Source organism: Stenotrophomonas sp. Ker107b (assembly GCF_053847245.1).
In genome coordinates this window covers 676,588-732,712 of the sequence record NZ_JBSPHX010000001.1, presented here as the reverse complement: position 1 = coordinate 732,712, position 56,125 = coordinate 676,588, and the positions used below count along the sequence as shown (strand labels likewise).

Below are 56,125 nucleotides of genomic sequence, written 5' to 3'. Positions count from 1 at the left end.
GCACCGTCCCCTGCTGCGGGCTGTCCACGCCCAGCCGCAGCGAGACGCGGCCCGGCAGGTCGGCACTGAGCCGCACCACGATGCACTGGTCCGGTTCGGACACGAACACCTCGCGGCGGTGCCAGGCGCCGCCGCTGCGGAATTCGGTGGTCGCCACGGCCGTGTCCAGATCCAGCGACCGGCGGTACCCGTCGATGTGATCGGCGCGGTCGAAATCCAGCAGCAGATCGGCCAGCGGCTGGTACGGCATCTGCTTGGCCGGCCGCGACAGCAGCTTAGCGTCGGCCAGCGCTTCGGCCTCGGCGTAGCGTCCAGCGAAGATCAGCGCGCGCACTTGCGGCAGTGCCGTCAGCGCGTCCGGACTGGTGGGGTCATACGGCCCCCCGGCATACAGGGTGTCTTCGTTGAGGCCGATCCGTTCGTGCGCGACCCCGCCCCAGACCATCGCGCCCAACCGGCCATTGCCGGTCGGCAGGGCCTGTACCCACTCGGTGGCGGGCGCGCGGTACCAGAGCTGCAGGGCGTCCCCCGGCGCCGCGGCGGCGTCGCCCCGCCCTGCAGCGGCTGGCACCGCAGCGGCCTGCGACGACCAGCCGGTGGCGGAGAGGGTCAGCCCCGCCCCAAGTGCCTTGAACAGCCCGCGACGGCTCAGCTCCACGGCATTCCCCTGCGCTGCATTGGCCTGCCTGTGCTGCCTGCTGCCACGTCAACGCCCTCCAAGGCGAAATGTCCACCGGTAGTCATCTTCATCCTAGGCGATCAGCGCGCGGCTGCCATCTTGCGCTGCGGCACGACCACCGCCTTGCCGTCGTAGCGCACGGTCTGATCGATGGCCGGGGCCAGCGCACCGGCGTCGGCACGCGGTCCCTCCACGAAGCGGACCTGGATCGTGCGCTGCGCCTGCATGCCCTTCCACTGACCGTCGCGCTTGCCGATGCGCAGTTCACGCGTGGCCTCGTTCCACTGCAGCGGGATGCGGCTGAACTGCCCCTTCTCATAGCCGTAGCTGCGGCCGTCGTCCTCGTACAGCGAGAACGCACCGTCCGCGCCGGTGTAGACCACCACGGTCAACGGCGCGTCCGGCTGTTCATCCACGTACTGCTGGACCGGTCCGGTCGGGATGATCGCGCCGGCCCGCACGTACAGCGGGATGCGTTCCAGCGGCGCGGCGGCATCGATGGTCTGGCCACCCTGCAGGCGCTGGCCGGTGTAGTAATCCAGCCAGGTGGTACCGGACGGCAGGTACACCTTGCGCGAGGTCGCGCCGAACGTGGTGACCGGGGCGACCAGCAGCGAGGGGCCGAACAGGTACTGGTCGTTGATGTCACGGACCGCCGGATCGGATGGGAAGTCCATCGGCAGGCCGCGCATGATGCTGCCGTCGTGGTGCCAGGTGTCGGCGGCCAGGGTGTAGATGTAGGGCAGCAGCGTGTAACGCAGGCGGCTGTAATACACCATGCTGTCGTAGTAAGGCGTGCCTTCCGGGGCGATGTTCCAGATCTCGCGGAACGGGTACTGCCCGTGCGAGCGGAACAGCGGTACGAACGCACCGAACTGGAACCAGCGGGTGTTGAGTTCACGCCACTCGGGCAGGTGCGCCGGATCTTCTTCGGAATAGCGCTTCTCGGTGGAGAAGCCGCCGATGTCGAAGGTCCAGTTGGGCAGGCCGGACATGGCGGTGTTCACGCCGGCCGAGATCTGCTCGAGCATGTCATCCCACCGCGACACGATGTCGCCGCTCCACACCGCCACCGCATTACGCTGGGTGCCGGCATAGCCTTTGCGCGAGAGAATGAAGACACGCTGGCCATCGGCCGCGCGATCGCCCTCGTACACCCCCTGGGTGTGCGGCAGCGGATACGAATTGAAGAACTCGGTGGACGGGCCCAGTGCGGTCGGCGTGGTACGTGCCTTGCGCTCGCCGATATCCAGGTTGGAGTGCACGTCCGGCTCGTCGGCGTCCATCCACCAGGCATCGAAGCCTTTACTGTTCAGCTTCTCGTTGATCTGGCGCCAGTAGATCTGCTGCGCTTTTGCCGCGTAGGGATCGTAGAAGGAGTTTTTATAGCCCTTGCCGATCCAGTCCAGCTCGCCCACCTCGACGTTGCGCTGGTACATGAAGCCGGCCGCGTCCAGTTCCTTGTAGTTGGCCGTGGTCGGGTAGAACTTCGGCCACACCGAAATCATGACCTGCGCGTGCTGGTCATGAATGTGCTTGACCATGCCGTCCGGATCGGGGAAGTGGGTGGGATCGAAGTCGTGCGAGCCCCAGGCATCTTCGGGCCAGTACGACCAGTCCAGCACGATGTTGTCGATCGGCAGCTTGCGGCGGCGGTACTCGTCCAGCACGCCGAGCAGCTCATCCTGGCTCTTGTAACGCTCGCGGCTCTGCCAGAAACCGTAGGCCCACTTGGGCAGCATCACCGCCTTGCCAGTGAGCTCGCGATAGCCGGCGATCACCTCATCGGCATTGCCCCCGGCGACCACGTAATAGTCCACCATCTGCCCGGCTTCGGACCACAGCGAGAGATCGGCGGCTTCGGCCTGCGGCAGCGGATCACGGTGCAGCAGCGCGATGTAGCTGGGGTCGATCAGGTCCCACTCGACCTTGATCTGGTGGCGGGTGCCGGGCGTCAGCTCCAGCGCGAATTCGTGATGCCACGGGTTCCAGTTCTGGCGCCAGCGGTCGATCACCAGCTTGCCGTCCACATACAGCTTGATGTATTCGCTGCCGTACAGGGAGAAGGTATGGCGACCGGCGGTCTTCGCCTCGATCGCGCCTTCCCAGACCACCTGCGAGCGCCCCCCTTCAGCTCCGTTCTTGCCCTTGGCCGGGAACGCGGTGAGATCCTTGATGTACTGGTAGTTCACTTCCAGCTCGCGGCGCTCGACGCGGGTCTTGCCATCGACGATGTAGCGGGCGGTCAACGCGCCGGCCTTGCCCTTGGCATCGAACACCTGCAGCGAGGCCTGCAGCGGCTGCAGCCCGCGCGGGTCGCCCAAGCGGGTGATCGCGTTGTTGTCCCAGAGCAGACCGTAATTGCGGCTGGAGACGATGAACGGCACCGCCATGTCGATGTTGCCCTGGAGCAGCTCGACGTCGCGGCCCTTCTGGTTCATCCAGCCCTGCTGATGCTGACCGAACCCGTAGATCGCTTCATCGCCGGGCGACTCGAAGCGCTGGCGCACGCTGTAGTACGCCTTGCCCTCCACGGTGAGCGGGCTGAAGCTGCGGCCACCGGCGCGCTCGGCCAGCAGCGGCTTGCCTTGGGCGTCACGGAAGCTGACCTGGCCATCGGCTTCGGAGATCTCTGCGCTGATGCCGGCCGCGACCAGCCGCACGTTGCCACCGCCCTGCTCCACCGTGAAGCGCGGCTTGCCCTGTACGGGGACGCGCATCAGGCTCGGGGTGCGCGTGAAGTCGCCGTCGGGGTCGGCGCTGACCCGCACGATGTTGTCGTCCACCAGTTCCAGCCGGACCTGGGCCGCGCCGGCCTGGGCCGGCACCACCACCACACCGTTGTCCAGCACGCGGTGGCTCTGGGCCATCGCCGGTGACGCCAGCAATGCCAGCAGCGGCACGCTCAGTACGCTCATGTAACGCATTCAGTGCTCCCTTCTCATTCGTTGCGCGGGTGCGGACACCCCCGGTTCAATACGTCGCCAGCGTGACCTTGAGCAGCTGCGGCGCAGTGGTGAAGTTCAAGCCGTAGTCGGTCTGGTCGCCGTTCCAGTTGCGCTGGAACTGCCACTGGCCGTCCTTGTAGAACCCCTCTTCGACACGATCGAGCACCATGTTCGCGGTGGCCTCGCCGGCCGGGTGCAGGGTGACCCGCGCGTGCTGGGCGGTGATCAGGAATTCGTCCGGGCCAAGCTCGGCGATCAGCGCGCTGCCGATCGGCTCGGGGTTGCCCGGCGGCTGGCCCTGGAACCAGAACTGCGGCACCCCATAGGTGACGGTGGCGCGCCAGCGCGCGTTGAGCGGCACGTCCTGCACGGCCTGGCCGGCCTCTTCGGCCACGCCATGCAGCTTGCCTTCGGACGAGGCCTTGGCGAACGGGCGCATGCCCAGGCTGACCAGCTGGAAACCGGTGGCGAACGGCGCCAGCGTTTCCGCGTCCACCTTTTTCGCGCCCAGCGGGTAGTTGCTGTAATGGCTGAAATCGATGCCGAACGTGGACCAGCCGATGCCGTCGTGCCCCAGCGTCGGGAACAGGTAACGCGCATACGGCGGTGCGTTGCCGGTCTCGGCGACGAACAGCGCGTTGTCCGGCCGCGCATAGCGCTCCAGCACCGTGGTGTACATGCGGTACTCGGGCATGTAGATGTCCGGCGCCAGGAAATCGATGTGTGGGCCTGCGGCCTTCCACACATCCAGCACGTTGTCGGTCGGGCCACCACTGGCGTACTGGCCCGGCTGCCCGGGATTGAACGGCCCGCGCAGCGCGCCGTTGACGTACATCGGCAGCGGGTACACCGCCTTGCCTGCTTCAATGACCTGGTCGATGAAGCGCCCGATCGACCAGGCGTGGAAGAACTCATCGGCATCGGCACCGAACACCTGTGCCCAGGTGCCGGGTGACTTGCCGAGTTTCTGCAGCAGTTCGGCCGGCACCGGGCCGTCGAACAGTTGCTGCGCCATCGGCGAGAAATCGCGGACGCTGCCATAGGTGCCCGGTTCGTTCTCCGGCTGCACCATGATCACCGTGCGCTGGGGGTCAGCCGCTTTGAGGTGCTGCATGAAGGCAACGAAGGCCTTGCGGTCCGCCTCCAGCGTGGCCGGGGCATGCGGCGACAGCGAGCCGATGCTGCGTCCGTCGCGGGTCACCACCCGCGGGAAGCGGGTGTTGTCGGTCTTCACCCAGCGCGGCGCGTAGGCCGGACCGTTGTTCTTCCAGGTCGCGAACCACAGCAGCACCAGCCGCACGTCATGCTCGCGCGCCTGCTGGAGCAGCGTATCGACGAAGGAAAAATCAAACCTGCCCTCTTCCGGCTCGATCTGCTCCCAGGCGATCGGCACCTGCACGGTGTTGGCACCGATGATCTTCACCGCCGGCCACACCGCCTCCAGCGCGGCCGCGTAGTTGCTGGAGTTGTTGACCTGCGCGCCCAGCACCAGGAACGGCTCGCCATCCACCAGCAGCGCGTGCTTGCCGTCCTTGCTGGTGAACTGCGGGATCGGTGCCTGCCTGGCGGCGTCGGGCGTCGCCGGTTTGCCTGCCGCGGCCGTAGCGGGCGGCGTGGAGCCCTCGGCCGGTCTCGGTGTCGGTGCCTGCTCACACGCAGCCAGCAGACAGAGCAAGGCGGCCGGCAGCAGCAGGCGGCGCGGGAACAGCGGAAGCGGGTATGTGGTCGGAGACATGCACGGGGTCCTTGTGGTCACCAGGTATCGCTGCGGAACGGCGAGGCCGGCAGCTGTTGCGAATTGATCAGGTCGGCGTCGGCCGGGTTCTCGCGCCAGGCATAGCGCACGGCGACCGGCGTGGCGACCGCCTCGCTGTGGGCGATCACGCGATCACCGTCGATCCGCGCCTGTGCCGGATGGAAGCGGCGGTCGGCACCGGCCACGGTGAAGCCCTGTACCTGGGTGCCACCGCCCCGTACCGCCAGCGTGCTGCCCATCCGGTCGAAGGTGATGACGGCCTGACCGCGATCGAAGCGGACGGCGCGCTGCACCGGGCCGCTGTAGTCCAGCGTTTCACCATACGCCGCGTGCCGGGCGGCCAGCGCCAGCCGTGCGCCGACATCGCGCTTGTTGCGCGGATGGATGTCCGTCGCATTGCCCAGGTCGATGCTGACCGCCTGCGCGGTGTGCGGCAGCGACAGCGCCGCCGATTGCGACTCGCGCAGCAACGCCCACGGGCTCTGGTCACCGTGATCGGCGCCCGCGCCGAAGCTGGCCAACTGTACCCAGACAAACGGCAGCGCCGGTGCGTTCCAGTCCTGACGCCACTGCTGGATCAACGCCTTGAACTGATCGCGGTAAGCCAACGCCCCGGTATCGGTCGCATTGCTCTCGCCCTGGTACCAGATCACCCCCTTGATCGGGAACGGCGGCAGCGGGTGGATCATGCGGTTGTACAGCAGCGTCGGGGTCTGGTTCTTGTCATCGTCCAGTGCGACCGTGACCGCGGCGGGGCGGAACCGCCACCGCTGCAGCGGCAGCTGGCTGCCATCGGCCAGGCGGACGAACAGCTCGGCCGCCTCGCCGTGGATACCGCCGCCACCGCCCAGGTCCTCGACCCGCACCGCCACCACGTTGCGACCGGCATGCAGCTGGCCGGCCGCCAGCGGATACACCCGGGGCGTGTTCCAGCCCATGGTCGTCGCGCCGACCTGCACGCCATTGACGAAGGTGCGGTCCGAATCATCGATCCGCCCGACCCCGAGGCTGCCGGACTGCGCTGCCTGCGCGGCACTCAGGGTGAACTCGGCGCGGTACCAGCCGATGCCGTCCATGCCGGCATAGCCGCCGGTTTCCCACAGGCCGGGAAGTGTGGCGGCCTCCCAGTCCTTGTCATCGAACTGCACCGCCGACCACTGCGGCTGCTCATCGAATGTGGTCCAGTGGGCAAGGCGCTGCCGTACCTGCACCAGCGTGCGGGCATCGCGCTCACGCTGCGCCTGCATCCGCGTGGCCAGCGTGGCGGCGTCGATGCCCTGGATCCCCGCCGGCATCCAGGCCTCGATGGCGCTGCCGCCCCAGCTGCTGTCGATGATGCCGATCGGCACCCCGGTGTGCTGCCGCAGCTCGCGCGCGAAGTAGTAGGCGACCGCGGAGAAGTTGCCCGCGTTGGCGGGGGTCGCCGGCAGCCAGTGGCCACCGGCCAGCGCCGCCTCCGGTTGCCCGGACCAGGATTTGGGAATCTTGAAATGCCGCAGCTGCGCGTCGTTCGCAGCGGCGATGGCCGCCGCGGCGTCCTGCGTATCGTGCAGCGGCCACTCCATGTTGGATTGACCGCTGGCCAGCCAGACATCGCCGAACAGGACGTCGCGCACCTGCAGCGCGCGCCCGTCGCCCGTGACCTCCAGCTGGAACGGGCCGCCGGCCGCGTGCGGCGGCAACATGACGTTCCAGCTGCCGTCCGTACCGACCGTGGTACTGGCGCGCAGGCCGTCGATGCCGACCTGCAGGCGTGCGCCGGGCGTGGCCGTGCCCCACACCGGCAGCGGCTGGTCGCGCTGCAGCACCATACCATCGGCAAACAACCGCGGCAGGACCGGCTCGGCCTGCACGGCCACGGTGAACATCGACAGCGATACCGCCAGCGCACACGCTCGTTTCATTGTGGATCTCCATAGACGATGCCGCGTCCACCGGTCGCGAAGTAGACACGCCCATGCAGGCGCGGATCACCGGTGACGCGTTGAATCTGACCGAACTGGTGCGCGGCGTCATCGATGCGCAGCCACCGGGCACCGCCGTCATCGGAACGGAACAGTCCCTGGATGCCCTCGACGGTGCCCGCAACGAACACGCTGGCAACGTCACGACCGGGGGCTCCTTTGCCGACGCCAAGGCTGTGAACCACGTCCACCCCTGCCACGCGTTGCAGCTCACCTTCGCGCCAGCGCAGCAGCCCCTGCGGACCGGCACCGATATACAGCAGCCCGGGCTGCTGTGGATCGGCGCGCAACTCAGGCGTCAGCGCCGGGGCCGGCGCCAGGCGTACGCGGTCGACCACGAACGAGGCGCCCCCATCGTCGCTGCGCAGCAATGCGCCGCTGGCGGCGTCGTATGCAAACCAGTGCGCAGGCGAGCGGGTGTCCGCGACCACCACGGCACTGTCGGGCAGGCCGCGCACGGCCTGCCAGTGTCGGCCGTGGTCATCGGTGTACCAATGGCTGCCGCGCAGCGTGTGCCACAGCACCCGGCCGCCATCGCTGGCGATGCGGATGCGGCCGGCGCCCTCGCCGTCCGGCGGTTCACTCACGAACGTCTGCCACGTACGTCCGCCATCGTCCGACCAGGCCGCACGGACCTCGTTGTGCAGGCGATGCCGCACGGTGCCGCTGCGCACCACGTGGGACGGTGCCTGCGCCGCAGCGTCGATGCTCTCGCTGTTGGTCAGGCGCGGACCGGCGTACTGCAATGGCGACACGGTCAGGTCATCGTGGCGGAACCCATCGATGTCGCCCAGTGCGCTGAGCAGGTGCGCGCCCTGTACCGGGCTGACCAGATCCAACGGCACCGTTTCCTCCAGCCCATCATTCTGGAACCACCACTGCACCGGCCGGGCATCGTCGGCGGCGCGGATATCGCGGCTCGCCCAGAGTCCGTAACCAGTGACGAACAGCACCCGACGCGGGTCGAACGGATCGATCTGCACATCGGCGATCCAGTGCGGGGAGGCGTGCGCGGTCCAGGGCGCGTTGTCGTGTTCGAACGTCGCCCCTGCGATGACCGGCGCCCAGCTGCGGCCACCATCGGTACTGCGGAAGATATCGTCGTGCGGGCCGAAGCGATTGAAGGTGCTGGCCATCACCACGTCCGGATTGCCGGCCTCCACGCTGACGCCGCCCCAGCCGAAGCCATCGCCCTGGGTGTCACTGGACTGTGGCACCGGACTGATGTCCTGCCAGCGCCCCTGCGCGGGATCGAACCGCCACAGCGCGCCGTTGCCCATGCTGTCCGGGCCCGGCAGATCCGCATAGGCGATATACAGGCGTCCGTCACTGCCCTGCGCCATGCGTGTCGGGCGCAGGCCACGCGGCTGCCCAGGCAGTGGCTGCCAGGTCTTCCCCGCATCATCGGAGCGGTACAGCGCGGGGCCGGTCGTGGTCGACACACCGGCATGGATCACCGGCGTGGCATGTCCGGCACGGCCGCTGCGCGCATCGAACTGCACGAATACGATGCCGATCTGCTGCGTGCCGTTCCAGGCCGACGCACTGGCCTGCGCACTGCGCGCGAGCGCCGGGAAGCTCGTCACTTCCTGCCAGTGCGCGCCATGGTCGTCGCTGCGCCACAGGCCGTTGCTGCGCGTGCCTAGCAGCAGGATGCGGCCTTGATGCGGATCCACCGCCAACCGCTCGCCATTGCCGCGTGAGAGCTCGTTGCCACCGAGCTTGAACGGAAGATCGGTGCGGGTGAAGGTGGCCCCGCGGTCGGACGAGCGCAGGAGCGCGCCGTCGCCCACGCGGGGGTTGGTATAGGTGCCTGCGGCCAGATAGACGCGCTGCGGGTCGCTGGCGTCCACGGCCAGGCTCTCGATGCCGGTCAGGTTGGCATCGTCGCGGCCCAGCCAGTCGGTCAACGGGACCCAGCGGCCGGTAGTCTGATCCCACCGGTAGGCACCACCGACATCGGTGCGTGCGTAAAGCAGATTCGGTTGGGCTGGATGGAACACCAGCCCGGTCACAAAGCCACCGCCACCGATCGCCACGTTGTGCCATTGGTAAGGCGCAGCTGCGGCAACGCTCGGAAACACGGCCAGCAGCAGCACCAGCCACACTGCCCGGCAGCGGCCAGCGCGGGCCGATGCACGCAACGTCCAGATCAGGCAATCGGCGGGGGTCATGCACGGGCCTCCCGGTGGAGCGGCGTGCGGCATCGCGGCCGCACGCCTGGAGCAGGAACTGCGGCCCTGCCCGCTTCGTGGTGGAGAGGAAGGTCCACGAAGCAGGAAGGCCGACAGACGATCACGCGCGTTACAGGCTCGCGCGCAGGGTGATGCCGTAGCGACGGTCGTTGATCACGAAATCGCGGTAGCGCGTGGTGTAGCCCAGGTAGCTCTCGTTGCGGGTATCGAGCAGGTTCATGCCGTCCAGCGACACCGACCACACGTCGTTGATGTTGAACCGCAGCGAGGCATCCAGCTGGCCGAAGCCCTTGTTGTAGACCGGCAGATTGCCGGTCCCGTTGCCGGCCGTGGTGATCAACCAGTCACTGCGCCAGTTGTAGGCCACACGCGCCTGGAACCGCGGCACTTCGTAGCTGAGGATGACGTTGTAGCTGTTCTTGGACAGCCCCTCCAGCGGCACCACCAGCTGGCTGCCGTTGGTATCGGTGGCGTTCGGGCTGGGCGCCTTGGAGTCGACGTAGGTGTAGTTGGTCTGCAGGCCGAAATGGCTCATCCAACCCGGCAGGAAGTCGAAGAACTGGGTGTAGCCCACTTCCACGCCCTTGATCTTGCCGTCATCGCCATTGACCGGGCGGGTGATCTCCCAGTTCTCGCCGGCGTAGACCTCGTTGAACACGGCATTGGCGATGAAGCCGTCCACCTTCTTGTAGAACGCGGTGCCGTACATCATCGAGCCTTGGCCGAAGTACCACTCCAGCGAGGTGTCGAACTGGGTGGCTTCCATCGGCTTGAGGTTGGGGTTGCCCGCCGAACCGGTCCGCCGGGTCACCCCGCCACCGGCATCGGCCGCGCTCAGGCTCAGGTTCGGGTTGAGCTTGTCGAAGCCCGGGCGCGAAATGCCCTTGGACGCGGCGAAGCGCAGCTGCAGCTGATCGGTGAACATCCAACGCAGATTGAGGCTGGGCAGCACGTCGGTATAGGACTGCTCCACATTCACCGGCAGCAGGCCGCCACCTTCGATGTCGGTGCCGGTGCGCACGCCGTCGGAGGTGACCTCGGTGCGCACCACGCGCACGCCGACGTTGCCATCGAACGGCACGCCCCAGTCGTCCGCGCCGAAGCGCAGCACGCCATACGCCGCGTAGGTCTTCTCGCGCTGGTTGTTGATGTTGTTCGGCGAGAATTCCAGCGGATCAGCGCCGAACGCCGCCAGGGTCTGCTCGTAGTTCTCCACCGCCGCGTCGGCCGCACTCAGGGTGGGGCCGAAGGTATAGCTCTTGCCACGGAAGAAATCGGTGATCGGGTTCGGCACCAGGCCCACGTTCGGGAAGTCGGCGAACGGCGCGCCGAGCCACATGAAGCGCCACACGTTGCCCTGGTTCTCGGCCTTGCGATCGGTGTAACGCACGCCGGCCTTGAAGCTGCGGGCGAAGCCATCATCGAACGCCAGATCCATGTCCGAACGCCAGGCGAACTCGGTGCCCTTGTTGTCGTCCTTGTTGTCCAGATGGAACTTCCAGCCGACGTAGTTGGCCGGATCGGTCAGGTACCCCTGGTTGCCCGCGGCATCGGTCACGGCCAGGTACGGCAGGTCGCCACTCAGGTCGATCGTGTAGAAGGGCGTGGCATTCATGCCGGTGCCCACGATGTAACGCGTGCCCTTGGTGGTGGCATCGACGTACTGGACATCGGTGCTCAAGGTCAGGTTCGGGGTCACCGTCCACTTGGCGCCCAACGAGTAGTCGGTGGTGATCGACTTGCGCTGGGTGAGGCTGGTGTTGGAATCAGCCGGGGTGTTCTGGAACACGCCGCTGACCAGTTCGTTGCGATCGTTGACCACGATGTCGCGCGCGCCCTGCATGGCATCGCCGCCGCTGTAGGCGAAGAACGAGTAATCCTGCCAGCGGAAATCGTAGTCCGAGCGCAGCACCTGCGCCTGCACTTCGATGTCGTCGCGCGGGCGCCACTGCAGCGCCACCGCCCCGGTGCGACGCTTGCGCTCACCCACCGTGGTATTGATGCCGGCGCCGTGCGGCACGAACACCTCAGTGCCTTCAAAACCGGGCAGATCGGTCTGTGAGTACCAGGGCTCCAGCGAAATCGTGTCTTGGCGGAACGGGCTGGTCTGCTGCGAGTAGTTCACCAGCAGGCCGATCTCACCGATCCCGGTCTGCCAGCGGTCGCTGAACATGCCCGAGAAGGCCGGCTTGCTGTCATCGGCCAGATCGTAGTGGTTGTACTGCAGGCTGCCGGCGATCTTGCGGCCGTCATAGTCGAACGGCAGGCGTGTGCGCAGATCGACGGTGCCGCCGAGGCCACCTTCGATCATCTCCGCCGAGGGATTCTTGTACACGTTGACGCCACCGAGCAGCTCGGCCGACACGTCTTCGAAGCTCAGCCCGCGGCCGTCATTGGCGGTGAAGATGTCACGCCCATTGAGCTCGGTGCGCACCTGGGTCAGGCCACGGATGGCGATGGTGCTGCCTTCGCCGTAGTTGCGCGTGATCTGGATGCCGGAGATGCGCTGCAGCGCTTCGGCGACGTTGTTGTCGGGCAGTTTGCCGATGTCCTCAGCCACGATCGAATCGACGATCTGCTCGGCATTCTGTTTGATCTGCTGGGCACGGGTCACGCTGCTGCGGGTACCCGTCACCTGGACGGTGTCCAGCTGGGTCGCGGCATTCGTGTCCTGGATATCGCTCTGCTGGGCCATCACCTGCCCGGCGACCAGCATCGAAACGCAGACCGCCAGCGCACGGCGGCGCAACGCGGTGGGGGTACGTGCAGGCACGGATGCGCCTGTCGCCCCACGGCAACAACGTACTGACATGATGTTTCCCTCCCAGGACACATGTGCTGACGGTGGACGACGCCGTTCGGCGCCGCCTGTAACAATCAGGTTGTAAGGTCATGCCCACCACCGGGATTCCGGGGCGGGGTACAACGCGGCCGGTCGTTTCCGGTCGGCTGGCGGGCAGCTTAGGCAGCGGCAGCCATTCCATGCCAATAAAATATTGGGCTGGATGTATTCCTTCGGAGAATACCATTCACGCCGCCTATACCAGCCGTGGCCCGGCCCGCTTCAGCCGCTGCCGCGCAGCCCCGGATACAGCCAGCGCGCGGTCGTTCGAAGCGCCAGCAGCATGCGCTCGGCGGCCGGCGGCAACACGTGGCCGCGCCGGTAGATGATCCCGAACGACTCCATGCGCACGCCCACATCGATGGGCAGCACGGTCAGCAGCTTGGCCTGGATGTAGGGCGCCACCGATTCCACCGGCAACGCGGCCAGCAGATCACTGCCGCGCAGCAGGCTGGTCATCACCGGCAGCGAGCTGGTCTCGATGATGTTCTGCGGAATCGGCAGGCCCTGCTCCAGGAACAGCGCATCCAGCCGCGCGCGCAGCACACTGTCGGCCGGCGGCAGGATCCAGCCATGCCTGGCCAGATCGGCATAGTGCAGATCGTCGCGGCTGGCCAGCGGATGGCCGGCGCGGGCGATCACCGAATGCGGCTCGTCCGCCAGCGCTTCAAAGGTGAGGTCCGCCGCACCCTCGGGCCCCAGGATGCGGCCGATCACCAGATCCAGCTGACCATCCAGCAGCCGCGCCACCAGCGGCCGGCTGTAGTCCATCTCGACCCGGATCAGGATGTCCGGAAACTCCCGCTTCACCTCGGCGATCGCCTGCGGCACCAGGTTGGTACCCGGGTTGACCACGGTACCGATCGAGACCTGCCCCATATGCCCGCTGCGCAGCGCGGCGATTTCTTCGGTCGCCCGGCCGATCTCCGACATCGCCGAGCGCGCGCGCCGGATCAGCACCTGCCCGTACCAGGTCGGCTCCACGCCCCGGGCGTGCCGCTCGAACAGCTTCACCCCGAGCATGTCCTCCATTTCCGCCAGCAACTTGGAGGCGGCCGGCTGGGTCATGGCGGCGGCTTCGGCGGCGCGCAGCACCGAGCCGTGTTCGTGCAGGTGCAACAACAACATCAAATGCCGGGTCTTGAGCCGGGAGGCATTCGTCCAAGGGCCAGGTGCGGTCGTCATCACACATCCGTTCTGCGTTGATCGCCGCATTGAATCACGGTATTCGTCGGGGGAATAGATATCCCGAAAAATTTCATTTGATAAGAATACCTTCGCACGCAACCCTGACCGTATGGCTGCGCCGCCCCCGGCTGCCAGCCCGCCAGCGCCCCCCGCGCCCGCCGATTTCTGGAGCCTGCTTTGTCCGCATCCGCTTTGCCGTACCGTCTGCCGTTGGCTCCGTCCCTGGACACACTGTTCGATGAGTAAACGACTGCAGGACAAGATCGCGCTGGTCACCGGCGCGGCCAGCGGCATCGGCGCGGCCACCGCTGCGCTGTTCGCCGCGCATGGCGCCCGGGTGATCGGGCTGGATCTGAACCCACCGCTCGCCCCGGATGCACGGATCGACCATCGCCTGGCAGACATCACCGATGCGGCCGCGGTGCGCGCCCTGGTGGAGGACGTTCGCGCCGAGCATGGCCGCGTGGATGTGCTGGTCAACAACGCCGGCGCCGATGTCTTCGCCGACCCGCTGCAGCTGGAAGATGCGCAGTGGGAACGCTGCCTGGATCTCAATCTCAAGGGCGCCTGGAACGTGTGCCGGGCGGTGCTGCCGGCGATGCTGGCGCAGCAGGCCGGTTCCATCGTCAACATCGCCTCGGTGCATGGCCACCGGATCATCCCGCATGCCTTCCCCTACCCGGTCGCCAAGCATGGCCTGATCGGGCTGAGCAAAGCACTCGGCATCGAGTACGCCGCGCAGGGCATCCGGGTGAACTCGATTTCGCCCGGGCTGATCCTGGTCCCCCGGATCGAGGCCTGGTTCGCCAACAGCGCCGATCCGGCCGCCACGCGCCACGCGCAGGAGCAGCTGCTGCCCTGCAAGCGTATCGGTGAGCCCAGCGAAGTGGCGCATACCGCGCTGTTCCTGGCCAGCGACGAAGCCCGCTTCATCAATGCCACCGACATCCTGATCGACGGTGGCCGTTCCCAGCTTTACCACGAGTGATCATGAGCGCCCCGATCTTCCAACTGCCCCTCGTCGCGATCCTGCGCGGCATCACCCCCGATGACACCCTCGCCCATGTCGGCGCGCTGGTGGAGACCGGCTTCGATGCAATCGAAGTGCCGCTGAATTCGCCGCGCTGGGAAGACAGCATCGCCCGCGCGCAGCAGGCCTTCGGTGCGCGCGCCTGGATCGGCGGCGGCACGGTGTTGCGCGAGCAGCAGGTGGATGCCCTGGTGGAGATCGGTGCGCGCTTCATCGTCACCCCCAACACCCGGCCCGCACTGATCCGCCACGCGGTGGATCGCGGCCTGCAGGTGATGGCCGGATTCGCCACCGCCAGCGAAGCGATCGACGCGATCGACGCCGGCGCGCAGATGCTCAAGCTGTTCCCCGCCGCCACTTATGGTCCGGGCCACGTGCGCGCCCTGCGCTCGGTGCTGCCGCGCGAGCTGCCGTTGTACGTGGTCGGCGGCGTGACCCCGGATTCCCTCGCCAGCTACCTCGCCGCCGGTGCGGTCGGTGCCGGCATCGGGGGTGATCTCTATCAACCCGCCCAGCCGCTGCAGCGTACCCGCGAGCAGGCCCAGGCGTTCCTCCAGGCCTACCGGACTACGCACGGATGAAGATCACCCGACTGGTTACCTATCACGCCGCACCGCGCTGGCTGTTCCTGAAGATCGAGACCGACGAGGGCATCACCGGCTGGGGCGAGCCGGTCATCGAGGGCCGCGCGCGCACCGTGGACGCGGCCGTGCATGAACTGTCGGAGTATCTGATCGGGCAGGACCCGACCCGGATCAACGACCTGTGGCAGACGATGTATCGCGGCAGCTTCTACCGCGGCGGCGCGATCCTGATGAGTGCCATCGCCGGGATCGACCAGGCACTGTGGGACATCAAGGGCAAAGCGCTCGGCGTGCCGGTGTACCAGTTGCTCGGCGGTCTGGTGCGCGACCGCATGAAGACCTACCGCTGGGTCGGCGGCGACCGCCCGGCCGATCTGGTCGAGCAGGTGCATCGCTACCGCGAACTCGGCTTTGATACGTTCAAGTTCAACGGCACCGAAGAAATGCAGCTGCTGGACAGCCCACGCCGCGTGGATGCCGCCATCGCCAAGGTGGCCGCGCTGCGCGATGCGTTCGGCGACAGCATCGATTTCGGCGTGGATTTCCACGGCCGGGTCGGCGCGCCGATGGCACGTGTGCTGCTCAAGGAGCTGGAGCCCTACCGGCCCTTGTTCGTGGAAGAGCCGGTGCTGCCCGAACAGGCCGAGTACTACCCGCGCCTGGCCGCGGCCACCTCGATTCCGCTGGCGGCCGGTGAGCGCATGTACTCGCGCTTCGAATTCAAGCAGGTGCTCGCCAACGGGGGGCTGTCGCTGCTGCAGCCGGATCTGTCGCATGCCGGCGGCCTCACCGAGTGCCTGAAGATCGCCGCGATGGCCGAGGCCTACGATGTCGCGCTCGCACCGCACTGCCCGCTCGGCCCGGTCGCGCTCGCCGCCTGCCTGCAGCTGGATTTCGTCTCGCACAACGCGGTGCTGCAGGAACAGAGCATCGGCATCCACTACAACCAGGGCGCCGATCTGCTCGATTACGTGTTGAACAAGGACGACTTCCACTGCGACCATGGCAGCATCGCCGCCCTGCCCAAACCCGGGCTGGGCGTGGAAATCGACGAGGAGCGCCTGCGCCATGCCCATGAGAATCCGCCTGACTGGCGCAACCCTGTCTGGCGCCACGCCGACGGCTCCGTTGCCGAGTGGTGAGCCGCGATGAGCGTTGAACTGGCCGCGGCCACGCTGGCGGTGGACAGCCGCTGCACCCATGGCGAAGGCGTGCTCTGGTGCGAACAGCGGCAGAGCGTGCTGTGGATCGACATCGCCGAACGCCGGCTGTGGGAACACCATCCCGAGCGTGGCACCACGAGGCACTGGAATCTTCCCGATCGGCCCGGCTGCATCGGCCTGTTCGAGGATGGCACGCTGCTGGTGGCGCTGGTGAGTTCACTGCACCGCGCCGATCTGGCCACCGCCACAGACGATACCCTGGCGCTGCAGTGGCTGGCCGACGTGGATCCGCTCAACGCGTACACGCGCAGCAACGATGGCCGCGCCGACCGCGACGGCAACTTCGTGTTCGGCACCATGAACGAGCACCCCGGACGCGCTGCCGATGGCCGCTTCTACCAGTACTCCACCCGCCATGGCCTGCGCGAGCTGCCACTGCCGGGCATCGTGATTTCCAACGCGATCAGCTTCAGCCTCGATGGCCGCACGATGTACTGGTGCGACTCGGTATCGCCGCGGATCATGGCCTGCGATTACGACCCCGAGCAGGCCAGCACCACCAACGTGCGCGAATTCACCGCGCTGGCCAATACCGCCGCCGAACCCGATGGCTCGGCCGTGGATGCCGCTGGACGGGTCTGGAACGCGCAATGGCGCGCACGCCAGGTGAGCTGCTATGCACCCGATGGCACGCTGCTGCAGGTGCAGCCGGTACCGGTCAAACACCCCACCTGCGTCGCGTTTGGCGGCAGCGATCTGCGCACGCTGTATGTGATCAGCTCACGGCTGGACCACACGCCGGAGGAACTGGCGGCAAGCACGCACGCCGGCAGCCTGTTCAGCGCACGACAGGCGCAGCCGGGCCTTCCCGAGAGCCGGATCCGCGGATGATCGCGGTCGACTGGGGCAGCAGCAGCCTGCGCGGCTATTGGCTGGATGATGCCGGCGCGATCATCGAGCAACGCACCAGCGGGCGCGGCATCCTGCACTGCGAGGGCAACTTCGCCGACGTGCTGGCCGAGCTGATGGATGGCTGGCCGGACCGTACGATCCTGCTCAGCGGCATGATCGGCAGCCGCAGCGGTTGGATCGAGCAGGCCTACCTGCCCTGCCCGGCCAGACTCGCCGATCTCGCTGCGGCCCTGCACCTGCATCACGACGAACGGCTGCCCGGCCGCGATATCTGGTTCGTGCCGGGCGCGGCCGTCCAAGGTGCTGGCGAAACGCCGGATGTGATGCGCGGCGAAGAGACGCAGTTGGTCGGTCTGGACGCCGGTGCCGGCGCGGCGCAGGTCTGCCTGCCTGGTACCCACAGCAAGTGGGCAATGCTGCACGATGGAGCGATCACCGGTTTTGCGACCGCCATGACCGGCGAGCTGTTCGCCCTGCTGCGCCAGCACAGCCTGCTTGGCCGCCTGATGGACGACAGCGACACCTTCGACGCCACCGCCTTCGCGCAGGGCGTGCAGCGCAGCGGGGACGCCGGGGGCCTGCTGCACCATCTGTTCGGCGTGCGTGCGCTGGGCCTGTTTGAACGGTTGCCCGCCCTCGCAGCGCCTTCTTACCTCTCCGGGGTGCTGCTCGGCCATGAAATCCGTGCGCTCGCCGATACCAGCGCCAAGGTCCACCTGGCGGGCAGTGCCGCGCTGACGGCGCGCTATGGCCACGCCCTCCAGCTGCTCGGCATCACCCCGGTGAATGCCCCTGAAAACCTTGCAGCACGGGGCCTGTACCGCCTTGCGCAGCAGCGCGGCCTGCTTGGCTGAGCGCATCGCCCCAGCATTCAGGCACAACCTGTTCTAGAATTACGCGGCTTAACGCCGGATTTCCCCATGCCTTTCGTCGTCACCGAAAACTGCATCAAGTGCAAACACACCGATTGCGTGGAAGTGTGCCCCGTGGATTGCTTCCACGAAGGCCCCAACTTCCTGGTGATCGACCCGGATGAATGCATCGACTGCACCCTGTGCGAACCGGAGTGCCCGGTCAACGCGATCTTCCCCGAAGACGACGTGCCCGCCGGGCAGGAAGCATTCGTCGCCCTGAACGCCGAGCTGGCCCAGGCCTGGCCGGTGCTCACCGTGCGCAAGGACCCGCCCGCCGATGCCGGCGAATGGGACGGCAAACCGGACAAGCTGAAGCTTCTGGAACGCTGAGCCTCCCGGCTCTGGCAGCAACGAAAAAGGGCGCCGAGGGCGCCCTTTTCGTTTCTCTGACCCGTCCCGGTTACGGGGCCAGCTTCGCCTTCAGCTCACCCAGCAGCTTGGTCGGGGCGGCGGCGGTGGCCGGCATGCCACGCGGATCCACGGCCGAGACGTAGGCGCCCGCATCGACGGCAACCACGCGGACCAGGAAGTCGCTGCCTTCGAAGGCCACGTCGTAGGAACCCAGCAGCTGGGCCTTGCTGGCGATCTTCACGCCTTCAACAGTCTCCAGGGCGGTGCCGACCTTGGCGAACACCTCGTCCTTGGTGCCCGGCACGGTGAAGCCGGCGTTGTTGGCGGCGGCCGGATTCGCGGCCGGGGCCGGACGCGCGGCCTGCGAGGCCAGCGTCGAACTGGCGACGGCGGCGGTGGCAGCGGCCTGGCCAGCCGGGACGTTCAGATCCGGCGGCACTTCCAGCGGACGCACTTCCGGGGCCAGGGCATAGTCGCCCTTGGCGCCACGCTTGAAGCAACCGGTGGTGCCGACGAGGGTGGCGGTGGCCAGGATCGCGAAGGACAGCACGCGGAAGGCGGAAACGGATTGACGCATGGGAATCTCCTGAGTGACCACTGTGATCAGTGGTTGGATAGTGCTTCCAGCGCACCGATATCGGTGGCCAGGTGTTCGGCAGCGGCGTGATGGGCCGCAGACAAGGGCAGCAGCGGCAGGCGCAGGCCGTCACCAATGCCGATCCGGCGCAGCAGGTCCTTCACCGGAATCGGATTGGACTCCACGCCGCAGAATTCATGGAACGGTTCCAGGCGCGCATCCCACGCCTCGGTCGCCTCGCGCTCACCGGCCGCCGCCAGGTCGCACATCCGGCGATACGCGCCCGGCAGGGCGTTGGAGCCCACCGAGATCAGGCCATCCACGCCGGACAGGATCGAGCGCGCGGCCGTACCATCGTCACCGCTGAGGATGGCGAAGTCCGGCGAACGCAGCGCCAGCAGGGCGTTGACGCGGCCCACATCGCCGACCGCCTCCTTGATGCCCACGATGTTCGGGTGCCGGGCCAGTTCGGCCACGGTCTCGGGCAGCATGTCGCAGCCGGTGCGGCCGGGCACGTTGTACAGGATGACCGGCAGGCCGCCCTGGTCGGCCACCGCGCGGTAATGCGCGATCAGGCCGGCCTGGGTCGGACGCACGTACGGCGGGGTCACCACCAGCGCATGGGTCGCGCCGTTGGCGGCCGCACGACGGGTCTGTTCGATGGTTTTGGCCGTCCCCGACAGGCCGGTCCCGGCCAGCACCGGGATGCGCCCGGCGACGGTTTTGACCGCACTGCGCAGCAGCTGATCGTATTCGTCGTCGGACAGGGCCGCGGCTTCACCGGTCGAACCGGCCACCACCACCCCGTGAACACCACCCTCCAGTTGCAGGTGCAGCAGGCGCTGCCAACCGTCGGGATCCAATGCGCCGTTCGCCTGGAAGGGCGTCGCCAGCGCGGTGATGAGACCGGAAAGGGACAAGGACATCGTGCTCGGAAGAAAGGGGGCACCCCGCCTGCGTAAACGCCGGCCAGATGTACGTTGCATGTTACTTGCGGGTCGAAAGCGCGGGCAAGTATGCTGGACTCCGGCGAACGTGCCGTCGTCCGGCCGTTCAGACTCACCTTGCATCACCCGGAACCATCTTGACCGACACCACGCCGCGGCCTGCGCCGACCGAAAACCACCTCCTGATCAACGCCTATACGACGCATCCGGAGTCCCCCCTGCTGCCTGTGACCCGGCGTATCGCCGACAGTGGCTGCAATCTGGTCGATGCCCGCCTGGCCACGGTCGGTCGCGACGTGTCCGTCACCGCCCTGGCCACCGGCTCGTGGGACTCGGTGGCCAAGCTGGAAGCGATGCTGACCCGGCTGGAGCGTGAGGAAGGCCTGAAGCTGGTCTGGTACCGCACCGGTGCCAAGCAGGCCCAATCCAACCTGCTGCCCTACATCGTGGAAGTGATCGCGGCCGACAAGCCGGGGATCCTGTTCCAGCTGGCCGATTTCTTCGACCGCCAGGGCATCACCATCGAAAACCTGCAGAGCACGCGTTACCGCGCGATGCAGACCGGTGCGGAAATGTTCTCCGCGCAGGTCACGATCGGAGTGCCGGCGAACATGCACATTGCCGCGCTGCGCGATGATTTCCTCGAGTTCTGCGATCACCTGAACCTCGATGCGATCATGGACCCGATGAAATTCTGATGTTTCGCGCGTTCGTCACAGGCGCGCGGGGTTTCATGCAGTTGTAGTAGATCTACCCCAGGATCCGGAAAGGAACCCATGAACGACGGCGACACCCTGGACAGCACCACCCTCGCACTGCCGCTGGCGTTGTCCGGCGGCGAGACCACCACCCTCGGCGATCTGGCCGGCCAGTGGCTGGTGCTGTACTTCTACCCCAAGGACAGCACCCCGGGCTGCACCACCGAGGGCATCGATTTCAACGCACTGCTCCCGCAGTTCACCCAGGCCGGCGCCCGCGTCTTCGGCGTCTCCCGCGATTCGGTCAAATCCCACGACAATTTCTGCGCCAAGCAGGGCTTCGCCTTTCCGCTGATCAGCGATGGCGATGAAGCGCTGTGCACCGCGTTCGACGTGATCAAGCTGAAGAACATGTACGGCAAGCAGGTGCGTGGCATCGAGCGCAGCACCTTCCTCATTTCGCCGGACAGTCGTATCGTGCAGGTGTGGCGCAAGGTCAAAGTGGCCGGCCACGCAGACACCGTCCTTGAAGCCCTGAAGGCCGCGAAAACCCAGTGATCAACCCGGCACCCCCAATGGCCATCACCCTGCCCCGCAGGTCGTGATGGCTTGTCCCTGTTCTGCCACCAGGAATTGACGATGACCCGAGGCAAGCGCATCTACGTACTGGATACCAACGTGCTGATGCACGATCCGACCGCGCTGTTCAAGTTCGAGGAGCATGATGTCTACCTGCCGATGCAGGTGATCGAAGAGCTGGACAACGGCAAGAAGGGCACCACCGAGGCGAGCCGCAATGCGCGCCAGGTCAGCCGCTTCCTCAATGAGCTGGTGCAGGCCTCGGGCCTGGACAACCTGGCCGATGGCATCCCGCTGCAGCGTCCCAACGGGCTGCAGCTGCGCGGCAAGCAGAGCGTGGGCCTGCTGCGTTTCCAGACCAGTCATTTCGATGCGGGCAAGAGCTTCGGCGCGGTGATTCCGGACAACGCCATCCTCGGCGCGATCCTGGCGCTGAAGGAACAGGTGCCGGAGATTCCGGTGGTGTTCGTGTCCAAGGACATCAACCTGCGGATCAAGGCGGCGATTGCCGGCATCGTCTCCGAGGATTACGAGAACGACCGCGCGCTGGACGATTTCAGCCTGCTCTACACCGGCGCCACCGAGCTGCCGGAAGACTTCTGGAAAAAGCACACCGACAGCCTGCGCAGCTGGAGCGACAAGGGCCGCACCAGTTACGAAATCATCGCCAGCGAAGACGAGAACTGGCACCCCAACCAGTACGCCTACCTGCCGGGCGACGACGAAGTCGAACTGCGCGTGGCCAAGGTGGACGGCGACAAGATCACCCTGTCGCTGGTCAACGATTTCCGCCACGGCAGCCACGCGGTGTGGGGCATCAGCGCGCGCAACCGCGAGCAGAACTTCGCGCTCAATGCGTTGATGGACCCGGAGATCGATTTCGTCACCCTGCTCGGCACCGCCGGCACCGGCAAGACGCTGCTCGCGCTGGCCGCCGGCCTGGCCCAGACCATGGACCAGCAGCGCTACCGCGAGATCATCATGACCCGTGCGACGGTCAGCGTTGGCGAGGACATCGGCTTCCTGCCCGGTACCGAAGAAGAAAAGATGACGCCGTGGATGGGCGCGCTGACCGACAACCTGGAAGTGCTCACGCATACCCAGGAAGGCGGCGCGTGGGGGCGTGCAGCCACCAACGACCTGATCGCCAGCCGGATCAAGATCCGCTCGCTGAACTTCATGCGTGGCCGCACCTTCCTGTCGCGTTATCTGATCCTGGATGAAGCGCAGAATCTCACCCCCAAGCAGATGAAAACCCTGATCACCCGTGCCGGCCCGGGCACCAAGATCGTCTGCCTGGGCAACGTCGAACAGATCGACACCCCCTACCTGACCGAGACCACCTCGGGGCTGACCTACGCGGTGGACCGCTTCAAGAACTGGCCGCACAGTGCGCACATCACACTGCGCCGTGGCGAGCGTTCGCGCCTGGCCGATTACGCTTCGGAGGTGTTGTGAGCCGTTCCCTGTCCCGTGCCGTCCTGCCGCTGGCGCTTGCTGCGCTGGCGGCGGCCTGCACGCCTGCCAATACGCGGCCGGGCGCCAGCGTCCCGACCGCGATCAAGACCGGCCAGTCCTGGGTGGTGACGCGACCGATCGTCGCCGCCCAGGTCCTCGATACCTGCTCGCGCGACAGTCCCGGCCGCGAGGCCGGACGGGTCACCGGTTACTGGGCGCCCAGCCGCAAGGATGTCGAGCAGCTCGAAGCCGCCTTGCCGACGCTGGAGGCGCAGGTGCCCAAGGCCGCCGATTTCGATCGCCAGTACGTCGGCATCGAGATGAACGCGCGCAAGCTGATCTACCTCAACGCCTTCCATCTGCCTGACGATGCCGACATCGATCCCGCGCGCGATGCGATCCGGGTCTGCGATGGCGGCGCGCAGTTCTGGGGCGCGGTGTTCGATCCGGCCAGCGGCGGTTTTTCGGATGTGCAGTTCAACGGCCCGCCCGCGGGTCGTTGATCGTGCCGTGACCATCACCGCGCACGCCGGATGAGCATCCGGCTGCCCACCTGGGTCTGGATCGGGGCGATCGCCCTGTCCTGCGTGGCCGGGATGGTCAACGTGGTCGGCTTCCTGGGCTTCGAACACCAGGCGGTCAGCCACATGACCGGCACCACCAGCCAGCTCGGGATGGCCCTGGCCCAGCGCGACTGGCGCGTGGTCGGGCACCTGTGGGGACTGCTGATCGCGTTCTGCGTGGGCGCGACGCTCAGCGGCGTGATCATCCAGGACAGCGGCCTGCAGCTGGGCCGTCGCTATGGCGTGGTGCTGGCGCTGGAATCGCTGTTGCTGCTGGTCGCGATTCCGCTGTTCAAACAGCAGCAGATCTGGGGCGCACTGGCCGCGGCGATGGCCTGCGGCCTGCAGAACGCAATGGCCACCACCTTCAGTGGCGCCGTGGTGCGCACCACCCACCTCAGCGGCATGTTCACCGACCTGGGGATCGGCCTGGGCCACCTGCTGCGCGGGCTGCCACTGCCGATCCGACGGCTGACCCTGAGCGGCTTGATCGTCAGCGGCTTCCTGGCTGGCGGCGTGATCGGCGCCCTGCTGTTCCTGCGCTTCGGCTACGACGCCCTGCTCGCCCCCGCGCTGCTGACCGGCGGCACCGGGCTGGGCTACGTGCTGTACCGGCAGTGTGCACTGCTGCGGTCGCGCTGACGGCGCGGCAGCACTGCCGCGACAAACATTGCACAATCGGCGTATGACGCCCTCCAGCCCCGTTTCCGCCCTGACCATCGCCGGCTCCGATTCCGGCGGTGGCGCCGGCATCCAGGCCGATCTGAAGGCCTTTGCCGCCCATCGCGTGCATGGCCTGTCCGCGATCGCCGCGCTGACCGCGCAGAACACCCGCGGCGTTACCGCCGTGCACGTGCCGCCGCTGGACTTCCTGCAGGCGCAGGTCGATGCCTGCTTCGCCGATTTCGATATCCATGCGGTGAAGCTGGGCATGCTGGCCAACGCCGAGGTGATCGCACTGGTGGCCGACGCGCTGGAAAAGCACCGCCCACCCCACGTGGTGCTGGATCCGGTGATGGTCGCCACCAGCGGCGCCAGGCTGCTCGAAGCCAGCGCACTGGAGGCGATGCGCACGCGCCTGATCCCGCTGGCCACGCTGCTGACGCCCAACACACCCGAAGCCGAACTGCTGCTCGGCCGCCGCATCCTCACCGCCGAAGATGCCGAAGATGCCGCCGACGCGTTGCTTGAACTGGGCGCCGGCGCGGTACTGCTCAAGGGCGGGCATCTGGACGAAGGCAGCCGCGTGATCGATCGTTACTTCGACGGCGTCACCCGCGAAGAGTTCATCCATACCCGGCTGCCAGTGGATGCGCACGGCACCGGCTGCACGCTGGCCTCGGCGATCGCTGCACAGCTGTGCCAGGGGCTGTCATTGCCCAATGCCTGCGAAGCGGCCATCGACTACGTCGCGCGTGGCCTGCAGAGCGGTTATTACCCGGGCCGCAGCGAGGTACTGGTGATCGACCACTTCGGCGCGGCACGCCCGGCGTGATCGACGCCTCGCCCCTGCCCGTGCAGACCGGCGATGGCCATCGCGTCGAGCTGCTGGCGCGCGTGCCCACACAGCCGCGCGCACGTCTGCTGTGGCTGCCTGCGCTGGGCGTGGCCGCGCGCCATTACCTGCCGTTCGCCGAGGCGCTCGCTGCGCGTGGCATCGCGGTGTACCTGCACGAGTGGCGTGGCAACGGCAGCAGCAGCCTGCGCCCGTCGCGCACGCAGGACTGGGGCTATCGCGAAATCCTCGCGCAGGACCTGCCAGCGAGCCTGGCAAACGTGCCCGGAGATGCTGACACACCGTTGATCATCGGCGGCCACAGTCTCGGCGGTCAGCTGGCCTGCTGCTTCGCCGGGCTGCATCCGCAGCGCTTCGCCCGCGTGTGGCTGGTCGCCAGCGGCACGCCGTACTGGCGCACCTTCCCGGCCCCGCGTGGCTGGACCCTGCCGCTGGTGTATCGCTTCCTGCCCTGGTTGGCCCAGCGCCAAGGGGTCCTGCACGGCAGGAAGCTTGGCTTCGGTGGCACCGAGGCGCGCGGGCTGATCCGCGACTGGTCGCGCGTGGGCCTCAACAACCACTACGCGGCCGCTGGCATGGCGACCGATCTGGAGGCCGGGATGCGCGAACTACGCGGCCAGGCGACCGCCGTGGTGATGGACCACGACTGGTTGGCACCGACGGGCTCGATGCAGGGCCTGCTGGCCAAGATGCCGGGCATGCGTGCGCAGCTCAGCGTAGTCAGTGCGCAGATGCTGGGTGCGCGTGCCGATCACTTCGCCTGGATGAAAACGCCGGAAGCCGTGGTGGAGCAGCTTCTTCGTTCATTTGAATGAAGACCTTCACAAAAACCGTTGACGAATGCGACGCCGATCCGCATAATTCCGCTCCTGTTGACGCGCCCGTAGCTCAGTTGGATAGAGTACCTGGCTACGAACCAGGCGGTCGGGAGTTCGAATCTCTCCGGGCGCACCATCAACAGGGTATCGATTTCGCCGTCGGTATCAGTAATGAAAATTCGATGTAAATGCGCCCGTAGCTCAGTTGGATAGAGTACCTGGCTACGAACCAGGCGGTCGGGAGTTCGAATCTCTCCGGGCGCACCATTACATCGAACGGCAAGCCTGCTTGCCTTCCCGTCGAACGTGGCAACACGCGCGGCAGGACACACAACCAGACAATGCAAATGCGCCCGTAGCTCAGTTGGATAGAGTACCTGGCTACGAACCAGGCGGTCGGGAGTTCGAATCTCTCCGGGCGCACCATTGCATAGACGAAGACAGCAACCCTCGGTTGCTGTTTTTTTTTGCGTTGGCGCTGGCTGTCACCAGGTAGTGCCGGCCGCTGGCCGGCTCTCATGGATGCTGGACGATCGCGTGGCGCCGGCCAGCGGCCGGCACTACCGGGAGGTCACCCCTGCGGTGCGTGCGCCTGCGCCGCCTGCATCGCCATCAGATCGGCTTCACCCGGCAGTTCCGGCGCCGGGCAGTCGCCACCGGCATGGGCGTCATCGGCCAACCAGTCATCCACCACGCCGCCCAGCAGATCCACGCGCAGCGGCAGGGTGATGTGGTCTTCGCCACGCATTTCGATGTAGTGCACACGCGGGCTGGCGGCAGCCAGACGACGGCCCTGCCCGACCGGCACATGCTGATCGTCCTGGCCATGCAGCAGCAGTACGCAGGTACGGCTGTCGGCCAGCGCGCGGGTGACATCGACACGGTCCAGGTCCAGATCCAGACGCTGGCTGGCGGCGGCGATCACCTGGTCGATATCCTGCCCACCGTAGCGCCAGCGCCCATAGGCGGCCATGGCCTGCGCCTTCCAGGCGGTCGGCTGCAGCGACATCAGGTGCGGGATCATGCTGCGGATCGCATCACCGGCATTGGCGAAGGATTCCATCGCCACCACGCCGGTGACCTGGTCGCCGAGCTTGTCGGCGGTGAACAGCGCAGTGGCCGCACCGTAGGAAACGCCGAACAGATACAACGGCCCGACCACCTCCCCGCGTGCCTTCAGCGCAGCGATGACATCGACCACGTCATCCGATTCGAATGTCCCGTAACCGGATGGGCCGGCGCCGGAATGACCGTGATTGCGCAGGTCGATGGTGACCACGCGGTAGCCCGACTGCGCCAATTGCAGCGACCACGGCAGCATCGCGTCACCGTTCATCATCCAGCCGTGCAGCAGCACCACCGTGCCGCGCGGCGCCTGCGGCTGGAACGGATGCGGCAGGTCCAGCGCCATGCCGGTGCGCAGCGGCTCGCCGTTGTCGTGCTGCTGGGGCAGATACTCATAGCGCACCCCGTACTGGCCCGGGTCGAAGGCCCGCCAGAAGATCGGCACGCCCGCGCGGCCGGTCACCCGCCCATGCCGGTTGGGGACGCTGTCCACCGCGTCGGCGATGCGCGGCATGTCCAGCAGGGTGGACACACCACCGGGCGCGATCAGCCGATCGCTCAACGAGGTCGAGGCAGCCGTGGAGGTCAAGGAGGAGCAGGCAGCCAGCCACAGGCCAGCCCCGGCCAGCAGCAACAGCAGCAAGCGCTTCATGGGCAGAGTCGGAAAAACCAATCGAGTCGGGCAGGTTACCGATCCGCTCCGCGCCGCTCTATCGCATCCGTATGACCATCCGATGACAGCGAGGCCAGGATTCAGGTTGGCCCCGGCGGCTGGCTACCCCAGCCAGCCCTCCATCGTCGGCCACCAGCCCGCCAGCACCGCCGGCCGCTGCATGCGCTCGCGCCACCAGCGCAGCGCTGCACCCTCCTCGCCTGTGCGCCAGGCCAGCCAGAACGTCTCGTCCGGCTTGGGCTCTTCAACCTGCTTGATCACCAGCCGGCCCTGCGCCACCGCCCGCTGTACGTAGGGCTCGGGCAGGAAACCGAAGCCCAGCCCGGCGCACTGCAGGCGGAATTTGCTGACCATGTCCGGCACGGTGACGGTCTCCTGCCCCATCAGCAGCCCGACCGTGCGCGGCAGCAGTCGCCGGGCCGAATCGGCCACGGCGATCGCGCAGTGGGCGGCCAACTGTTCACGACCCAGCGGTTCGGGCGCGGCCGCCAGCGGATGCGAGGGCGCCACCGCGAACACGAAACGCACCACGCCCATCGGCTCGACCACGTAGCCCCCGCCACTGGGGCCCTCACCCGCCGCGCCGACCAGCAGGTCCGCGCGGCGGTCCAGCAGCGCCTCCCAGGTGCCCGACAGCGATTCACTGATCAGCCGCATCCGGGTCTGTTCGGCCACTGCATTGAAGGCGCGCACGTCCTCGGCCAGCAGCGCCGGCACGAACATCGAGTCGACCGCCACGGTCAGCTCGGCCTCCCATCCCGAGGCCACCCGCCGCACCCGCATCTCCAGCTCCCGCGCCGCCCGCAACAGATGGCGCCCCTCCTCCAGCAACGCTTCCCCGGCCGGGGTCAGGTGCGCGCGCGGGCCGACCCGATCGAACAGCTGCACGCCCAGGTCCTCTTCCAGCTTGGAGACGGTATAGGAGATGGTCGAAGGCACCTTGTGCAGGGCCTTGCCGGCCGCGGCGAACGAACCGCGGCGGTCGATGGCATCCAGGATCTGCAGGGCGTCGAGGCTGAGCTTGAGCATTCGAATTTTTCGATGATGGCTAGCGAAACTATCCGTTTTTCAACGCGCCGGAGCAAGCGGATACTGGCCGCAACAGGAAAGGGAACGGCAGCGACCGCCCGGACCGCCATCGAAACCATCGAACACCGAGGAGATTCACCATGCTGCAGATCCGCAAGAGCAACACCCGTGGCAAGGCCGACCATGGCTGGCTGAACTCCATGCACACCTTCTCCTTCGCCAATTACTACGACCCGCGCTACACCAGCTTCGGACCGCTGCGCGTGATCAACGAAGACCGCGTGCAGGGCGGCCAGGGTTTCGGCACACACAGCCACAGCAACATGGAGATCATCTCCTACGTGCTCGGCGGCGCGCTGGAGCACAAGGACTCGATGGGCACCGGTTCGGTGCTGCGCTACGGCGATGTGCAGCGGATGAGCGCCGGCAGCGGCGTCAGCCACAGCGAGTTCAACCACTCGGCCGACGAGGCGGTGCACTTCCTGCAGATCTGGCTGTTCCCCGACCAGGAGAACATCACCCCGAGCTACCAGGAAACCCACTTCGCCCCGGAGACCAAGCGCGGCCAGCTGCGCCTGATCGCCTCGCGCGATGGCCGTGACGGTTCGCTGCTGATCCACCAGGACGCCAATATCTACGCCACGATCCTGGACGGTGACGACCGCGTCCACCTGCCACTGGCTCCGCGTCGCGGCGCCTATGTACAGGTGGCCCGCGGGCAGCTGCAGGTCAACGGCATCACCCTGGAGACCGGCGATGCGTTGCAGGTCACCGACGAGGCGCAGCTGACGCTGGAGAACGGCAACGACGCCGAAGTCATCGTGTTCGAGCTGGCCCTGTAACCCCCCGGCCTCAAACGCAGACACCCCGGTTGCCCGGGGTGTCGTTCGTTGCGTGGATCAGAACCGGTAGTTCAGCGTCAGCCGCACGTTGCGCGGCTCGCCCCAGGTGTAGGTGCTGTACCAGCTGAAGATCGTGTAGTAGTGCTTGTCCAGCAGGTTGTTGACGTTGAGCGTCGCCGAGAGCTGGTCGTTGAACTGGTAACGCGCCATGGCATCGAGCAGCCAGTAGGGCTCGGTGCGGTGGATCTGGCTTCCGCCAGTGGCCGGATTGGTGATGGTGCCGAACGTGCTGCCCTGCCAGCGTGCGCCGCCGCCGACGCTCCAGCCGTCAGCCGCACCGGTGAGGCGGTAGCTGGTGTGCACGCTGAACTGATCTTCCGGTTCCAGCGTGGAGACCTTGGTGGACTGCTGCCGCGCGATCTTGTGCGCGTAGCCACCCTGGATCTGCCAGCCCGGCGCAAGCTGACCGGACACTTCCAGCTCATAGCCCTTGGTGCGCACGCCCATCAGGCCTTCATAGGCGATCCCGCCGCTGGGCGTCCTGCCGCCGGTCGGCTGGGCGTAGTTGTCCTGCTCCAGCTGGAACACCGCCGCACTGGCGTTGAGGCGACCCTCGTAGAACTCCGCCTTCAGGCCCGCTTCGTAGCTGCGCCCTTCCAGCGGATCCAGCACGCGACCCTGCTCGTCCTGGTTGCCCTGCGGTTTGAAGATGGTGCTGTAGCTGGCGAACACCGAGACATTGCGGTTGAGGTCGTACACCAGGCCGGCGTATGGCACGACCACGCCGCTCTCGTCGGTATCCGGAGATGTATAGTTGGCGATGCGGCTGCCGACGATCAGCTTGAGCGGATCGGCGAGGTCGAAACGGCCCACCACATAGGCACCGCTTTCGCGCGTGACCTGGTTGTCACCGTAGCCCCACTGCCAGTCCGGCTCGGGCACATTACCCGTCCAGGTGTAATAGTCGGCCACGCTGCTCACGTAGCCCGGCTGCGGCGAGTAGCCGTTATTGATCCAGCGCTTGCGCGACACGCTGCCACCGACCACCAGCTCGTGCTGGCGGCCGAACCACTCGAACTTGCCGCTGACGTACAGATCGGCCGCGTTGCTGGTGGTCTTGCCGATGTACTGGCCCAGCCACATGCTCACGCCTTCACCGGTCACCGGATCCGGATTGCCACCGGCCGCCGCGCCCAGCGAGGCGTCATAGCCGTTGACCTGGTGGTTGAGCTGCAGCTTGGCGACCCAGTCATTGGCGAAGGTGTGCTCCAGCGTGGCGAAGCCGGTGCGGGCGTACTGGCCCCAGCGGCTCCAGCGCGCGCCGTTGTTGAACGAGCGCGGCATGTCGTTGAAGTTGCCTGCACTGTCCAGCAACGGGATGCCGCCCCAACTGGAGCCTTCCGGATCGCTGTCCTGATGATCGGCACCGACGGTCAGCAGCGTGCTCTCGCCGAGGTCGGCTTCGAGGATGCCGTAGAACACCTCATTGCTGCGCTGGTAGTGGTCGGCATTGGAATGCTTGTCCTGATAGGCGCCGACCACGCGGCCGCGCACGCGGCCACTCTCAGTCAGCGGCCCGCCGACATCGACCTCGGCGCGGTAGCTGTCCCACGAACCGACACCCAGCGTGGCGCTGCCGGCCAGCTCCCGGGTAGGCTTCTTGCGCACCAGGTTGATGGTCGCGCCCGGGTCGCCCATGCCGGTCAGCAGGCCGGTGGCCCCCTTGAGCACTTCCACACGATCGTAGATGGCCATGTCGCTGAGCGTGTTGCCGGCCGAGTACGCCGAATCACGCGCCATCGGGATGCCGTCGTACTGGAAGTTCTGCACCGCGAAGCCGCGCGCGTAGTACTCGGTGCGCTCGCTGTCGTAGGTGACGATGCTCACGCCGGGCGTGACTTTCATGACGTCATCGATGCCGTTGAGGCCGAAGTCGTTCATTTCCTGCCGGGTGATCACGCTGATCGACTGCGGCGTCTGGCGCGGGCTGAGCACCAGGCGGGTAGCCGTGGCGATCGTGCCGGGCGTATAGGAATCACTGCCTTCGGTCACGGTGCCGAGCTGGTTGGCGGTGACCTGCACGGTCTGCAGGGTCTGTGCGCCGTCCTTGGCAGGTGCGTCACCCGCCGGCGCCTCTTCGGCCTGCACCGCCGAGGCGGACAGCGCAAGGCCCAGCACGCAGGCCATCGCCTGCATCAACGGAGAGAACGCGGGAACAGCACGACGGCGACCCGAATGGATCGGGGCAACACGGAACGGAACGACGGACACGGCAATGCCTCCAGGCAGGAAGGGACTCCTCTGGCGGCGGCTGGAGGGAACGAATGGGCGGCATGATGCCGCATCCTGGGCTATAGCGAAAGACTATCGCGGCAGGCGACCGGGTGGAGAGCACTGCAGACAGGCGACGCTCCGGCCGCAGCCGGGGCGCCGCAGGTCATTGGCCGGTGGCGATCAGGTCAGGTGATCCGCCGGTCCACCGACCGGATCAACCACGCGGCACCGGTGCATCCGAGGCAATCAGCTTCTCCTGCTTGAGCTCGGCCCAGAAGGCCCCCGGCACCGCCACCGACATCGACGCGACGTTGGCCAGGACCTGTTCGGGCGTGCGCGCGCCCGGAATGACCGCCGATACCACCTCGGGTGCATCGGCGAACTGCAGCGCCGCCGTGCGCAGGTCCACACCATGGCGATCGCAGATGGCCTGCACCCTGGCGCGCTTTTCCGGCGCCCAGGACGGCACCTTGCCGTCATAGAGATACCGGTCCCGCCCGGCCAGGTAGCCCGCCAACAGCGGCGACCCGACCACGACCGACGCGCCATGCGCGGCGATCTTCGGGAAGGTGTCATGCAAGGCCTGCTCGTGATCCAGCAGCGAGTACTGGCACGCCAGCAGGAAGATGTCCGGGTCGGACTCGGCCACCGCACGCAGCGCCGGCTCGGGTCGATTGACGCCGAACCCCCAAGCTTTGATAAGCCCCTCCTCACGCATGCGTGTCAGCGCCGGCATCGCGCCCTTCGCGGCCTCGGCGAAGCGCTGCTCCCACGGCATCCCGAGGTCTTTTTCGTTGTCCGGCGACAGATCATGAATGAAGACCACGTCCAGCTGCGATACGCCGAGCCGGTTGAGGCTGTCCTCCACCGACCGCCGCGTGCCGTCGGCGGAGTAGTCGTAGCGGTAATGGAACGGCGACGGGTCCTTCCACATCACGTCCTGCAGCTCACCGGCGGTCGCCGTCAGCAGGCGGCCGACCTTGGTCGACAGCGTGTACTCACGCGCGGGATGGTTGTGCAGATGGTGGCCGTAACGGCGCTCGCTCAGGCCAAGCCCGTACCACGGCGACGTATCGAAACAGCGCACCCCGGCCGCATAGGCGGCGGCGAGGGTGGCTTCGCTCTGCGCATCGGTCGCGGCCGCGAAACCATTGCCGATCGCGACACCGCCCAGGCCCAGACGCGTCTGCGGACGATAGCGCCTGCCCTGCTGTGCGGGGTTGCCCGGCAAGGGCTTCGCCGAGGCCTGGCCGCGGGTGGGCAGGACACTGCCCGGGCCAGCCGACTGCGCCATCAACGGCGAGGCGGCGAAAGCGGCGGTACCGGCGGCGGCAACGGAGAGGAAGTGGCGACGTGTGTTCACGGCGACTCCTGTGTCTTCGGGGGAAGCGCACACCTTCGCAGAGGGGCGGTGCAGAGCATGCCTGTGGCGCGTCAAGGCGGCGGCAACATTGCCCTTTCCCACCCCGCGGCTGCTCAGCCCTGCCCAGCGCCTGCGGCAAGAAGCAGCGTCTCGATCTCGCGGTAACCGCGCTGGCGTGCATGCTGCAGCGGGCTGACGCCTTCGCCGTCAGGCAGGGTCACGTCGGCCCCGGCCGCGATGAGCTGACGGACGATCTCCACATGTCGTGGGCCACCATCGGCCAGGATGATCGCCTCCAACAGCGCGGTCCATTGCAGGTTGTTGACGTGATCCACATCGACACCCGCGGCAATGAGTGTCGCCACAGTCTCCACGTGCCCGCGTTCGGCCGCTGGAATGAGTGCGGTGCCACCGTAGCGGTTGGTGCTCTTCAGGTCCGCGCCGGCAGCCAGCGTCGCGCGCAGGATCTCGAGATGCCCGCGGGCACCGGCGTAGAGATACGGGCTGTCCTGGATCGCATCCTTGGCATTGACGTCGGCACCGGCCTGGATGAGCGCAAGTGCGGCCTCCACATGGTTGTGGTGGGTCGCGGCCAGCAAGGGCGTCACCTTGGCCGCATCGCGCGCATCCACCTGTGCGCCCTGCCCCAGCAGCGCACGCACCACGCTGGCATCGCCCTTTTCCGCCGCCCGATGCAGGCGCTCATCCAACGACGCCGCACTGACCGGCATGACCATGCCCATCAGCATGCTCATGACCACCCAACCACGGACCGACCTCCGTCCCATCGACATGTTCCTGCTCCTTACACGGATGGCGCCCGGTGGGACGCCGCTGGACAACGACCGTAGCCGAGCTGCCGCGTCGGCACCAATGAAGATTGGGGATCGACTGCATGCGCCATCCGAATGCGTCGGCCGGCGCGCCGTCCGCCTGTTTCATGCGACGCTGCGCGCCACATTCCCAACGGAAGCGCACCACCATGCTGCATCACCTTTCACTGGGCGTGCGCGATCTCGCGCGTGCCGCCACCTTCCACGATGCCGCGCTCGGTGCGCTGGGCATGCGTCGCGTCTTCGAAGACGACGAGGCGATCGGATATGGCTATGTCGAAGATGAGGATCTGCTGTGCCTGAAGCTGCGGGCCGATGCCTCGCCCCCGGGCGCGGGTTTCCACCTGGCCTTCGGCGCACCTTCCCGTGAGGCAGTCGATGCGTTCCACCGCGATGCACTGGCGGTTGGCGGCACCTGCAACGGGGCGCCGGGGCTGCGCGAGGACTATGGCGATCACTACTACGCCGCCTTCCTGATTGATCCGGATGGGCATCGGATCGAAGCGGTCTGCAAGTCGATCATTTGACCCGGATCGCACAAGCGGATCGCACAAAGAAAAAGGCCTCCGTACTTGCGTACGAAGGCCTTTTCTACAACTGGCGGAGCGGGAGGGATTCGAACCCTCGATAGAGTTTTAAGCCCTATACTCCCTTAGCAGGGGAGCCCCTTCAGCCACTCGGGCACCGCTCCAGTGTTCTTGGTCCGCCGCTGCGATGAATCATCTCAGCGGGGGCGCGAATAATAACGTTTTCCGCGCCCTCAGGTAAAGCCTTAATCCGAAGAATTTTCACTTCCGGATGCATTCGGCTCATCGCCGCGCTGGATCCGCTGGTAAATCTCTTCGCGGTGCACGGCCACGTCCTTCGGAGCGGTGATACCGATACGCACCTGGTTGCCCTTGACGCCGAGCACGGTCACGCTGACCGAGTCACCGATCATCAGGGTTTCGCCTACACGGCGAGTCAGGATCAACATTTGTTCAAGTCTCCAGGGGAACCGGTGGTGGCATTTCCCCACCGGCTTGGCGCCCCGGCAAGAGCGCCCCACGACAACGGGAAAAGATTCGCCATAGTACCGTCAGGCCTCCCGACCCATCAAGGAGCAGGAGGCTTCAGGCTGTTCAGATACGGGGGGTGACCCAGTCGACGACGGCGGCCAGTGCAGAAGCAAGGGCGGGCCCGTCCTCACCACCACCCTGGGCGAGGTCCGGGCGGCCGCCGCCCTTGCCCCCGATCTGACTGGCGATATGGGCCAACAGTTCCCCGGCCTTTACCTTGCCCATTGCGCTGCCGTTCACGCCTGCGACCAGGGCCGCCTTGCCGTCCTGGGTGCCGGCCAGCACGATCACCGCATCGCCAAGCTGCTGCTTGAGTCGGTCGATCGCATCGCGCAGCGCCTTGGCATCGAAGCCTTCCAGGCGCGCGGCCAGGATCTTGATGCCGTTGACCTCGACCGCGGCGCCACCGAGATCGGCGGTCGCACCGGCAGCCTGCTTGGCCTTGAGCGCCTCGAGCTCGCGCTCCAGCTTCTTCTGCCGCTCGCCGAGCTGGCGGATCTTGTCGACCACGTCGCCGGCATTGCCGCCAAGCAGTGCCGCCGCTTCGCTCAGCTGGGCTTCTTCATGGGCCACGTAATCCAACGCGCCCTGCCCGGTGACTGCTTCGATACGACGCACGCCCGAAGACACACCGCCTTCGGCAGTGATCTTGAACAGGCCGATGTCGCCGGTGCGCGACACATGCGTACCGCCACACAGTTCGGTGGAGTAGTCGCCCATCTTCAGCACGCGCACGTGCTCGCCGTACTTCTCGCCGAACAGCGCCATCGCGCCGAAGTCGAGCGCTTCCTGCATGCCCATGTTGTGGACTTCAGCGGCGTTGTTGGCGCGCACCTGCTCGTTGACCTTGCGCTCGATGATCGCCAGGTCTTCGGCGCTGATCGGCGCGAAGTGCGAGAAATCGAAGCGCAGGCGATCAGGCGCGACCAGCGAGCCCTTCTGCTGCACATGGGTGCCCAGCACTTCGCGCAGGGCGGCATGCAGCAGGTGGGTGGCCGAGTGGTTGAGGATGGTCGCGCCACGGCGCTGGCCATCGACCTGACCGGACAGCACATCGCCGAGCTTCAGGCTGCCCGCGGTGAGCTTGCCCACGTGGCCGTGGAACTGGCCCGCGAACTTCTGGGTGTCGCTGACCTCTACCTGGACGCCGGCGCCGGTCAGGGTGCCGTTGTCGCCGACCTGGCCACCGGACTCGGCGTAGAACGGGGTCTGGTTGGTCAGCACGATGACGTCATCGCCAGCCTGCGCGCTCTCCACCGGGCGGCCGTCCTTCAGGATGGCGACCACGGTGAGGTCGTCGGCCTGCAGGCGGTCATACCCCAGGAACACGGTCGGCTTGAGCGTGGCGACCAGATCGGCCGACAGGGTCACGCCGCCGCCGAACTTGCCGGCCGCGCGCGCGGTCTCGCGCTGGGTGTCCATCGCGGCGTTGAAGGCGACCATGTCCACCGTCATATCGCGCTCGCGGGCGATATCGGCCGTCAGATCGACCGGGAAGCCGTAGGTGTCGTACAGGCGGAACGCATCAACGCCCGGGATCACGCCGTCGCTGACCTTGGCCGCGACGTCGTCGAAAATCTTCATGCCCGAATCCAGCGTTTCCGCGAAACGCTCTTCTTCGGCCTGCAGGGCGCGCACTACGGTGTCGACCTGCGCCGGCAGTTCCGGATAGGCCACGCCCATCTGCTCGACCAGCGTCGGCACCAGCTTGCTGAAGAACGGCTGGCGCACACCGAGCATCCAGCCATGGCGCAGGGCGCGGCGGATGATCCGGCGCAGCACGTAGCCGCGGCCTTCGTTGGACGGCAGTACGCCATCAACGATCAGGAACGAGCAGGCACGGATGTGATCGGCGATCACGCGCAGCGACTTGTTCTCCAGATCAGCCATGCCGGTCAGCTCGCTGGCCTTGCGGATCAGCGCCTGGAACAGGTCGATTTCGTAATTGGTGTGGACGTGCTGCAGGATCGCCGCCAGACGCTCCAGGCCCATGCCGGTATCCACGCACGGGGCCGGCAGCGGCACCAGGGTGCCGTCGGGCTGGCGGTCGAACTGCATGAAGACCAGGTTCCAGATCTCGATGAAGCGGTCGCCGTCTTCATCCGGCGAACCCGGGGGGCCACCGGCGATGTGGTCGCCATGGTCATAGAAGATTTCGGTACACGGGCCGCACGGGCCGGTTTCGGCCATCTGCCAGAAATTGTCCGACGCGAACGGCGCACCCTTGTTGTCGCCGATGCGCACGATCCGCTCTTCCGGGATACCGACCATGTCGCGCCACAGCGCGTAGGCCTCGTCATCGGTCTGGTACACGGTGACCAGCAGGCGCTCGGCCGGCAGCTTCCAGACCTGGGTCAGCAGCTCCCAGGCCCAGGCGATGGCGTCCTTCTTGAAGTAATCGCCGAACGACCAGTTGCCCAGCATCTCGAAGAAGGTGTGGTGGCGCGCGGTGTAGCCGACCTGGTCCAGATCGTTGTGCTTGCCACCGGCGCGCAGGCAGCGCTGGACGTCGGCCGCGCGCACGTAGCTGCGCTTCTCGGCGCCAAGGAACACGTCCTTGAACTGCACCATGCCGGAGTTGGTGAACAGCAGGGTCGGATCATTGCCCGGCACCAGGGGCGCCGACGGCACGATCGTGTGGCCTTTGCCCTTGAAGAACTCAAGGAAATCGCTGCGGATCTGGGAGGTAGTGAATTTGACGGATGCGTTCATGGGGGGCTGGCTTTGTGCGGGCCGGTCAGTCCCTGGCACGCAGCCCCAATGGCCGGGTGTCAACTGCAGGACCGCCGAAACCACAAAGGGTATCAGGCCCGGGCCGCTCAGTCCTCAGGGTCGTAACGGGTGGCCTGGCGGATGCTGTCGCCGGGGAACCCCCGGCGGGCCAGAAGATCGGCGGCTTTGCGCCGTGCAGGCAGTTCCTGCGGGCCAGCCTCGCCAAAACGGCGGCAGACCAGGTCGCGGGCATTCTCGGTCCAATCGCCTTCGAAGGTGTCCATGGCCGCAGCGATCTGGTCGCTGTCCAGGCCATGCGTGCCCAGTTCGGCGCGGATGTGGATCGGTCCATAGCCGGTATTGGCCCGGATCCGGACCAGATTCTCGGCAAAGCGGGTGTCATCCTGCCAGCCGGCCTCGGCCAGCTTGCTTACCGCAGCTTCGGCGGCTTCGTTCTCGATGCCGCGGGCCTGCAGTTTGCGGGTCAGCTCTTTACGCGAATGTTCGCGGCGCACCAGCAGCCCCAACGCCCGCTGGACCGGCGTCTGTTCCTGGACACGGCGCTTGCGCCGGGGTGCGGGGGCTTCGGAGTCTTGCATGGCAGCGGTCCATTACAGTGCGCCGTCCTTGGCGCCATCCCGTCGGGGATTCTTGAAACTGCAGGCCAGGGCGAGCGTCACTGACGGCGCTGCCCTGCCCCGCAGGAAACTCACTCGGCGTCGTCTTCAGCCTCGTCGCCGCCTTCACGCACGGCTTCTTCCGGCTGGAACTTCTCGCGCAGCTCGGCTTCCAGACGCTGGGCGATCTGCGGGTTGTCGCGCAGATAGCCGCGGGCGTTGTCCTTGCCCTGGCCGATCCGCTCTTCGCCGTAGCTGTACCAGGCGCCTGCCTTCTCGACCAGCTTGGCTTCCACGCCCATGTCGATCAGTTCGCCTTCGCGGCTGATGCCTTCGCCGTACAGGATCTCGGTGATGACCTGCTTGAACGGGGGCGCCAGCTTGTTCTTGACGACCTTGATCTTGGTCTGGTTGCCGATGATCTCGTCGCCCTTCTTGATCGCGCCAATACGGCGGATGTCCAGGCGGACCGAGGCGTAGAACTTCAGCGCGTTGCCGCCGGTGGTCACTTCCGGGCTCTGGCCCGGCATCATGACACCGATCTTGTGCCGCAGCTGGTTGATGAAGACCACCAGGGTGTTGGAGCGCTTGATGTTGCCGGTCAGCTTGCGCAGCGCCTGGCTCATCAGACGGGCCTGCAGGCCCGGCAGCTGGTCGCCCATTTCGCCTTCGATTTCGGCCTTGGGGGTCAGCGCGGCGACCGAGTCGACCACCACGATGTCCACCGAGCTGGAGCGCACCAGCATGTCGGCGATTTCCAGCGCCTGCTCACCGGTATCGGGCTGCGAGAGCAGCAGGTCGTCCACGTTGACGCCCAGCTTGGCGGCGTAGATCGGATCCAGCGCGTGCTCGGCATCGATGAAGGCCGCAGTACCGCCCTTCTTCTGGCATTCGGCGATCGCCTGCAGGGTCAGGGTGGTCTTGCCCGAGGATTCCGGACCGTAGATCTCCACGACACGCCCCTTGGGCAGGCCACCGATACCGAGAGCGATATCCAGCATCAGCGAACCGGTGGGGATGACCTCGACCGCTTCGACGACGCGGTCGCCCATGCGCATCACGGCGCCCTTGCCGAACTGCTTTTCGATCTGGCTCAGCGCGGCGGTGAGGGCGCGCTTTTTGTTTTCGTCCATCGGAGTGGTCCTTGCAGAGGTCGTATCGGTGGAGGTGCTGTCTTTGGAAGTCTTCTTGGCCATGGGTTCACTTTAAGGCTGGCGTATCGCACGGGCTGAGATTCTGCCCGGCGTTCGGAAAAAAATTATCGGACATCCGTACCAACCTCAGCAAAACCAGAGATGTGCCACAAAAGACCGCGCGTGATTCAAGGGGAAACAGGGTCAGCGGTTGGGCCGCAGCAACCCGCAATAGAGGCCTTCGATGGCGAAGTCCTGGTCGGGCAGCACTTCGATCGGCTTGTAATCGGGATTGCGCGGCAGCAGGCGGATCCGGTCCTTGCCCATCTTCAGCAGCTTGACCGTGATCTCGTCATCGATGCGGGCCACCACGATCTGGCCGGAGCGGGCGTCGCGGGTGCGGTGCACACCGATCAGGTCGCCGTCGAAGATGCCTTCGTCGATCATCGAGTCGCCCTGCACTTTCAGCAGGTAGTCCGGCGCGGGCGAGAAGAACACCCGGTCCAGCACCACGAAGTCATCCGAGCCGATATCCGCGCCGATCGGCAGACCGGCCGCGACCCGGCCCAGCACCGGCAGGCGCAGGACGTGATCCGGCAACGCCGAGGCGGGCAGCGATTCGGGCAGGCCGTTCTGCAGCGCCGGTGCCTGAACCAGCCGGATGCCGCGGGCCTGGCCCGGGATGCGACGGATCGCCCCGGCCTGCTCCAGCGCTTCCAGATGGTATTGGGCTGCGCGGACGCCCTTGAAGCCGAACGCACGGGCGATTTCCGTCTGCGACGGCGGTGCGCCATCGGTCTCTATACGCTCGGCGATCAACTGCAGGATCGCCTGCTGGGTATCGGTCAGGTCCATGGTTAGTAGTATTACTACTAACGATGCAGGCACGCAAGTGCCCGCAGAGAAAGAGCCCATAAAGGAAGGGCTGTCCGGCAGCGGTCGAAGCCTCCAGCAATGCCTGTCGCCACCGACCGTTGGTCGGTGACCGCGCGAACGCGCGGCAATGGCGTCCGACCAACGGTCGGACCTACACGTAATCCCCCACTTACGCGGGAAGTTCCGGGGATCCTTCCGATCCCAGCGGTTAGAACCCTACGGGTTCTTACCGCTGCGCCAGATCGAGAACAGGATCCACACGCCACAGAAGCCGGCACCGATGAAGCCGGCCACGCCGAGCGCAAGCAACCAGCGGCTGGAGATGCCGCCGACGCTGTGCATGACGATCGAGGAGCCGATGATCAGCGCGGCGGTCACGATACCCATGACCAGCCGGTTGGCGGCACGGTTGACCTGGTCGCCGAAGCCCTGCAGCGCGGTGGTTTCGATCTTGAGCTGGAGCCGGCCGCGGCGCGCCATCTGCAGCAGCCTGCGCACGTCGCGCGGCAGGTCGCCGACCAGGTCCATCACCCCGACCAGGCTGCGCTTGCCGCGCTTGAGCATCGCGCCGGGCGAGTAGCGCTGCCACATCACCCGCTCCAGATACGGGCGCGCGGCGCTGGCCATGTCGAACTGCGGGTCGAGCTGGCGGCCCATGCCTTCCAGGGTGAGGAAGGTCTTGATCATCAGCGCCAGATCGGCCGGCAGGGTCAGCGCGTACTGGCGCAGCAACTGGGTGATGTTGCCCAGCATCAGGCCCATGTGCAGGTCTTTCAGCGGCACCCCGCGGTACTGGTCCACGAAGGTGCTGATGTCCTGCTGCAGCCGGGACTCGTCCACCTCCACGCCACCTGCCCAGTCCAGCAGCACGTCGGCCACCTGCTCCGGCTCCTGGGTGACCAGGCCGTGCAGGAGCTGGGCGACCTGGAAGCGGCGCTGCTCGGAGATCGCGCCGACCATGCCGAAATCGATCACGCCGATACGGCCGTCACGCAGGTAGATGATGTTGCCCGGGTGCGGGTCGGCGTGGAAACAACCATCCTCCAGCACCATCTTCAGCACGATGCGCGCACCGGTACGGGCCAGCTGCACGCGGTCCAGACCGGCCGCATCGACCCCGGCCAGATCACGGCCGGGAATGCCGTCGACGAAGTCCTGCACGTTGAGGCTCTCGCACGTCCACTGCCAGTGCACGTTGGGAATCAGGATGTCGTCGCGGCCCTGGAAGTTGCGCGCGATACGCTCGGCATTGCGGCATTCGGCGGCAAAATCCAACTCCCGACGCAGTGACACCTGGAACTGCTGTACCACCTCGGCCGGGCGGTAGCGCTGCATGTCGGGCAAGCGCGCTTCCACGATTTCAGCCAGCCGCGCCAGCAGCCGCAGGTCGGCTTCGATCACCTCGCGGATGCCCGGACGACGGATCTTCAGCACCACGGCGGTGCCGTCATGCAGCGTTGCGCGATGCGCCTGTGCCAGCGAGGCCGCCGCCATGGGCGTTTCATCGAGCCACGCGAACACCTCGGTCGCCGGTGCGCCCAGATCGCGTTCGAGCTGATCACGCACCTGTGCGTACGGCAGCGCAGGCACGGCATTCTGCAGTTCGGAGAATTCGGCGATCCAATCCGGCGGGAACAGATCCACACGGGTGGCCAGCACCTGGCCCAGTTTGACGAAGGTGGGGCCCAGGTCTTCCATCGCCCGGCGCACGCGCACCGGCGCCGTCATCCGCAGCATCTGCTGGGTGTCGTTCCAGTGCAGCAGCCGGCCGGCACGCTCGAGCACATCGGCCAGGCCGATCCGGCGCACGAGGTCGCCGAAGCCATAGCGGATCAGGACCGACGCGATTTCCTGCAATCGCCCCAGGTCACGCACGGTACCCAGCGTTTCCCACATCGGCCCACTCTCCTGTCAGCACACCCGGTCAGGATGTCACAACAGCGGGAAGATTCCCGTCAGCGCCTGCTGCACGGTCTGGCGCCGTATGGCTTCGCGGTCGCCATCGAACTGAAACAGCTGCGCACGGGCATAGCCGCCCCGCCCCTTCCAGCCGATCCACACGCTGCCCACCGGCTTGTCCTCGCTGCCACCGCCCGGCCCGGCAATGCCGGTTACCGCCACGGCGATGCCGGCGCCGGAATTGATCAGCGCACCGGAGACCATTTCCAGCACGGTCTCGCGGCTGACCGCGCCGAACTGTTCCAGCGTCTGTGCGCGCACGCCGAGCAGGCGTTGTTTGGCTTCGTAGCTGTAGACCACCATGCCGCAATCGAAGAACGCCGAGGAGCCGGCGATATCCGTCATCGCCTTGGCGATCCAGCCGCCACTGCAGCTTTCGGCGGTCACCAGCTGCAGCGAGGCCTGCTGCAGGCGCTGGCCCACGTCACTGGCAAGGGCGCCCAGCTCGGCGTCGGAAGGAACGGTCATGGGGAATCCTGGATCAACGGGGGGACGAACGCCCCCCTGTTTTAGCCGAAATCGTGGCTGATGTCGTGTGTTGCCGGCACACCCCTCACCACTCCGGAAGCTTCTCCGGCAGCATCGCGCGGATCGGTTCCCCGCCCTCGCCGGCCGCCAGCTTCTCGGCCTCGGCGATCGGGATCTCGACCTGCAGCAGCCAGCCGTCTTCGTCGGTGGCTTCACTGCGCACGACCTCCAGCTGATGCAGGCGCGAACGCAGGCGACCGGCACTCGGCGGCAGCCGCAGCTCACCACTGACGTGCTGCAGTCCCAGGCGCTTGCCCAGGACGGACTGCAGCAGCGGCAGGCCGACATTGTCGCGGGCGGAAATCCAGACCCGCTCGCGGCGCGCGTTGTCCGGGATGCCGTCCTGGCCATCGTGACGTACTTCGGCCCCGTCGATGCGGTCGATCTTGTTGAACACCAGCAACTGCGGCAGATCACCCGCGCCGATGGCGGTCAGCACTTCATCCACCTGTGCGATGCGCTCCTCGCGGTGCGGATCGGCAGCATCGACCAGATGCAGCAGGAAGTCCGCTTCGCGGGCTTCGGACAATGTGGAACGGAACGCGGCCACCAGATCATGCGGCAGGTCGCGGACGAAGCCGACGGTGTCAGCGAGCACGACGCTGCCGCCCGGCAGTGCGATGCGGCGCACGGTCGGGTCCAGCGTGGCGAACAACTGGTCCGCGGCGTAGGCCTCGGCACCGGTCAACGCATTGAACAGGGTCGACTTGCCGGCATTGGTATAGCCCACCAGCGCCACGCGCGGCAGCTCGCTGCGCAGGCGGGCACGACGCATCTGGGTGCGCTGCACTTCCACCTTTTCCAGCTTCTTCTGCAGCTGCTCCACGCGCTTCTGCAGCAGACGGCGATCGGTTTCCAGCTGGGTTTCACCCGGGCCGCGCAGGCCGATGGAACCGCCGCGCTGGCGCTCCAGATGGGTCCAGCCGCGGATCAGCCGCGTGGACATGTGGCGCAACTGCGCCAGTTCCACCTGCAGCTTGCCTTCGTGGCTGCGCGCGCGTTGGGCGAAGATGTCCAGGATCAGCCCGGTACGGTCGATTACACGCCGCTCCAGGAACCGTTCCAGGTTGCGCTCCTGCCCCGGCGACAGCGCATGGTTGACCAGGATCAGGTCGGCGCCGGTGGCGTCGGCCGCGGCCTTGACCTCATCCAGCTTGCCGCTGCCGATCAGGATCGACGGATTGGGCCGATCGATGCGCGCGGTCAGTGTGGCCGCGATGCTGGCCCCGGCGGAGCGGGCCAGATCGGTGAACTCTTCCAGCACATCGTCTTCGAGCCGGCCGGCATGCGGCTGGATCAGGAGTGCGTGTTCGCCTCGCTTGGAACGGTCAAACACGCAGTTCTCCAGAATTTTTCACGCGATCACTCAACGTCGTCATCACCTTGGACGCCATCGGCGCCATCGTTGGATTGCACATAGCCACCCCCGGGCCCGACCTTCACGTTGCGTGCCGGCACCACGGTCGAGATGGCGTGCTTGTACACCATCTGGCTCACCGTATTGCGCAGCAGCACCACGAACTGGTCGAACGATTCAATCGTCCCCTGCAGCTTGATGCCATTGACCAGATACACCGACACCGGCACACGTTCGCGCCGAAGTGCATTCAGAAACGGATCCTGCAGCGATTGCCCCTTGGACATTGCACACTCCTGATTATTGTTTTTATGGTCTTCCGGCAGTTGCCACGGCCCCCGCCGCCCGCCGGAACCCTTGATGGTACACGGGGTGGGTGCGTGAAGGCGTGGACTCAGCGTGCGACGAAGGTCGACACCGCATCCGCCAGGGAAGCCCTGTCTAGATGGGGATCGAACCAGCGCGCATCAAGCTCCCCACGCAGCCAGGTCAGCTGGCGCTTGGCCAGCTGGCGGGTGGCCTGGATGCCGCGCTCACGGAAGGCCTCGGCCGTGCCCTGCCCGTCCAGATACTCCCAGGCCTGCCGGTAACCCACCGCCCGCACGGCCGGCAGATCCAGCGGCGCGGCCACCTCGGCCATCGCCGGCAGGGCCCGCAGGGCGCGGACTTCATCCAGGAAGCCGTGATCCAGCATCGCGTCGAAACGGGTTTCGATGCGCTGGTGCAGCACCGTGCGCTCGCGCGGAGCGAGGATCAGTTTGAGCGCCCGCACCGGCAGCCGGTCCACACCGGGCAGCTTCTGCCATTCGCTGATCGGGGTGCCGGTCAGCCGATGGACTTCCAGCGCCCGCTGGATACGCTGCGGGTCGGTGGCATGAATACGCTTTGCCGCTGCCGGATCGATGCCGGCGAGCTGGGCATGCATCGCCGCCCAGCCCTGCTCGGCCGCCTCGGCCGCGATCTGCGCGCGCACCGCCGGATCGGCTTCAGGCATCGGCGAGAGGCCCTGCAGCAGGGCGCGGAAATACAGCCCGGTGCCACCGGCCAGAATCGGCATGCGCCCGCGCGCGATGATGTCGCGGACGGCGCGCGCCGCGTCGCTGGCGAACTCCGCCGCCGAATAGGTCTGCCACGGGTCGCGCACATCGAGCAGATGGTGTGGCGCCTGCGCGCGCTCGGCCGCATCGGGCTTGGCCGACCCGATATCCAGCCCGCGGTAGACCAGCGCCGAATCGACGCTGACGATCTCACCGTTCAGCTGCTGGGCCAGCGCGATCGCGGTGGCGGTCTTGCCCGAGGCGGTCGGGCCCATCACCGCGATCGCCAGTGGGCGCTGATCGACGGCCATCAGTCCTCGTCCGGCCAGCGCGGCATCGCCGGGGCCGCCGACACCCGCGGCATCGGCACGGCATCGACCGCCGCCCATACCTTCAAGGCGTCGACTGTGGCCGCGACATCGTGCACACGCAGCAGCATCGCGCCACGCTGGGCGGCGATCAGGTGCGCGGCGACGGAACCGGCCACGCGGTCACGCGGCTGCTCACGACCGGTCAGCTCACCGATGCTGCGCTTGCGCGACAGGCCGGCCAGCATCGGCACACCCAGCTCGAGGAAGCGGTCCGAGCGCGCCAGCAGGATCATGTTGTGTTCGGTGGTCTTGCCGAAGCCGAAGCCCAGATCGATGATCAGGTGCTTCTTGGCGACGCCGGCCATCTCGGCCTGGAACATGCGCTCGGTCAGGAAGCGATGCACCTCGGCGACCACGTCATCGTAGTGCGGGGTGTCCTGCATGCTGCCCGGCTCGCCCTGCATGTGCATCAACACCACCGGCACGCCGAGGTCGGCCGCGGCGTCCAGCGCACCGGGCTGGCGCAATGCCTGGATGTCATTGATCAGGCCGGCACCGGCCGCGACGGCGGCACGCATCACCTCGGGCTTGAAGGTGTCGATGCTGATCGGCACGGTGGTGTCGCGTGCCAGGCGCTCGATCACCGGGATGACCCGGCGCAGTTCTTCATCCAGCGGCACCGGCGCACTGCCTGGCCGGGTCGATTCGCCGCCGATGTCGAGCAGGTCCGCGCCCTCGGCCACCAGTTGCAGGCCGTGCGCGACCGCGGCCTCCACACTGTCGTGGTCACCGCCGTCGGAAAACGAATCCGGGGTGACGTTGACGATGCCCATGACCCGCGGGCGATCCAGCCGCAGCAGGCGGCCGCCGCAATCGAGCTGGGGGGAGATATCGAACATGGGCAGATCCACGAAGTACGCCAGCGCGTAGTTTACGCTGGCGCACCGGACCGGCCGTCAGAGGTCGCCGAGGCGGGCCCCATCGACCGGCTTGGCCAGCCAGATCGCCAGATCGTTGCCGATCGCATTGACCGTGCGCTCGAGCACATCGCACGAGCCCTTGAAGCCGGCAAACGCGCCACCGCGCGACACGCGGCGTGCGGTGACGGTGGCCACCTGCTGGCCGTTCTCGAACAGCACGCCGCGCACGGCAGCCGACTTGAAGTGACCGGTGAATGCATTGCCTGCGCTCTGCGCCTCCACCAGCTCCAGCTTCAACGCGTGTCCGCTGCCGGTGTTCACCGGATCACTGCTGAAGACGAGGGTGTTGCCATGGGCCGGGGCATTCTTGCCCAGCGCGGTTGCCAGCTGCGCGCCCATCCGGCACTCGGCCTTGATGTTCTCGGCGATGATCGCCGATTCATTGAACGGCACCGGATCCTGCACGTGGATCTCGGCCGCCATGACCGGCGTGGCACAGCACAGCAGCGCAGCAACGGCTGCGCGCATCGAATGACGCATGAAAGTCCCCCTGGAAAGTGTGTCGGCCGATCCCCCGGCCATGCCCGACCGCGGCATGCGGCGCGGGCAAGCGCATCGTGCCCACTGCCGGCCGCGCGCGCAAGCACTCAGCGCTGGCGGCGCTTGCGCTCCACGTAGACGGTCTTGGCGATGCTCATCAGCACACCTACCGCGATGCCGATGCCGGCGCCGAGCAGGAAGTTGTCGCGGGTCAGGCCGATGGCCACGCCAATCATCGTGGCAATCACCATTTCGGTGGTGTGCGAGATCGGCTGCGGTGGGGGTGCGGACATGGCGACTCCAGAACGGGAACGAAAACAGAGCGACATTATGACCCGTCGGAAACGACGAAGGCCGGGTTTCCCCGGCCTTCGTCACTTACGTGGGCAACCCTCAGATCTGCTCGGCGGGACCGGCGATCGGCGACACGGGACGGGCATCGCCGCCCTTGTCGTTGTTGTTGCCGCCATCCTTGTTGCTGGGGGACTTGTCCCAGCCTGCCGGCGGCGGCGGATCGCGGCCTTCCATCACGGCGTTGATCTGCGGCGCATCGATGGTCTCGTACTGCAGCAGCAGCTGGGACATCGTGTGCAGCTTGTCGAGGTTGGCCGTCAGCAGCTCGGTGGTACGGGCATAGGCCTTGTCCAGGATGCTGCGGACCACTTCATCGATGCGGCGGGCAGTGTCATCGGACACACTCTTGTGCTGCGTCACCGAACGACCGAGGAACACTTCATCGTCCTCTTCGCCGTACGCGATCGGGCCGAGCTCATCGGACAGGCCCCACTTGGTGACCATGTTGCGGGCCATCTTGGTGGCGCGCTCGATGTCGTTGGAGGCACCCGTGGTCACCTTGTCGGTGCCGAAGATCAGCTCTTCGGCAACACGGCCGCCGTACAGCGAGCACAGCTGCGATTCGATCGCCACGCGGTTCATCGAGTACTTGTCGCCTTCCGGCAGGTACATCGTCACGCCCAGCGCACGGCCGCGCGGAATGATGGTGACCTTGTAGACCGGATCGTGCTCGGGCACCAGGCGGCCGACGATGGCGTGACCGGCTTCGTGATACGCGGTGAGCGTCTTTTCTTCTTCGCTCATCGCCATCGAACGGCGCTCGGCACCCATCAGGATCTTGTCGCGGGCACGATCGAAGTGGTCCATGCGGACTTCCTTCTCACCGCCACGCGCCGCGAACAGCGCCGCTTCGTTGGCCAGGTTGGCCAGATCCGCACCGGAGAAACCCGGGGTACCGCGCGCGATCACCATCGGCTCGACATCGTCGGCCAGCGGCAGCTTGCGCATGTGCACCTTGAGGATCTGCTCGCGGCCCTTGACGTCCGGCAGGCCGACCACGACCTGGCGGTCGAAACGGCCCGGGCGCAGCAGCGCCGGATCCAGCACGTCCGGACGGTTGGTGGCGGCGATGACGATCACGCCCTCGCCTCCCTCGAAGCCGTCCATTTCAACCAGCAGCTGGTTCAGGGTCTGCTCGCGCTCGTCATGACCGCCGCCGAGACCGGCGCCACGGTGACGACCGACGGCGTCGATCTCATCGATGAAGATGATGCACGGCGCCTGCTTCTTGGCCTGCTCGAACATGTCGCGCACGCGGCTGGCGCCGACGCCGACGAACATTTCCACGAAGTCCGAACCGGAGATCGAGAAGAACGGGACCTTGGCTTCACCGGCGATCGCACGGGCCAGCAGGGTCTTGCCGGTACCCGGCGGGCCGACCATCAGCACGCCGCGCGGAATCTTGCCGCCGAGCTTGGTGAACTTGGTCGGGTCGCGCAGGAAGTCGACCAGTTCGCCGACTTCTTCCTTGGCTTCGTCGCACCCGGCGACGTCGGCGAAGGTGACCTTGATCTGGTCCTCGCCCTGCAGCTTGGCGCGCGACTTGCCGAAGGACATCGCGCCCTTGGCGCCGCCGCCACCGCCCTGCATCTGGCGCATGATGAAGATCCAGAAGCCGATGATCAGGATCACCGGGAGGAAGTTCATCAGGATCGCGCCCAGCGAGATGCCGCTGGACGGAGGTGCCTGCTCGAATTCCACTTTCTTGCCACGCAGCACATTGATCAGGTCGCGGTCGTAGGGCGCGGTGATGGTGCTGGTCTGGCCGCTGCGGGTGGTATAGGTCACATCATTGGCACCGCCGCGCATTTCGCCCAGCACTACTTTCTGGATGTTCCCGCTGTCCACCTGGTCCAGGAACTGCGAGTACGTCGCGCCCTGCGCGCCGGCTCCGCTGCTCTTTGGCGAGAAGCTCTGGAAGACCACCATCAGCACGACGGCGACGACCACCCATAGCAGGAGGTTCTTGGTCAAGTCGTTCATCCTCATTGGCTCCGGTGTTCCTCTAATTCCTGACGCGATTCGTATGGTTGAGCTTACTTGATCTGCGCGCGTTTTCCCTGCCCCAAGGCATACACCTCGGGCGAGCGCTTGCGGGACGCTTCAGGCTTGCGGATCACCACTTTGTCGTACCGGCGGCGCATTTCGCGCACGTAGTCGTCAAAGCCCACGCCCTGGAACAGCTTGATCAGGAACGCGCCACCGGGCTTGAGATGGTTGTCGGCAAAATCCAACGCCAACTCCGCCAGGTGCATCATCCGCGGTTGGTCCACCGCGTCCATTCCACTCTTATTGGGGGCCATATCCGAGAGCACAAGGTCTACCGGCTGATCCCCCAGCATGGCTTCGAACTCCGATAGGACGGTTTGCTCCCTGAAGTCACCGTGAAGGAACTCCACGCCGGCCAGCGGCGGCATCTCCAGGATGTCCAGGGCCAGCACCCGGCCGGTATCGCCGATCTGGCGGCGGACCTGCTGGGACCAGCCGCCCGGGGCAGCGCCCAGGTCGACCACGACCATGTGCGGCTTCAGCAGCCGATCGCGCTGCAGCAACTCCTCCAGCTTGTAGGCCGCGCGCGAGCGCATGCCCTCGGCCTGGGCCTTCTTCACGAAGGGGTCGGCGAAGTGCTCTTTCAACCAGCGTTGACTGCTTTTGCTACGGGTTGCCATTGAGATGCGGGTCGGATGGGGAGGTCATGATACCCTGATCGCCCCAGTTAACCGCTTGTTCCTGAATGGCTATCGCCCTGACTTCTTCCCAAACCCGTTTCCTCCGCGGCCACGCGCATGATCTGAAAGCCCTGCTCCAGATCGGCGGCAAGGGGGTGACACCGGCCTTCCTGGCTGAACTGGAAGAGGTGCTGGAGCGCCACGAGCTGATCAAAGTCAAGGTTGCCGCCGAAGACCGCGAGGCCCGTGACGCCCTGATCGCCGAGCTGGTCAGTGCCAGCGAGAGCGCGCTGGTGCAGCGTATCGGCCACGTGGCCGTGCTGTACCGCCCGAGCAAGGAACAGCGCCAGATCGTCCTGCCGCGCGGCTGATCCCGGAACGCCCATGCAGCTGAGCCACGAAATCCCGGACTACGCCTACGCCCTGCGTGCCGCCGATGGCCGCAGCGCGAAAGTGAATGACCGGACCCTGGCCGCCAGTTTCATCCTGGCCCCGGACACGCTGATCGAAGCCTGGCCGGTGGCCGATATCGCCCAGCTGACCCCGGAAGACCTGCAGCCGGTGCTGGCGCTGAATCCGGCGCTGGTGGTGCTGGGCACGGGCGACACCCAGGTGTTCCCGCCGGCGGCGGTCATGGCCGCGTGCCTGACCCGCGGGATCGGCCTGGAAGTGATGAACAACCCGGCGGCCGCGCGGACCTTCAACATTCTCGCCAGCGAGGGTCGCAAGGTGGCGGCGGCGTTCATCCTGAAGGGGTGAGATCCGGATTGCCGTTCAGAAAAGGCCGCCCTTGAGGCGGCCTTTTTCGTTCTTACTTCGGCGGCAGGTACAGCAGCGGGTCGACCGGCTTGCCGTTGTAGCGGATCTCGAAGTGCAGCATGTCGCGTGCGGCGCCGGTGCGGCCCATCTCCGCGATCTGCTCGCCCGCCTTCACGCTCTGACCTTCGTTGACCAGACGCTTGCGGTTGTGGCCATACGCCGACAACCACTGGTCGCTGTGCTTGATGATGATCAACTCACCGAAACCGACCAGGCCGGCACCGGAGTACACCACCACGCCGGCGGCCGTCGCGCGGACCGGCTGACCACTGGCACCGGCGATGTCCACGCCCTGCTTGGTCGCTTCACCGGCGACGAAACGGCCGACGATCGCGCCGTCCGCCGGCCAGCGCCAGCTGATGTTGCTCTTGATCGCCGTGGTCGGCGACGGGGTTGCGGCCGGCGCGGTGCTGCCCGGCCGCGGCGCGGTGACCACGGTGGTCGGCGCGCGGGCCGGACTGCCACCACTGCCGCCCGGGAACAGCCGCAGCGACTGCCCCGGATAGATCGTGTACGGCTCGGCCAGCCCGTTCCAGGCGGCCAGATCGCGCGGGGTGATGTTGTGGATGCGCGCGAGTGCATACAACGTGTCGCCACGGCGGACGACAGCGGTCTGGCCGGGCTTGGCCACCGAGGTCTGCGGGGTGCTGTGGGCCACACTGCCGCCCGAACCCGAAGGCCGCACCACGGTGGCGGTGCCACAGGCGCTCAGCGCCGACACCACCAGCAGCAGCGCGCCGGTGCGCACTCCCTTGCTCAAACGATCAGCACTCATGCGAACTTCGCTCTCCATACAAGCCAGGCCACCAGCACGACCACCAGCGCGGTCGCGATCCAGCCCAGCGGTTCAATCCAACGGCGCAGCGCAGCTTCCGCGCGCGGCCCGCCAATACGAATGACCGCCGCCAGCACGTACACGCGCTTGCCACGGCCGATCAACATGCTCAGGAAATACTGCGGCAACGGCACGCCGACGATACCCGATGCCCATGTGAAGACCTTCATCGGGATCGGCATGAAGCCGCCCAGCACCAGGAAGGTGAACACCGCCCACGGCGACTCGGCCATCTTGGCCTGCACGATGGCGATGCCGCCTTCGATGCTGCCCAGCATGCCCAGCGCGGCAAACACCGGCTTGAGCGCTTCGAAGGCGAAGTGGCCCAGCGCATAACCCACCAGCGCACCGGCCATCGAGCCGGTCAGGCTGAGGGTGGCGAACCACCAGCCGCGTCTGGGCTGGGCAACGCACATCGGCGCCAGCATCACCTCGGGCATCACCGGGAAGATGATCGCCTCGATGAAACTCAACACGGTGAGATAGGTGGGGGCGCGTTCGTGCGCGGCCCACTTCATTGCCCGCTCGTACAGCGGACCAAAAATCTTCATGACGCAACGCTCCTTGGAATCAGTCCAGCATGCCAGACAGCAGCGGCACGAACGTGACCGGTGCCAATACCTGCTGTTCAACACTGCCGTCTTCGCGACGGGTCAACTGGATCAGCGACTGCGCGCCGGGGCCACCGACCGGGGCGACCAGGCGGCCGCCGACGGCGAGCTGTTCGACCAGCGCATCGACCAGCGCCGGTGCGGCCGCGGTCACCACGATCGCATCGTAAGGACCGTGCTCGGCCCAGCCGACACGCCCATCGTCATGCTTGCTGCGGATGTTCATGCCCAACGCGCGGAAGCGCTTGCGCGCCTGGCGCAGCAGATCGCCGATGCGCTCGACCGTGTAGACCTCCAGTCCGATCGCGCCCAGCACGGCGGCCTGGTAGCCGGAGCCGGTGCCCACTTCCAGCACCGTCTTCGGCGCGGACTGCAGCACCGCTTCGGTCATGCGCGCCACCACCCACGGTTGCGAAATGGTCTGGCCGTGGCCGATCGGCAGCGCGGTGTCTTCATAAGCGCGCGAGGCCAGCGCTTCATCGATGAACAGATGACGCGGCACCACACGGATCGCATTGAGGGTGGCTTCGTCGGTGATCCCGGCGTCGCGCAGGCGGTCGACCAGACGATCGCGGACACGCTGGGAGGTCATGCCGATGCCGACGGCTTCGGGCTGCAGGCGCAGGCGTGGGCTCATGCCGGTCGATCCAGTGCGGCGGTCAGCCCCCCGACCCAGCTGGCCACCTTCTCCAGCGCCTGGTAGCGGGTGAGGTCGACCTGGATCGGGGTGATCGAGATGTAGCCGTTGCGCACGGCATGGAAATCCGTGCCGGGGCCCGAATCCTGCTCGCGCCCGGCAGGGCCGATCCAGAACACCTGGTTGCCGCGCGGGTCGCGCTGGGCGATGCAGCCTTCGGCGCGATGCCGGTTGCCCAAACGGGTCACTTCAAAACCACGCACCTCGCTCCACGGCAGGTCCGGCACGTTGACGTTGAGAATGGTGTCGGCGGGCAGCGGATCGGCCTTGAGGCGCGACACGATCTCGACCGCGGCGCGCGCGGCGGTCTCGAAATGGCGCGGCTCGTGGTTGTGCGTGACCAGCGAGATCGCCACGGCCGGCAGCCCGAGGAAACGTCCTTCCATCGCCGCCGAAACGGTGCCGGAGTAGATGACGTCGTCGCCGAGGTTGGCCGCGTTGTTGATGCCTGACACCACCATGTCCGGCTCGTACTCGAGCATGCCGGTCAAGGCCAGATGCACGCAGTCGGTGGGCGTGCCGGCCACCGAGCAGGTGTAGTGATCGATGCGCTTCATGCGGATCGGCAGGTCCAGGGTCAGCGAATTGCTGGCACCGGAGCGATCACGATCCGGCGCGACCACGGTCACTTCATGACCGGCGTCACGCAATACCGTGGCGAGCATCTTGATGCCCGGTGCATCGACACCGTCGTCGTTGCTGACCAGAATCCGCATCTGCGATTTAACCGCTTGATTTTTCAAGACTTCGATTCCATCACTTCCCACTGTTGGCGGCGGTGGCCCTGCCCCTTCCGGAGTATGACGACCGCGCAAGTGCGTCAGCTATTGTGCCGCAAGCGGACAGATCGTCCTACCCCGATAACGGTAGGCATCCCCCCTCGCGCCCATTAGGCTGTACGCATGTCACATCCTGAAGACGAAGATCCCGCTGCCCTGTTCCGGGCCGCCATCGGTGAGGTCACGCCGCTGCGCAAGGTGGTCACGCCGCCGCCGGCCACGCCGCGGCCGAAGCCGCGCGCGCGGATGACCGAGCAGGATGAACAGGAGGCGCGCGGGGAGTTCGCCCGGCTGCTGCGCGACAGCAGCCCCCTGGAGGCCGGTGATACGGCGAGCTACCGGCGTGAGAATCTGCCGCCGCGGATGTTCCAGCGGCTCAAGCGCGGCCAGTATTCCGTGCAGGACGAACTGGACCTGCATGGTGCAACCGTGGCCCAGGCCGAGGCGCTGGTCCGGCAGTTCCTGGTCGAAGCGCATGCCCATGAGTACGGCTGCGTGCGCATCATTCACGGCAAGGGGCTGCAGTCCGATGGTGGCGCACCGGTGCTGAAGAATCTGGTGGATCGCCTGCTGCGGCTGCGCAACGACGTGCTGGCGTTTCATTCCGCGCCCGCCGGCCAAGGCGGGACGGGCGCGGTACTGGTGCTGCTGGCGAACCGGTAGCCACCCGCACGCCCGCATGGCGTGGCTCTACGCCTCCGGTGTGGCCTGGCTGGCGTCGTCCACCGGACCCAGCTCGTGCAGCACCGCCGTGGCATAGCAGCCCGGCGGCAGCGCGAAGCTCAGTTCCAGCACGTCCGGGGCCAGCCACTGGTGCTGCAGCATGGCCGGGCGCAGACGCAGCGCGCGGCGTTCCTGCTTCAGGCGGGCGCTTTCCAGGCCGGCACGCAGTGCAAGCGACTGTTCATCGGCGACAGCGCCCAGCTCCAGCTCCGCGGCGGCACCGGTGCTGCGCAGCTCACCCTCGCCCCACAACGGGCCGCTGGGGTGGATATCGAAGCGGCCAAGGCGATCGGCGAGCAGATCCGTCCACGGCTCCGGGCCGAAGACACTGCGGCTGCCATCCAGCATCCAGACCTCGCCGTCCAGCGGGGTGTCCCAGTTGCCCTGCTCCACGCGCGCCGCCAGCACCTGGTTGAACAGTGCCGAACGCGCCGCTGAGAGCAGCAGCGAGCGTTGATCGGGTCGCATGCGGCGGCCACCGAACATCGCCAGCGCGGCCGGCACGTTGCCACCATCGCGACCGAAGCGCTGTTCACCGAACCAGTTCGGCAGACCGCGCGAGGCGATATGGGACAGGCGCTCTTCGATGGCCGCGGCATCGCCGCGCACATCGCGCAGCACCAGCTTGAAGCGGTTGCCAGCCAGCGCACCGCGCTGCAGCTTGCGGTTGTGCCAGGTCGACTCGACCACCTCGATCTCGTCCGAGGCCAGCAGCGCCGGATCCGGCGCCACGCGCTTGGGCAGGTGCACGCTGAAGCGCTGCGTGGTGACCGCGTGGCGATCCTTCATGCCGGCGTAGCTGACCGCCATGTCCGGCAGGCCGGCCCACTTGGCCAGCACCTTGGCCACGTGCACCGTGTTCGCCCCGCGCTTGCGGATCGTCAGCAGCAGGTGCTCGCCCTCGCCGCTCGGCTCGAACGCCGGCAGTTCGTCCACCTGGAAATCCTCGGGCGTGGTGCGGATCTTCGCGCTGAGCAGCGGCGCGCCGAACGCCAGCGGCAACGGAATCACAGCGCCACCAACAGCACGCTGGCCTGGGCGGCGATGCCCTCGCTGCGGCCGGTGAAGCCCAGCTTCTCGGACGTGGTGGCTTTCACGCTCACGCAGTCCAATGCAATGCCGAGCACGGCAGCGATGCGCTCACGCATGGCCAGCGCGTGCGGACCGACCTTGGGCCGCTCGCAGATCACGGTGATGTCGGTGTTGCCGACCTGCCAGCCGCGCTCGCGCAGCAGCCCGTTGCAATGATCCAGCAGGTGCGCACTGTCCGCGCCTTTCCAGCGCATGTCGGTCGGCGGGAAATGCACACCGATGTCGCCCAGTGCCAGCGCACCGAGCATCGCATCGCACAGCGCATGCAGGATCACATCGCCGTCGCTGTGCGCGAGCACGCCACTGCTGTGCGCGACGCGGATACCGCCGAGCATGACGTGGTCGCCCTCGCCGAAGGCATGGACGTCGTAGCCCTGTCCGATACGGAAGGGAGGAAACTGGGGCGTGGTCATTGCGAAAAACCTGCGGTTGGGTGCGGCGCGTGCGGACGTCAGGGGTCGCGACGCGACAACACGAATTCGAAACGGGACAGATCAGCCGGCGTGGTGACCTTGAAGTTGTCTTCGCTGCCTTCCACCAGCAGCGGGCGCAGCCCCTGGCGCTCCATGGCCATGGCCTCGTCGGTGACCTCCACGCCGGCGTCGGCCGCCTCCTGCAGCGCGCGCGCCAACTGGTAGCGGCGGAACAGCTGCGGGGTCAGCGCACGCCACAGCCGTTCACGCGGCTCGGTGGCATCGATACCGCCGTCATCGCCGGCACGCTTGAGCGTGTCGCGC

53 protein-coding genes, 4 tRNA genes and 1 pseudogene (2 of these 58 running past the window's edge) are annotated in these 56,125 nt (G+C 66.8%); 21 read left to right on the top strand and 37 right to left on the bottom strand.

What is annotated here, in order from left to right:
* The 7 genes and pseudogenes from ACWV8V_RS03535 to ACWV8V_RS03505 form a co-directional block, all read right to left on the bottom strand.
* A protein-coding gene (locus ACWV8V_RS03535; protein WP_455898953.1) for a glycoside hydrolase family 95 protein crosses the window boundary here: on the bottom strand, positions 1-658 show its 5' end (the start). Its footprint begins 1,721 nt before the window's first position; only the first 658 of its 2,379 coding nucleotides appear in the window; the start codon lies at positions 656-658; its stop codon lies beyond the left edge, outside the window.
* A gap of 101 nt (positions 659-759) precedes the next feature.
* Positions 760-3,606: a TIM-barrel domain-containing protein gene (locus ACWV8V_RS03530; RefSeq protein WP_455898952.1), complete on the bottom strand. Its 2,847-nt coding sequence runs from the start codon at positions 3,604-3,606 to the stop codon at positions 760-762.
* 46 nt (positions 3,607-3,652) lie between these two features.
* Positions 3,653-5,362 (bottom strand): DUF5597 domain-containing protein, encoded by a 1,710-nt coding sequence (locus ACWV8V_RS03525; RefSeq protein WP_455898951.1) that lies wholly within the window; start codon positions 5,360-5,362, stop codon positions 3,653-3,655.
* Between the two features lie 17 nt (positions 5,363-5,379).
* Complete coding sequence (locus ACWV8V_RS03520) at positions 5,380-7,287, bottom strand: sialate O-acetylesterase (RefSeq protein WP_455898950.1); 1,908 nt, start codon at positions 7,285-7,287, stop codon at positions 5,380-5,382.
* Positions 7,284-9,521: a WD40/YVTN/BNR-like repeat-containing protein gene (locus tag ACWV8V_RS03515; protein ID WP_455898949.1), complete on the bottom strand. Its 2,238-nt coding sequence runs from the start codon at positions 9,519-9,521 to the stop codon at positions 7,284-7,286. Before ACWV8V_RS03515 ends, ACWV8V_RS03520 begins: the two co-directional genes overlap by 4 nt.
* Before the next feature lie 130 nt (positions 9,522-9,651).
* Positions 9,652-12,198, bottom strand: a pseudogene (locus tag ACWV8V_RS03510) (TonB-dependent receptor); the annotation flags it as partial.
* Between the two features lie 408 nt (positions 12,199-12,606).
* The gene (locus tag ACWV8V_RS03505; protein WP_259260318.1) at positions 12,607-13,569 is read right to left on the bottom strand and encodes a LysR substrate-binding domain-containing protein; all 963 of its coding nucleotides are present in this window, start codon (positions 13,567-13,569) and stop codon (positions 12,607-12,609) included.
* 241 nt (positions 13,570-13,810) lie between these two features.
* Between ACWV8V_RS03505 and ACWV8V_RS03500 the strand changes: the two genes are divergently transcribed.
* The 6 genes from ACWV8V_RS03500 to fdxA all read left to right on the top strand — a co-directional run bounded on the left by ACWV8V_RS03500 (position 13,811) and on the right by fdxA (position 18,505).
* On the top strand, positions 13,811-14,560 hold the full coding sequence (locus tag ACWV8V_RS03500; RefSeq protein WP_455898948.1) for an SDR family oxidoreductase: 750 nt from the start codon (positions 13,811-13,813) through the stop codon (positions 14,558-14,560).
* A 2-nt stretch (positions 14,561-14,562) separates the two neighbouring features.
* Positions 14,563-15,183: a 2-dehydro-3-deoxy-6-phosphogalactonate aldolase gene (locus ACWV8V_RS03495; protein ID WP_455898947.1), complete on the top strand. Its 621-nt coding sequence runs from the start codon at positions 14,563-14,565 to the stop codon at positions 15,181-15,183.
* Positions 15,180-16,328, top strand: a complete 1,149-nt coding sequence (gene dgoD, locus ACWV8V_RS03490; protein ID WP_123728935.1) for a galactonate dehydratase — start codon at positions 15,180-15,182, stop codon at positions 16,326-16,328. The genes ACWV8V_RS03495 and dgoD overlap by 4 nt, the downstream gene beginning before the upstream one ends.
* A 6-nt stretch (positions 16,329-16,334) precedes the next feature.
* The gene (locus ACWV8V_RS03485; protein WP_455898946.1) at positions 16,335-17,240 is read left to right on the top strand and encodes an SMP-30/gluconolactonase/LRE family protein; all 906 of its coding nucleotides are present in this window, start codon (positions 16,335-16,337) and stop codon (positions 17,238-17,240) included.
* Positions 17,237-18,115 carry a 2-dehydro-3-deoxygalactonokinase gene (locus ACWV8V_RS03480; RefSeq protein WP_455898945.1) on the top strand — a complete coding sequence of 293 codons (879 nt, stop codon included), beginning with the start codon at positions 17,237-17,239 and terminating at the stop codon, positions 18,113-18,115. Before ACWV8V_RS03485 ends, ACWV8V_RS03480 begins: the two co-directional genes overlap by 4 nt.
* Before the next feature lie 66 nt (positions 18,116-18,181).
* Entirely contained in the window at positions 18,182-18,505 is a 324-nt protein-coding gene (gene fdxA / locus ACWV8V_RS03475) for a ferredoxin FdxA (RefSeq protein ID WP_123728932.1), read from the top strand.
* Positions 18,506-18,575: 70 nt separating this feature from the next.
* On the opposite strand, the gene ACWV8V_RS03470 is transcribed toward fdxA, so the two are convergent.
* The gene (locus ACWV8V_RS03470; protein ID WP_455898944.1) at positions 18,576-19,103 is read right to left on the bottom strand and encodes a hypothetical protein; all 528 of its coding nucleotides are present in this window, start codon (positions 19,101-19,103) and stop codon (positions 18,576-18,578) included.
* Positions 19,104-19,129: 26 nt separating this feature from the next.
* Positions 19,130-20,023, bottom strand: a complete 894-nt coding sequence (gene dapA / locus ACWV8V_RS03465; RefSeq protein WP_123729709.1) for a 4-hydroxy-tetrahydrodipicolinate synthase — start codon at positions 20,021-20,023, stop codon at positions 19,130-19,132.
* Positions 20,024-20,187: 164 nt separating this feature from the next.
* On the opposite strand from dapA, the gene ACWV8V_RS03460 reads away from it, so the two are divergent.
* From ACWV8V_RS03460 to ACWV8V_RS03415, 10 genes are all read left to right on the top strand, one after another.
* Positions 20,188-20,748: a glycine cleavage system protein R gene (locus tag ACWV8V_RS03460; protein WP_019183297.1), complete on the top strand. Its 561-nt coding sequence runs from the start codon at positions 20,188-20,190 to the stop codon at positions 20,746-20,748.
* A 78-nt stretch (positions 20,749-20,826) separates the two neighbouring features.
* Positions 20,827-21,306 carry a peroxiredoxin gene (locus ACWV8V_RS03455; protein ID WP_265310072.1) on the top strand — a complete coding sequence of 160 codons (480 nt, stop codon included), beginning with the start codon at positions 20,827-20,829 and terminating at the stop codon, positions 21,304-21,306.
* Between the two features lie 81 nt (positions 21,307-21,387).
* Positions 21,388-22,785, top strand: coding sequence for a PhoH family protein (locus ACWV8V_RS03450; protein ID WP_259260310.1), 1,398 nt, complete (start codon positions 21,388-21,390; stop codon positions 22,783-22,785).
* On the top strand, positions 22,782-23,288 hold the full coding sequence (locus tag ACWV8V_RS03445; protein ID WP_429000535.1) for a hypothetical protein: 507 nt from the start codon (positions 22,782-22,784) through the stop codon (positions 23,286-23,288). Before ACWV8V_RS03450 ends, ACWV8V_RS03445 begins: the two co-directional genes overlap by 4 nt.
* A gap of 30 nt (positions 23,289-23,318) precedes the next feature.
* The gene (locus tag ACWV8V_RS03440; protein WP_346467502.1) at positions 23,319-23,990 is read left to right on the top strand and encodes a YoaK family protein; all 672 of its coding nucleotides are present in this window, start codon (positions 23,319-23,321) and stop codon (positions 23,988-23,990) included.
* Between the two features lie 43 nt (positions 23,991-24,033).
* Complete coding sequence (gene thiD / locus ACWV8V_RS03435; RefSeq protein WP_455898943.1) at positions 24,034-24,843, top strand: bifunctional hydroxymethylpyrimidine kinase/phosphomethylpyrimidine kinase; 810 nt, start codon at positions 24,034-24,036, stop codon at positions 24,841-24,843.
* A complete protein-coding gene (locus ACWV8V_RS03430; RefSeq protein ID WP_455898942.1) occupies positions 24,840-25,679 on the top strand; it encodes an alpha/beta hydrolase family protein in 840 nt (279 codons plus the stop codon). Before thiD ends, ACWV8V_RS03430 begins: the two co-directional genes overlap by 4 nt.
* 62 nt (positions 25,680-25,741) lie before the next feature.
* Positions 25,742-25,818 (top strand) — tRNA-Arg (locus tag ACWV8V_RS03425).
* 54 nt (positions 25,819-25,872) lie between these two features.
* Positions 25,873-25,949: transfer RNA gene (locus tag ACWV8V_RS03420), tRNA-Arg, on the top strand.
* A gap of 82 nt (positions 25,950-26,031) precedes the next feature.
* Positions 26,032-26,108: transfer RNA gene (locus ACWV8V_RS03415), tRNA-Arg, on the top strand.
* 145 nt (positions 26,109-26,253) lie between these two features.
* On the opposite strand, the gene ACWV8V_RS03410 is transcribed toward ACWV8V_RS03415, so the two are convergent.
* Both ACWV8V_RS03410 and ACWV8V_RS03405 read right to left on the bottom strand, forming a co-directional pair.
* On the bottom strand, positions 26,254-27,399 hold the full coding sequence (locus ACWV8V_RS03410) for an alpha/beta fold hydrolase (RefSeq protein WP_455898941.1): 1,146 nt from the start codon (positions 27,397-27,399) through the stop codon (positions 26,254-26,256).
* A 123-nt stretch (positions 27,400-27,522) separates the two neighbouring features.
* Positions 27,523-28,449 carry a LysR family transcriptional regulator gene (locus ACWV8V_RS03405; RefSeq protein WP_455898940.1) on the bottom strand — a complete coding sequence of 309 codons (927 nt, stop codon included), beginning with the start codon at positions 28,447-28,449 and terminating at the stop codon, positions 27,523-27,525.
* 140 nt (positions 28,450-28,589) lie between these two features.
* Between ACWV8V_RS03405 and ACWV8V_RS03400 the strand changes: the two genes are divergently transcribed.
* Positions 28,590-29,291, top strand: coding sequence for a pirin family protein (locus ACWV8V_RS03400; protein WP_455898939.1), 702 nt, complete (start codon positions 28,590-28,592; stop codon positions 29,289-29,291).
* Positions 29,292-29,348: 57 nt separating this feature from the next.
* On the opposite strand, the gene ACWV8V_RS03395 is transcribed toward ACWV8V_RS03400, so the two are convergent.
* The 3 genes from ACWV8V_RS03395 to ACWV8V_RS03385 all read right to left on the bottom strand — a co-directional run bounded on the left by ACWV8V_RS03395 (position 29,349) and on the right by ACWV8V_RS03385 (position 33,683).
* Positions 29,349-31,487 (bottom strand): TonB-dependent siderophore receptor, encoded by a 2,139-nt coding sequence (locus ACWV8V_RS03395; protein ID WP_455899601.1) that lies wholly within the window; start codon positions 31,485-31,487, stop codon positions 29,349-29,351.
* Between the two features lie 292 nt (positions 31,488-31,779).
* A complete protein-coding gene (locus ACWV8V_RS03390; protein WP_455898938.1) occupies positions 31,780-32,928 on the bottom strand; it encodes an aldo/keto reductase in 1,149 nt (382 codons plus the stop codon).
* A 113-nt stretch (positions 32,929-33,041) separates the two neighbouring features.
* Complete coding sequence (locus tag ACWV8V_RS03385; protein ID WP_455898937.1) at positions 33,042-33,683, bottom strand: ankyrin repeat domain-containing protein; 642 nt, start codon at positions 33,681-33,683, stop codon at positions 33,042-33,044.
* Positions 33,684-33,910: 227 nt separating this feature from the next.
* On the opposite strand from ACWV8V_RS03385, the gene ACWV8V_RS03380 reads away from it, so the two are divergent.
* Positions 33,911-34,288, top strand: coding sequence for a VOC family protein (locus ACWV8V_RS03380; RefSeq protein WP_259260300.1), 378 nt, complete (start codon positions 33,911-33,913; stop codon positions 34,286-34,288).
* Between the two features lie 71 nt (positions 34,289-34,359).
* On the opposite strand, the gene ACWV8V_RS03375 is transcribed toward ACWV8V_RS03380, so the two are convergent.
* From ACWV8V_RS03375 to rlmE, 16 genes are all read right to left on the bottom strand, one after another.
* Positions 34,360-34,452: transfer RNA gene (locus ACWV8V_RS03375), tRNA-Ser, on the bottom strand.
* An 81-nt stretch (positions 34,453-34,533) separates the two neighbouring features.
* Entirely contained in the window at positions 34,534-34,737 is a 204-nt protein-coding gene (gene csrA / locus ACWV8V_RS03370) for a carbon storage regulator CsrA (protein ID WP_019183311.1), read from the bottom strand.
* 145 nt (positions 34,738-34,882) lie between these two features.
* Positions 34,883-37,531, bottom strand: coding sequence for an alanine--tRNA ligase (gene alaS / locus ACWV8V_RS03365; protein WP_455898936.1), 2,649 nt, complete (start codon positions 37,529-37,531; stop codon positions 34,883-34,885).
* A 107-nt stretch (positions 37,532-37,638) separates the two neighbouring features.
* Positions 37,639-38,130 (bottom strand): recombination regulator RecX, encoded by a 492-nt coding sequence (recX, locus tag ACWV8V_RS03360; protein WP_123728918.1) that lies wholly within the window; start codon positions 38,128-38,130, stop codon positions 37,639-37,641.
* A 110-nt stretch (positions 38,131-38,240) separates the two neighbouring features.
* Entirely contained in the window at positions 38,241-39,281 is a 1,041-nt protein-coding gene (gene recA / locus ACWV8V_RS03355) for a recombinase RecA (protein ID WP_123728917.1), read from the bottom strand.
* A gap of 204 nt (positions 39,282-39,485) precedes the next feature.
* The gene (lexA, locus tag ACWV8V_RS03350; RefSeq protein WP_121041795.1) at positions 39,486-40,136 is read right to left on the bottom strand and encodes a transcriptional repressor LexA; all 651 of its coding nucleotides are present in this window, start codon (positions 40,134-40,136) and stop codon (positions 39,486-39,488) included.
* 237 nt (positions 40,137-40,373) lie between these two features.
* A complete protein-coding gene (gene ubiB / locus ACWV8V_RS03345) occupies positions 40,374-42,053 on the bottom strand; it encodes a 2-polyprenylphenol 6-hydroxylase (protein WP_259260298.1) in 1,680 nt (559 codons plus the stop codon).
* Positions 42,054-42,089: 36 nt separating this feature from the next.
* Entirely contained in the window at positions 42,090-42,584 is a 495-nt protein-coding gene (locus ACWV8V_RS03340; RefSeq protein ID WP_019183317.1) for a CinA family protein, read from the bottom strand.
* Positions 42,585-42,669: 85 nt separating this feature from the next.
* The gene (hflX, locus tag ACWV8V_RS03335; RefSeq protein WP_259260294.1) at positions 42,670-43,980 is read right to left on the bottom strand and encodes a ribosome rescue GTPase HflX; all 1,311 of its coding nucleotides are present in this window, start codon (positions 43,978-43,980) and stop codon (positions 42,670-42,672) included.
* Between the two features lie 26 nt (positions 43,981-44,006).
* On the bottom strand, positions 44,007-44,288 hold the full coding sequence (gene hfq / locus ACWV8V_RS03330; protein WP_123728913.1) for an RNA chaperone Hfq: 282 nt from the start codon (positions 44,286-44,288) through the stop codon (positions 44,007-44,009).
* Positions 44,289-44,395: 107 nt separating this feature from the next.
* Positions 44,396-45,349: a tRNA (adenosine(37)-N6)-dimethylallyltransferase MiaA gene (miaA, locus tag ACWV8V_RS03325; protein ID WP_455898935.1), complete on the bottom strand. Its 954-nt coding sequence runs from the start codon at positions 45,347-45,349 to the stop codon at positions 44,396-44,398.
* A complete protein-coding gene (gene folP, locus ACWV8V_RS03320) occupies positions 45,349-46,248 on the bottom strand; it encodes a dihydropteroate synthase (protein WP_259260292.1) in 900 nt (299 codons plus the stop codon). Before folP ends, miaA begins: the two co-directional genes overlap by 1 nt.
* A gap of 57 nt (positions 46,249-46,305) precedes the next feature.
* The gene (locus tag ACWV8V_RS03315; protein ID WP_455898934.1) at positions 46,306-46,809 is read right to left on the bottom strand and encodes a hypothetical protein; all 504 of its coding nucleotides are present in this window, start codon (positions 46,807-46,809) and stop codon (positions 46,306-46,308) included.
* Between the two features lie 107 nt (positions 46,810-46,916).
* A complete protein-coding gene (locus ACWV8V_RS03310) occupies positions 46,917-47,102 on the bottom strand; it encodes a hypothetical protein (protein WP_346470326.1) in 186 nt (61 codons plus the stop codon).
* A 100-nt stretch (positions 47,103-47,202) separates the two neighbouring features.
* Positions 47,203-49,146 carry an ATP-dependent zinc metalloprotease FtsH gene (ftsH, locus tag ACWV8V_RS03305; protein ID WP_259260289.1) on the bottom strand — a complete coding sequence of 648 codons (1,944 nt, stop codon included), beginning with the start codon at positions 49,144-49,146 and terminating at the stop codon, positions 47,203-47,205.
* Between the two features lie 53 nt (positions 49,147-49,199).
* On the bottom strand, positions 49,200-49,832 hold the full coding sequence (rlmE, locus tag ACWV8V_RS03300; RefSeq protein ID WP_176989638.1) for a 23S rRNA (uridine(2552)-2'-O)-methyltransferase RlmE: 633 nt from the start codon (positions 49,830-49,832) through the stop codon (positions 49,200-49,202).
* Positions 49,833-49,897: 65 nt separating this feature from the next.
* On the opposite strand from rlmE, the gene yhbY reads away from it, so the two are divergent.
* Positions 49,898-50,203 (top strand): ribosome assembly RNA-binding protein YhbY, encoded by a 306-nt coding sequence (gene yhbY, locus ACWV8V_RS03295; protein WP_019183325.1) that lies wholly within the window; start codon positions 49,898-49,900, stop codon positions 50,201-50,203.
* A gap of 13 nt (positions 50,204-50,216) precedes the next feature.
* Positions 50,217-50,591, top strand: coding sequence for an Mth938-like domain-containing protein (locus ACWV8V_RS03290; RefSeq protein ID WP_123728906.1), 375 nt, complete (start codon positions 50,217-50,219; stop codon positions 50,589-50,591).
* A 52-nt stretch (positions 50,592-50,643) separates the two neighbouring features.
* Here the strand turns inward: ACWV8V_RS03290 and ACWV8V_RS03285 are convergent, their stop codons facing one another.
* From ACWV8V_RS03285 to surE, 4 genes are read right to left on the bottom strand one after another with little or no spacing between them, the layout of a single operon-like run.
* Positions 50,644-51,426, bottom strand: coding sequence for a peptidoglycan DD-metalloendopeptidase family protein (locus ACWV8V_RS03285; protein ID WP_259260288.1), 783 nt, complete (start codon positions 51,424-51,426; stop codon positions 50,644-50,646).
* Entirely contained in the window at positions 51,423-52,037 is a 615-nt protein-coding gene (locus tag ACWV8V_RS03280) for a YqaA family protein (protein WP_259260287.1), read from the bottom strand. The genes ACWV8V_RS03285 and ACWV8V_RS03280 overlap by 4 nt, the downstream gene beginning before the upstream one ends.
* Before the next feature lie 19 nt (positions 52,038-52,056).
* Positions 52,057-52,734 carry a protein-L-isoaspartate(D-aspartate) O-methyltransferase gene (locus tag ACWV8V_RS03275; RefSeq protein ID WP_123728903.1) on the bottom strand — a complete coding sequence of 226 codons (678 nt, stop codon included), beginning with the start codon at positions 52,732-52,734 and terminating at the stop codon, positions 52,057-52,059.
* A complete protein-coding gene (gene surE / locus ACWV8V_RS03270; protein WP_455898933.1) occupies positions 52,731-53,510 on the bottom strand; it encodes a 5'/3'-nucleotidase SurE in 780 nt (259 codons plus the stop codon). Before surE ends, ACWV8V_RS03275 begins: the two co-directional genes overlap by 4 nt.
* Positions 53,511-53,696: 186 nt before the next feature.
* Here surE and ACWV8V_RS03265 point away from each other — a divergent pair, with 186 nt between their 5' ends.
* Positions 53,697-54,236, top strand: coding sequence for a Smr/MutS family protein (locus ACWV8V_RS03265; protein WP_455898932.1), 540 nt, complete (start codon positions 53,697-53,699; stop codon positions 54,234-54,236).
* A 27-nt stretch (positions 54,237-54,263) separates the two neighbouring features.
* On the opposite strand, the gene truD is transcribed toward ACWV8V_RS03265, so the two are convergent.
* The 3 genes in view from truD to ispD are tightly spaced (at most 38 nt apart) and all read right to left on the bottom strand, a layout consistent with a single transcriptional unit that may run on beyond the window.
* Complete coding sequence (gene truD / locus ACWV8V_RS03260) at positions 54,264-55,307, bottom strand: tRNA pseudouridine(13) synthase TruD (protein ID WP_259260285.1); 1,044 nt, start codon at positions 55,305-55,307, stop codon at positions 54,264-54,266.
* Positions 55,304-55,801 carry a 2-C-methyl-D-erythritol 2,4-cyclodiphosphate synthase gene (gene ispF, locus ACWV8V_RS03255; RefSeq protein WP_259260284.1) on the bottom strand — a complete coding sequence of 166 codons (498 nt, stop codon included), beginning with the start codon at positions 55,799-55,801 and terminating at the stop codon, positions 55,304-55,306. Before ispF ends, truD begins: the two co-directional genes overlap by 4 nt.
* A 38-nt stretch (positions 55,802-55,839) precedes the next feature.
* Positions 55,840-56,125, bottom strand: partial view of a 2-C-methyl-D-erythritol 4-phosphate cytidylyltransferase gene (ispD, locus tag ACWV8V_RS03250; protein WP_455899600.1) — the 3' end only. The gene runs 413 nt beyond the window's last position; only the last 286 of its 699 coding nucleotides appear in the window; its start codon lies beyond the right edge, outside the window; it ends in the stop codon at positions 55,840-55,842.

What these genes read in the sequence shown, in the direction of transcription:
- ACWV8V_RS03530 (WP_455898952.1), bottom strand. Translation starts at nt 3,606, where the DNA reads ATGCGTTACATGAGCGTACTGAGCGTGCCGCTGCTGGCATTGCTGGCG.
- ACWV8V_RS03525 (WP_455898951.1), bottom strand. Translation starts at nt 5,362, where the DNA reads ATGTCTCCGACCACATACCCGCTTCCGCTGTTCCCGCGCCGCCTGCTG.
- ACWV8V_RS03520 (WP_455898950.1), bottom strand. Translation starts at nt 7,287, where the DNA reads ATGAAACGAGCGTGTGCGCTGGCGGTATCGCTGTCGATGTTCACCGTG.
- ACWV8V_RS03515 (WP_455898949.1), bottom strand. Translation starts at nt 9,521, where the DNA reads ATGACCCCCGCCGATTGCCTGATCTGGACGTTGCGTGCATCGGCCCGC.
- ACWV8V_RS03505 (WP_259260318.1), bottom strand. Translation starts at nt 13,569, where the DNA reads ATGACGACCGCACCTGGCCCTTGGACGAATGCCTCCCGGCTCAAGACC.
- ACWV8V_RS03500 (WP_455898948.1), top strand. Translation starts at nt 13,811, where the DNA reads ATGAGTAAACGACTGCAGGACAAGATCGCGCTGGTCACCGGCGCGGCC.
- ACWV8V_RS03495 (WP_455898947.1), top strand. Translation starts at nt 14,563, where the DNA reads ATGAGCGCCCCGATCTTCCAACTGCCCCTCGTCGCGATCCTGCGCGGC.
- dgoD (WP_123728935.1), top strand. Translation starts at nt 15,180, where the DNA reads ATGAAGATCACCCGACTGGTTACCTATCACGCCGCACCGCGCTGGCTG.
- ACWV8V_RS03485 (WP_455898946.1), top strand. Translation starts at nt 16,335, where the DNA reads ATGAGCGTTGAACTGGCCGCGGCCACGCTGGCGGTGGACAGCCGCTGC.
- ACWV8V_RS03480 (WP_455898945.1), top strand. Translation starts at nt 17,237, where the DNA reads ATGATCGCGGTCGACTGGGGCAGCAGCAGCCTGCGCGGCTATTGGCTG.
- fdxA (WP_123728932.1), top strand. Translation starts at nt 18,182, where the DNA reads ATGCCTTTCGTCGTCACCGAAAACTGCATCAAGTGCAAACACACCGAT.
- ACWV8V_RS03470 (WP_455898944.1), bottom strand. Translation starts at nt 19,103, where the DNA reads ATGCGTCAATCCGTTTCCGCCTTCCGCGTGCTGTCCTTCGCGATCCTG.
- ACWV8V_RS03455 (WP_265310072.1), top strand. Translation starts at nt 20,827, where the DNA reads ATGAACGACGGCGACACCCTGGACAGCACCACCCTCGCACTGCCGCTG.
- ACWV8V_RS03450 (WP_259260310.1), top strand. Translation starts at nt 21,388, where the DNA reads ATGACCCGAGGCAAGCGCATCTACGTACTGGATACCAACGTGCTGATG.
- ACWV8V_RS03440 (WP_346467502.1), top strand. Translation starts at nt 23,319, where the DNA reads ATGAGCATCCGGCTGCCCACCTGGGTCTGGATCGGGGCGATCGCCCTG.
- thiD (WP_455898943.1), top strand. Translation starts at nt 24,034, where the DNA reads ATGACGCCCTCCAGCCCCGTTTCCGCCCTGACCATCGCCGGCTCCGAT.
- ACWV8V_RS03410 (WP_455898941.1), bottom strand. Translation starts at nt 27,399, where the DNA reads ATGAAGCGCTTGCTGCTGTTGCTGCTGGCCGGGGCTGGCCTGTGGCTG.
- ACWV8V_RS03405 (WP_455898940.1), bottom strand. Translation starts at nt 28,449, where the DNA reads ATGCTCAAGCTCAGCCTCGACGCCCTGCAGATCCTGGATGCCATCGAC.
- ACWV8V_RS03400 (WP_455898939.1), top strand. Translation starts at nt 28,590, where the DNA reads ATGCTGCAGATCCGCAAGAGCAACACCCGTGGCAAGGCCGACCATGGC.
- ACWV8V_RS03395 (WP_455899601.1), bottom strand. Translation starts at nt 31,487, where the DNA reads ATGCAGGCGATGGCCTGCGTGCTGGGCCTTGCGCTGTCCGCCTCGGCG.
- ACWV8V_RS03385 (WP_455898937.1), bottom strand. Translation starts at nt 33,683, where the DNA reads ATGAGCATGCTGATGGGCATGGTCATGCCGGTCAGTGCGGCGTCGTTG.
- ACWV8V_RS03380 (WP_259260300.1), top strand. Translation starts at nt 33,911, where the DNA reads ATGCTGCATCACCTTTCACTGGGCGTGCGCGATCTCGCGCGTGCCGCC.
- csrA (WP_019183311.1), bottom strand. Translation starts at nt 34,737, where the DNA reads ATGTTGATCCTGACTCGCCGTGTAGGCGAAACCCTGATGATCGGTGAC.
- alaS (WP_455898936.1), bottom strand. Translation starts at nt 37,531, where the DNA reads ATGAACGCATCCGTCAAATTCACTACCTCCCAGATCCGCAGCGATTTC.
- recX (WP_123728918.1), bottom strand. Translation starts at nt 38,130, where the DNA reads ATGCAAGACTCCGAAGCCCCCGCACCCCGGCGCAAGCGCCGTGTCCAG.
- recA (WP_123728917.1), bottom strand. Translation starts at nt 39,281, where the DNA reads ATGGACGAAAACAAAAAGCGCGCCCTCACCGCCGCGCTGAGCCAGATC.
- lexA (WP_121041795.1), bottom strand. Translation starts at nt 40,136, where the DNA reads ATGGACCTGACCGATACCCAGCAGGCGATCCTGCAGTTGATCGCCGAG.
- ubiB (WP_259260298.1), bottom strand. Translation starts at nt 42,053, where the DNA reads ATGTGGGAAACGCTGGGTACCGTGCGTGACCTGGGGCGATTGCAGGAA.
- ACWV8V_RS03340 (WP_019183317.1), bottom strand. Translation starts at nt 42,584, where the DNA reads ATGACCGTTCCTTCCGACGCCGAGCTGGGCGCCCTTGCCAGTGACGTG.
- hfq (WP_123728913.1), bottom strand. Translation starts at nt 44,288, where the DNA reads ATGTCCAAGGGGCAATCGCTGCAGGATCCGTTTCTGAATGCACTTCGG.
- miaA (WP_455898935.1), bottom strand. Translation starts at nt 45,349, where the DNA reads ATGGCCGTCGATCAGCGCCCACTGGCGATCGCGGTGATGGGCCCGACC.
- folP (WP_259260292.1), bottom strand. Translation starts at nt 46,248, where the DNA reads ATGTTCGATATCTCCCCCCAGCTCGATTGCGGCGGCCGCCTGCTGCGG.
- ACWV8V_RS03315 (WP_455898934.1), bottom strand. Translation starts at nt 46,809, where the DNA reads ATGCGTCATTCGATGCGCGCAGCCGTTGCTGCGCTGCTGTGCTGTGCC.
- ACWV8V_RS03310 (WP_346470326.1), bottom strand. Translation starts at nt 47,102, where the DNA reads ATGTCCGCACCCCCACCGCAGCCGATCTCGCACACCACCGAAATGGTG.
- ftsH (WP_259260289.1), bottom strand. Translation starts at nt 49,146, where the DNA reads ATGAACGACTTGACCAAGAACCTCCTGCTATGGGTGGTCGTCGCCGTC.
- rlmE (WP_176989638.1), bottom strand. Translation starts at nt 49,832, where the DNA reads ATGGCAACCCGTAGCAAAAGCAGTCAACGCTGGTTGAAAGAGCACTTC.
- yhbY (WP_019183325.1), top strand. Translation starts at nt 49,898, where the DNA reads ATGGCTATCGCCCTGACTTCTTCCCAAACCCGTTTCCTCCGCGGCCAC.
- ACWV8V_RS03290 (WP_123728906.1), top strand. Translation starts at nt 50,217, where the DNA reads ATGCAGCTGAGCCACGAAATCCCGGACTACGCCTACGCCCTGCGTGCC.
- ACWV8V_RS03285 (WP_259260288.1), bottom strand. Translation starts at nt 51,426, where the DNA reads ATGAGTGCTGATCGTTTGAGCAAGGGAGTGCGCACCGGCGCGCTGCTG.
- ACWV8V_RS03280 (WP_259260287.1), bottom strand. Translation starts at nt 52,037, where the DNA reads ATGAAGATTTTTGGTCCGCTGTACGAGCGGGCAATGAAGTGGGCCGCG.
- ACWV8V_RS03275 (WP_123728903.1), bottom strand. Translation starts at nt 52,734, where the DNA reads ATGAGCCCACGCCTGCGCCTGCAGCCCGAAGCCGTCGGCATCGGCATG.
- surE (WP_455898933.1), bottom strand. Translation starts at nt 53,510, where the DNA reads ATGCGGATTCTGGTCAGCAACGACGACGGTGTCGATGCACCGGGCATC.
- ACWV8V_RS03265 (WP_455898932.1), top strand. Translation starts at nt 53,697, where the DNA reads ATGTCACATCCTGAAGACGAAGATCCCGCTGCCCTGTTCCGGGCCGCC.
- ispF (WP_259260284.1), bottom strand. Translation starts at nt 55,801, where the DNA reads ATGACCACGCCCCAGTTTCCTCCCTTCCGTATCGGACAGGGCTACGAC.